This window comes from Arsukibacterium ikkense, assembly GCF_000987775.1.
GTDB classification, from domain to species: domain Bacteria; phylum Pseudomonadota; class Gammaproteobacteria; order Enterobacterales; family Alteromonadaceae; genus Alishewanella; species Alishewanella ikkense.
On the sequence record NZ_LAHO01000003.1, the window covers coordinates 115344 to 173014 of the forward strand.

The 57671-nt window shown below is 46.7% G+C and carries 52 protein-coding genes and 2 tRNA genes (2 of these 54 cut by a window edge); 20 read left to right on the top strand and 34 right to left on the bottom strand.

Translation table 11 applies throughout. The annotated features are described in order from the left end of the window. The 3 genes from WG68_RS04215 to WG68_RS04225 form a co-directional block, all read left to right on the top strand. Positions 1-1425 carry the final stretch of a Tn3 family transposase gene (locus WG68_RS04215; protein WP_046556413.1) on the top strand. 1551 nt of this gene lie to the left of the window's left edge, so the window shows 1425 of its 2976 coding nt (coding positions 1552-2976); its start codon lies beyond the left edge, outside the window; the stop codon is at positions 1423-1425. Between the two features lie 22 nt (positions 1426-1447). Continuing rightward, positions 1448-2536 (top strand): hypothetical protein, encoded by a 1089-nt coding sequence (locus tag WG68_RS19795; RefSeq protein WP_233079389.1) that lies wholly within the window; start codon positions 1448-1450, stop codon positions 2534-2536. Between the two features lie 121 nt (positions 2537-2657). Continuing rightward, a complete protein-coding gene (locus tag WG68_RS04225; RefSeq protein ID WP_046556414.1) occupies positions 2658-2915 on the top strand; it encodes a hypothetical protein in 258 nt (85 codons plus the stop codon). A gap of 81 nt (positions 2916-2996) precedes the next feature. On the opposite strand, the gene cadR is transcribed toward WG68_RS04225, so the two are convergent. Beyond that, positions 2997-3404 (bottom strand): Cd(II)/Pb(II)-responsive transcriptional regulator, encoded by a 408-nt coding sequence (cadR, locus tag WG68_RS04230; protein ID WP_004364961.1) that lies wholly within the window; start codon positions 3402-3404, stop codon positions 2997-2999. Positions 3405-3499: 95 nt separating this feature from the next. Here cadR and WG68_RS04235 point away from each other — a divergent pair, with 95 nt between their 5' ends. The 6 genes from WG68_RS04235 to WG68_RS04260 all read left to right on the top strand — a co-directional run bounded on the left by WG68_RS04235 (position 3500) and on the right by WG68_RS04260 (position 8314). Then, positions 3500-4396: a cation transporter gene (locus tag WG68_RS04235; protein ID WP_046556415.1), complete on the top strand. Its 897-nt coding sequence runs from the start codon at positions 3500-3502 to the stop codon at positions 4394-4396. A gap of 3 nt (positions 4397-4399) precedes the next feature. Next, complete coding sequence (lspA, locus tag WG68_RS04240) at positions 4400-4912, top strand: signal peptidase II (protein WP_046556416.1); 513 nt, start codon at positions 4400-4402, stop codon at positions 4910-4912. A gap of 21 nt (positions 4913-4933) precedes the next feature. Further along, a complete protein-coding gene (locus WG68_RS04245; protein ID WP_046556417.1) occupies positions 4934-5941 on the top strand; it encodes an ISL3 family transposase in 1008 nt (335 codons plus the stop codon). A 78-nt stretch (positions 5942-6019) separates the two neighbouring features. Beyond that, positions 6020-6649, top strand: a complete 630-nt coding sequence (locus tag WG68_RS04250) for a zinc chelation protein SecC (protein WP_233079392.1) — start codon at positions 6020-6022, stop codon at positions 6647-6649. A 45-nt stretch (positions 6650-6694) separates the two neighbouring features. After that, positions 6695-7786, top strand: coding sequence for a hypothetical protein (locus tag WG68_RS04255; protein WP_046556418.1), 1092 nt, complete (start codon positions 6695-6697; stop codon positions 7784-7786). A gap of 36 nt (positions 7787-7822) precedes the next feature. After that, on the top strand, positions 7823-8314 hold the full coding sequence (locus WG68_RS04260) for a DUF1543 domain-containing protein (RefSeq protein WP_046556419.1): 492 nt from the start codon (positions 7823-7825) through the stop codon (positions 8312-8314). Positions 8315-8351: 37 nt separating this feature from the next. On the opposite strand, the gene WG68_RS04265 is transcribed toward WG68_RS04260, so the two are convergent. The 10 genes from WG68_RS04265 to zwf form a co-directional block, all read right to left on the bottom strand. After that, positions 8352-10238 (bottom strand): DUF885 domain-containing protein, encoded by a 1887-nt coding sequence (locus WG68_RS04265; RefSeq protein ID WP_046556420.1) that lies wholly within the window; start codon positions 10236-10238, stop codon positions 8352-8354. A 78-nt stretch (positions 10239-10316) separates the two neighbouring features. Beyond that, positions 10317-12011, bottom strand: a complete 1695-nt coding sequence (locus WG68_RS04270) for an NAD-dependent malic enzyme (RefSeq protein WP_046556421.1) — start codon at positions 12009-12011, stop codon at positions 10317-10319. Between the two features lie 56 nt (positions 12012-12067). Beyond that, complete coding sequence (locus tag WG68_RS04275; protein WP_046556422.1) at positions 12068-12913, bottom strand: HDOD domain-containing protein; 846 nt, start codon at positions 12911-12913, stop codon at positions 12068-12070. A gap of 203 nt (positions 12914-13116) precedes the next feature. After that, positions 13117-13584, bottom strand: a complete 468-nt coding sequence (locus WG68_RS04280) for a Dps family protein (protein WP_046556423.1) — start codon at positions 13582-13584, stop codon at positions 13117-13119. A gap of 196 nt (positions 13585-13780) precedes the next feature. Continuing rightward, positions 13781-15370: an ABC-F family ATPase gene (locus WG68_RS04285; protein ID WP_046556615.1), complete on the bottom strand. Its 1590-nt coding sequence runs from the start codon at positions 15368-15370 to the stop codon at positions 13781-13783. Positions 15371-15499: 129 nt separating this feature from the next. After that, entirely contained in the window at positions 15500-16153 is a 654-nt protein-coding gene (locus tag WG68_RS04290) for a bifunctional 4-hydroxy-2-oxoglutarate aldolase/2-dehydro-3-deoxy-phosphogluconate aldolase (RefSeq protein WP_046556424.1), read from the bottom strand. Positions 16154-16155: 2 nt separating this feature from the next. After that, a complete protein-coding gene (locus WG68_RS04295) occupies positions 16156-17127 on the bottom strand; it encodes a glucokinase (protein ID WP_046556425.1) in 972 nt (323 codons plus the stop codon). Next, entirely contained in the window at positions 17120-18952 is a 1833-nt protein-coding gene (gene edd, locus WG68_RS04300) for a phosphogluconate dehydratase (protein WP_046556426.1), read from the bottom strand. Before edd ends, WG68_RS04295 begins: the two co-directional genes overlap by 8 nt. 10 nt (positions 18953-18962) lie before the next feature. Continuing rightward, on the bottom strand, positions 18963-19652 hold the full coding sequence (gene pgl / locus WG68_RS04305) for a 6-phosphogluconolactonase (RefSeq protein WP_046556427.1): 690 nt from the start codon (positions 19650-19652) through the stop codon (positions 18963-18965). Positions 19653-19668: 16 nt separating this feature from the next. Further along, positions 19669-21150: a glucose-6-phosphate dehydrogenase gene (zwf, locus tag WG68_RS04310; RefSeq protein WP_046556428.1), complete on the bottom strand. Its 1482-nt coding sequence runs from the start codon at positions 21148-21150 to the stop codon at positions 19669-19671. Positions 21151-21424: 274 nt separating this feature from the next. Between zwf and WG68_RS04315 the strand changes: the two genes are divergently transcribed. Together WG68_RS04315 and pyk are read left to right on the top strand one after the other, a co-directional pair. Further along, positions 21425-22282 carry a MurR/RpiR family transcriptional regulator gene (locus WG68_RS04315; protein ID WP_046556429.1) on the top strand — a complete coding sequence of 286 codons (858 nt, stop codon included), beginning with the start codon at positions 21425-21427 and terminating at the stop codon, positions 22280-22282. A gap of 137 nt (positions 22283-22419) precedes the next feature. Beyond that, on the top strand, positions 22420-23856 hold the full coding sequence (pyk, locus tag WG68_RS04320) for a pyruvate kinase (RefSeq protein ID WP_046556430.1): 1437 nt from the start codon (positions 22420-22422) through the stop codon (positions 23854-23856). A 69-nt stretch (positions 23857-23925) separates the two neighbouring features. Here the strand turns inward: pyk and WG68_RS04325 are convergent, their stop codons facing one another. Then, the gene (locus tag WG68_RS04325) at positions 23926-24897 is read right to left on the bottom strand and encodes a DMT family transporter (RefSeq protein ID WP_046556431.1); all 972 of its coding nucleotides are present in this window, start codon (positions 24895-24897) and stop codon (positions 23926-23928) included. Between the two features lie 171 nt (positions 24898-25068). On the opposite strand from WG68_RS04325, the gene WG68_RS04330 reads away from it, so the two are divergent. Then, positions 25069-26064, top strand: a complete 996-nt coding sequence (locus tag WG68_RS04330; RefSeq protein WP_046556432.1) for an ATP-dependent 6-phosphofructokinase — start codon at positions 25069-25071, stop codon at positions 26062-26064. 34 nt (positions 26065-26098) lie between these two features. Here the strand turns inward: WG68_RS04330 and WG68_RS04335 are convergent, their stop codons facing one another. The 3 genes from WG68_RS04335 to WG68_RS04345 form a co-directional block, all read right to left on the bottom strand. Next, complete coding sequence (locus WG68_RS04335) at positions 26099-26917, bottom strand: LytR/AlgR family response regulator transcription factor (protein ID WP_046556433.1); 819 nt, start codon at positions 26915-26917, stop codon at positions 26099-26101. Beyond that, positions 26892-27992 carry a sensor histidine kinase gene (locus tag WG68_RS04340; RefSeq protein WP_046556434.1) on the bottom strand — a complete coding sequence of 367 codons (1101 nt, stop codon included), beginning with the start codon at positions 27990-27992 and terminating at the stop codon, positions 26892-26894. The genes WG68_RS04335 and WG68_RS04340 overlap by 26 nt, the downstream gene beginning before the upstream one ends. Positions 27993-28120: 128 nt before the next feature. After that, positions 28121-28537, bottom strand: a complete 417-nt coding sequence (locus tag WG68_RS04345; RefSeq protein ID WP_046556435.1) for an acyl-CoA thioesterase — start codon at positions 28535-28537, stop codon at positions 28121-28123. Between the two features lie 29 nt (positions 28538-28566). On the opposite strand from WG68_RS04345, the gene WG68_RS04350 reads away from it, so the two are divergent. Beyond that, on the top strand, positions 28567-30474 hold the full coding sequence (locus tag WG68_RS04350) for a M61 family metallopeptidase (RefSeq protein WP_235357670.1): 1908 nt from the start codon (positions 28567-28569) through the stop codon (positions 30472-30474). Here WG68_RS04350 and WG68_RS04355 read toward each other — a convergent pair. The 3 genes from WG68_RS04355 to WG68_RS04365 form a co-directional block, all read right to left on the bottom strand. Further along, entirely contained in the window at positions 30425-31237 is an 813-nt protein-coding gene (locus WG68_RS04355) for a M23 family metallopeptidase (protein ID WP_046556436.1), read from the bottom strand. The genes WG68_RS04350 and WG68_RS04355 overlap by 50 nt on opposite strands. Then, positions 31200-32057, bottom strand: coding sequence for a 6-carboxytetrahydropterin synthase (locus WG68_RS04360; protein WP_046556437.1), 858 nt, complete (start codon positions 32055-32057; stop codon positions 31200-31202). The genes WG68_RS04355 and WG68_RS04360 overlap by 38 nt, the downstream gene beginning before the upstream one ends. An 87-nt stretch (positions 32058-32144) precedes the next feature. Next, positions 32145-32402, bottom strand: a complete 258-nt coding sequence (locus WG68_RS04365; protein WP_046556438.1) for a hypothetical protein — start codon at positions 32400-32402, stop codon at positions 32145-32147. Positions 32403-32555: 153 nt separating this feature from the next. Between WG68_RS04365 and fabA the strand changes: the two genes are divergently transcribed. Further along, the gene (fabA, locus tag WG68_RS04370) at positions 32556-33068 is read left to right on the top strand and encodes a bifunctional 3-hydroxydecanoyl-ACP dehydratase/trans-2-decenoyl-ACP isomerase (protein ID WP_046556439.1); all 513 of its coding nucleotides are present in this window, start codon (positions 32556-32558) and stop codon (positions 33066-33068) included. An 85-nt stretch (positions 33069-33153) separates the two neighbouring features. Here fabA and rmf read toward each other — a convergent pair whose 3' ends face one another. The 5 genes from rmf to rlmKL form a co-directional block, all read right to left on the bottom strand. Further along, complete coding sequence (gene rmf, locus WG68_RS19320; protein WP_019674311.1) at positions 33154-33336, bottom strand: ribosome modulation factor; 183 nt, start codon at positions 33334-33336, stop codon at positions 33154-33156. 312 nt (positions 33337-33648) lie between these two features. After that, positions 33649-35496, bottom strand: coding sequence for a DUF3466 family protein (locus tag WG68_RS04375; protein ID WP_046556440.1), 1848 nt, complete (start codon positions 35494-35496; stop codon positions 33649-33651). A gap of 49 nt (positions 35497-35545) precedes the next feature. After that, on the bottom strand, positions 35546-37465 hold the full coding sequence (uup, locus tag WG68_RS04380) for an ATP-binding cassette ATPase Uup (RefSeq protein ID WP_046556441.1): 1920 nt from the start codon (positions 37463-37465) through the stop codon (positions 35546-35548). Continuing rightward, positions 37465-37743 carry a glutaredoxin family protein gene (locus WG68_RS04385; RefSeq protein ID WP_046556617.1) on the bottom strand — a complete coding sequence of 93 codons (279 nt, stop codon included), beginning with the start codon at positions 37741-37743 and terminating at the stop codon, positions 37465-37467. Before WG68_RS04385 ends, uup begins: the two co-directional genes overlap by 1 nt. 14 nt (positions 37744-37757) lie before the next feature. Further along, positions 37758-39887, bottom strand: a complete 2130-nt coding sequence (rlmKL, locus tag WG68_RS04390) for a bifunctional 23S rRNA (guanine(2069)-N(7))-methyltransferase RlmK/23S rRNA (guanine(2445)-N(2))-methyltransferase RlmL (protein ID WP_046556442.1) — start codon at positions 39885-39887, stop codon at positions 37758-37760. Positions 39888-40093: 206 nt separating this feature from the next. On the opposite strand from rlmKL, the gene WG68_RS04395 reads away from it, so the two are divergent. Both WG68_RS04395 and WG68_RS04400 read left to right on the top strand, forming a co-directional pair. Continuing rightward, a tRNA-Met gene (locus WG68_RS04395) sits at positions 40094-40170 on the top strand. A gap of 152 nt (positions 40171-40322) precedes the next feature. After that, positions 40323-40399 (top strand) — tRNA-Met (locus WG68_RS04400). 200 nt (positions 40400-40599) lie between these two features. Here WG68_RS04400 and WG68_RS04405 read toward each other — a convergent pair. Further along, entirely contained in the window at positions 40600-41814 is a 1215-nt protein-coding gene (locus tag WG68_RS04405; protein ID WP_046556443.1) for a type II toxin-antitoxin system HipA family toxin, read from the bottom strand. Then, on the bottom strand, positions 41807-42118 hold the full coding sequence (locus tag WG68_RS04410) for a helix-turn-helix domain-containing protein (protein WP_046556444.1): 312 nt from the start codon (positions 42116-42118) through the stop codon (positions 41807-41809). Before WG68_RS04410 ends, WG68_RS04405 begins: the two co-directional genes overlap by 8 nt. Before the next feature lie 198 nt (positions 42119-42316). Between WG68_RS04410 and WG68_RS04415 the strand changes: the two genes are divergently transcribed. The 3 genes from WG68_RS04415 (at position 42317) to WG68_RS04430 (ending at position 45811) form a co-directional block, all read left to right on the top strand. After that, complete coding sequence (locus tag WG68_RS04415; RefSeq protein ID WP_052748957.1) at positions 42317-42763, top strand: helix-hairpin-helix domain-containing protein; 447 nt, start codon at positions 42317-42319, stop codon at positions 42761-42763. Positions 42764-43139: 376 nt separating this feature from the next. After that, on the top strand, positions 43140-43982 hold the full coding sequence (locus tag WG68_RS04425; RefSeq protein ID WP_046556446.1) for a DUF6997 domain-containing protein: 843 nt from the start codon (positions 43140-43142) through the stop codon (positions 43980-43982). After that, the gene (locus tag WG68_RS04430) at positions 43982-45811 is read left to right on the top strand and encodes a DNA phosphorothioation-associated putative methyltransferase (protein WP_052748958.1); all 1830 of its coding nucleotides are present in this window, start codon (positions 43982-43984) and stop codon (positions 45809-45811) included. Before WG68_RS04425 ends, WG68_RS04430 begins: the two co-directional genes overlap by 1 nt. Here WG68_RS04430 and WG68_RS04435 read toward each other — a convergent pair. From WG68_RS04435 to WG68_RS04475, 9 genes are all read right to left on the bottom strand, one after another. Then, positions 45808-46239, bottom strand: coding sequence for a hypothetical protein (locus WG68_RS04435; protein WP_046556447.1), 432 nt, complete (start codon positions 46237-46239; stop codon positions 45808-45810). The two genes, WG68_RS04430 and WG68_RS04435, sit on opposite strands and share 4 nt — an antisense overlap. Further along, positions 46239-48368, bottom strand: coding sequence for an AAA family ATPase (locus tag WG68_RS04440; RefSeq protein WP_046556448.1), 2130 nt, complete (start codon positions 48366-48368; stop codon positions 46239-46241). Before WG68_RS04440 ends, WG68_RS04435 begins: the two co-directional genes overlap by 1 nt. Before the next feature lie 9 nt (positions 48369-48377). After that, entirely contained in the window at positions 48378-48587 is a 210-nt protein-coding gene (locus WG68_RS04445; RefSeq protein ID WP_046556449.1) for a hypothetical protein, read from the bottom strand. Beyond that, on the bottom strand, positions 48584-50668 hold the full coding sequence (locus tag WG68_RS19325; RefSeq protein ID WP_083981792.1) for a DEAD/DEAH box helicase family protein: 2085 nt from the start codon (positions 50666-50668) through the stop codon (positions 48584-48586). The genes WG68_RS04445 and WG68_RS19325 overlap by 4 nt, the downstream gene beginning before the upstream one ends. A gap of 106 nt (positions 50669-50774) precedes the next feature. Continuing rightward, positions 50775-51590, bottom strand: a complete 816-nt coding sequence (locus WG68_RS04455; protein WP_046556450.1) for a phosphoadenosine phosphosulfate reductase family protein — start codon at positions 51588-51590, stop codon at positions 50775-50777. After that, entirely contained in the window at positions 51583-55026 is a 3444-nt protein-coding gene (locus WG68_RS04460; RefSeq protein ID WP_046556451.1) for a hypothetical protein, read from the bottom strand. Before WG68_RS04460 ends, WG68_RS04455 begins: the two co-directional genes overlap by 8 nt. Before the next feature lies 1 nt (position 55027). Next, positions 55028-55942 carry a DUF4007 family protein gene (locus WG68_RS19025; protein WP_052748959.1) on the bottom strand — a complete coding sequence of 305 codons (915 nt, stop codon included), beginning with the start codon at positions 55940-55942 and terminating at the stop codon, positions 55028-55030. Between the two features lie 180 nt (positions 55943-56122). After that, positions 56123-56437, bottom strand: a complete 315-nt coding sequence (locus WG68_RS04470; RefSeq protein ID WP_046556452.1) for a hypothetical protein — start codon at positions 56435-56437, stop codon at positions 56123-56125. Between the two features lie 9 nt (positions 56438-56446). Then, positions 56447-56716: a hypothetical protein gene (locus WG68_RS04475; RefSeq protein ID WP_046556453.1), complete on the bottom strand. Its 270-nt coding sequence runs from the start codon at positions 56714-56716 to the stop codon at positions 56447-56449. Positions 56717-57037: 321 nt separating this feature from the next. On the opposite strand from WG68_RS04475, the gene WG68_RS04480 reads away from it, so the two are divergent. After that, positions 57038-57671: the 5' portion of a WYL domain-containing protein gene (locus WG68_RS04480; protein WP_046556454.1), read on the top strand. Its footprint extends 266 nt past the window's final position; the window shows 634 of its 900 coding nt (coding positions 1-634); it begins with the start codon at positions 57038-57040; the stop codon falls past the right edge of the window.

Genomic DNA, 57671 nt, shown 5'->3' on the forward strand with positions numbered 1-57671 from the left:
GACGCTGAGCGATTTGTCACCGAACTGCAGCAGGAGCTCAGTGAGTTGGCCACGACGGTGGATCTCACATTCCCTGGTAATAGCCATGCCCAATTTATCGATGGACGCCTTAGTTTAAAGAAAAGCAATACTGCACGACCTGTCGCAGCCGTCCAACGCTTAGACACCGCGATTGTCGATGGGATGGAGCCCTCGAGCATTGTCGATATTCTGACCGACTGCGAGCACTGGCTTGAACTGCACAAGTTGATACACACAGCTGCCGGCAACCAAGTGAAAATTGAATTTCCGGAGCAGCGTTTTTTAACCACACTGTTTTGCTACGGTTGTAATTTAGGGCCGGCTCAAACTTCCCGCTCGGTTAAAGGCTTTACACAGAAGCAAGTTGCCTGGCTTAACTTGCGCCATGTCACTGAAGAACGCTTAGAAAAAGCGTTGACCAAAGTCGTCAACGCATACAACCAGTTTGATTTACCGAAGTATTGGGGCTCTGGTAAACACGCCTCTGCAGATGGGACTAAATGGGAGCTGTATGAGCAGAATTTGATGTCAGAATTTCATATCCGATACGGTGGTTATGGCGGTATAGGTTATTATCACGTGTCGGACACCTACATTGCATTATTCAGCCATTTTATTCCTTGTGGTACCTATGAAGGGGTTCATATCCTGGACATCGTGCAGAAAAACGATTCAGACATTCAACCGGATACGCTGCATGGTGATACACAATCCCAGAGTTACACAGTGTTTGGATTGGCGCATTTATTGGGGATAAAACTGATGCCCCGGATCCGAAACATTCAGGATTTGAGTTTATACCGGCCAAGCAAAGACACGAAATACCAGCACATTGATGCCTTGTTCAAAGGCTCTATTGATTTCGATCTGATCCAGGCCAGGTTGCCAGATATGCTGCGGGTAGTTGTCTCCATCAAACTCGGCAGAATCACACCGTCGACACTGCTCAAACGCTTAGGGACGTTCAGCCGGAAGAACAAGTTGTACTTTGCGTTTCGGGAGCTGGGACGGTTGATTAGAACCATGTTTTTGCTCAATTACATTGATAACCACGAGCTTCGTCAGCTCATCCATGCTGAAACCAACAAATCGGAAGCCTTCAATAACTTCACCAAATGGTTATTTTTTGGCAACGATGGGATCATTGCTGAGAATATTAGGCACGAGCAGCAAAAAATAGTGAAATATAATCAACTTGTTGCCAATATGGTGATCCTGTATAACACGGAAAAGATGACAAAACTCCTCAAGAAACTGGCTGAAGCAGGTCATGAGGTTACGCCAGAAACGTTGGCCGGTTTGTCACCTTACCGGACATCTCATATTAATCGGTACGGGGATTATCACATCGATATTAACCGGAAAACCGAACCATTGGATTTTACTGTCAAAGTCATTGAGTAGACGTTTGGCGAAGGTGAAAATAGTGACAGAACTTCATGAACTTCATCGGCTTGCGTCTAAGCGGCTCCAAGACCATATTGAGAAACATCGTCAGACGCCGGATGTAACGCTTGCTAAACACATTCGGTATATACAAGAGCAAAAAGCCAACATGATTTCAGGAAAAAAACTGGTGTATCTCGACACACTTGCCTGGAAATGCCTGGCTGATTATAAACTCAAAAAACCAAAATTGACCGATGCCATGATCATGTTCGCAGAGACATTCTTCGCTAAAGCGCATTCGGGTCAGTATGTCTTTCCCATCGCCTTTCCGACCTTTGTAGAGTTAGATGCGCTGGTCATCCCTGAAACACGAGCGTTATTAAATGACCTTGTCGATGAGTTCTCAAGCGGGTTTTGTATTGTCCATCAACATGAACGGATCCGGGAAGAACTGGTGCAGCTCACCTCAGCTCAATGGAACGTGCACAAGGCCGCATCTGATTATTTATGCAGTCCACTGGAACTGATGGAATTGTCTTACCCCACGCTTCCTGCATTTGTCACTGCCAGTATCGACCAGAACACTTTTAACAAGGCGTGGTTTGATGCGATGACGGAATTGCCCATGTCCGCGCAGTTGAAAGTGGCAGCGACGGCACCTGACGAAAAATGGAATAATGAACTCGGACTTACATCGCTCAACGAAGCCAAAATCAAATATCAGGGCGACGTCGGCACCCTAAAACAGGCAATTTTTGTGGAGCTAAAAGGCTGTATTGAAGCCTGGGCAGACATTGAAGGACAGGCCATTGAACCAAAAATTGTGGCTGAAATGGCGTGTTACATTATGGCAATCTGGCAGTCGGATACATTTTATTTAGCCTTTCCAACACTGCGAGTGTTGAGTGCTTTGCATGGAAGTCTACGCACAGATCCAAACCGACGCTTTAAAAGCGGGGATTTAAATGATTTTTCCGTTGCAGCAGATGCGCTATCAATCTGTGATGTGTTTCTAACCGACAGGCGCTTAGCAAATCTAATAAGCTCAGAAGAGCTTGATTTGGGAAAGCTGCTTGGTTGCCAAGTTATTCATGGCTTCGAGGCAATGGCCAGCTATTTTAGCTAATCCGGTAAATTGGGCTGAAAAATAACGACCAAAGATTAAGTACATAAAATATGCTAAAACAGTATGTAAAGCTTAATAGTCATATATTTATGTGATAGCAATAATCAAAAAGGACAGAAAAATGGAAGATGAAGTATACGCCATAATAGCCCCTTGGGCAGGCATTCCAACATGGTACACCGGACACCAACTGGATCAGAATCGCTTTGCCAGTGTCATGGATGACTTGCACAGTCGTTTTGGTCCGGGACTTGATATCAAAGTTTTTGAGGCTGCGTTACGACGGCACGCGCTAGATACTCCTACAATGCTTGGCGCTCCGGATAACTGGGATCCCGTAATAAAAGAGTTTGTAACTATAGCAAGAAACCATGGGTAAGCGGATTAAATGGTTGATCTTACCTTTGCATGAGAGTGAGACAGACCGGCATCTCATCGGATTATCTGGTTGATGCTTCACCTACTGCTGGTGCATGTTTCCTTCGCTAATTCCAGCAAGAACCCCACACGCCTCAACTTCCCGGTCATCGTTGCAACTCGCTCTCAGTGAAACGAGTTGTTTCTCAAGCGCTTGCAGAGCGGTTATCTGCGACCGCACATGAGAGATGTGATCATCGAGCAAGGCGTTGACGGCGGTACAAGGCTGATGAGGGTCGTCCTGATAGCTCTGTAGTTCGTGAATCTCAGCCAGTGACAGGCCCAGGATTCTGCAGCGACGGATGAAGGCCAGCCCCTCACCATGCTTCTCGGTATAGACACGGTAACCGTTGTCCTGCCGATCAGGCGGCGGCAACAAGCCCTGCTGTTCATAGAAGCGGATCGTCTGTGTTTCGACCCCTACCAACTGCGCCAACTGACCAATGCGCATCAGCCTCCTCCCCAACGGATTCTTTACTCTATTGACCTTATAGTAGCTTTATAGTTTAAAATGGTACCACAACATTGTTCAAGTGGAGTCGTATCATGAGCAAATCCTGTGGTGGCGCCTGTGGCGGTGATGCAACGTCCGCAGCGGATACCGATATACAGGCCTCCTCCGAGGCGCCAGGGAGATGGGTCAGTGTTTATGCCGTGCCGAAGATGGACTGTCCATCAGAAGAACGAATGATTCGCCTAGCCCTGAACGGCTTTGAGGAGATTCGGGCGCTGTCCTTCGACTTGTCGAACCGCCGGCTGAAGGTCGTGCATGACGGCGAGGTCGAGCCCGTCACCTCGAAACTGAAGACCTTGGGGCTAGGCGCCGCGCTTCAGGAAAGCGTTGCTGCAAATCCGGAGACCATCAAGGCCGCCGAGTTTTCGGCAGCTTCTGCTAAGCAAGAATCCGGGACCCTGCGCTGGTTGCTCGGCATCAATGCACTTCTGTTCGTGGTGGAAATGACTGCCGGTCTGATCGCCCGGTCCACCGGCCTGATTGGAGAATCCCTGGACAATTTTGCCGATGCGGCGGTGTACGGGCTTGCCCTTTATGCGGTTGGACATAGCGTGAAAATGCAGGTACGTGCCGCGCATCTTGCTGGTGTACTGCAACTGATCTTGGCTGTGGGCGTACTCATAGAGGTGGTGAGACGCTTTGTATTCGGTAGTGAGCCTGAATCGCTGGTGATGATGGCTATCGCATTCGTCGCATTGATTGCCAATACCAGTTGTCTGCTGCTCATATCCAAACATCGGGAGGGCGGGGCGCACATGAAGGCAAGCTGGATATTCTCGGCCAACGACGTGGTGATCAACCTGGGGGTCATCACCGCCGGCGCCCTGATCGCGTGGACCGGGTCCAATTATCCGGATCTGATTATCGGCACCATCGCGGGGGTCATTGTACTTAACGGTGCTAGACGCATTCTGGCGCTCAAGGATTAAGCAATGTCCATTTTTGGCAAACATCTGTCACCGTACGCTCTGTTGTCCATCTCCGGCCTGCTGGCAGCGTCTGATCAGGCCGTAAAATGGCTGGTGCAACAATCAATGGCCTATGGCGAGTCTATTTCAGTGACCTCATTCTTTAACTGGGTACACGTATGGAATACCGGTGCCGCATTCAGTCTTTTTGCGAATGGTGGAGGCTGGCAGCGCTACTTTTTTATCGGAATCGCGGTAGTGGTCTCGATTTTTCTGATCAAGCTGATCCTTGAAAATCGTCATAAAGGAGAAGCCATCGCTTACAGTCTTATCCTCGGTGGCGCCATGGGCAACCTGATTGACCGGGTCTTTCGCGGCTATGTTGTGGATTCCTTTGATTTCTATTGGCGAGACTGGCATTGGCCGGCCTTCAACCTGGCTGATATTGCAATTGTCCTCGGTGCCTTACTTTTAGTTTCCAGCAGCTTGTTGGGTAAAAAAGCAAACACCAATGCCGAGCCGGATGGATCTGACTGACACCTACGCCTATACAACACCATGACCGAACTTCCCGACAACATCCTTCACCTGCCGCAATACCAAGTACTGGGCTGCAAATCAACCGACGACGAAATGCACTTCCAGGTGGACGTGCCCGATCCCATCGCCTGCGAGGAATGCGGCGTGCAGGGTGAGTTCGTACGGTTCGGCAAGCGTGACGTTCCCTATCGTGATCTGCCCATCCACGGCAAGCGGGTCACTCTCTGGGTGGTCCGCCGCCGATACACCTGCCGGGCCTGCAAGACAACATTCAGGCCCCAGCTACCGGAGATGGTGGACGGATTCCGTATGACACTGCGGCTGCATGAGTACGTGGAGAAGGAATCCTTCAACCACCCCTACACCTTTGTGGCGGCACAGACCGGCCTGAACGAGAAGACGGTGCGCGACATCTTCAACGCCCGCGCCGAGTTCCTGGGGCGCTGGCACCGCTTCGAGACGCCCCGCATCCTGGGCATTGACGAGCTATACCTGAACAAGCGCTACCGCTGCATTCTGACCAACATTGAGGAGCGAACCCTGCTCGACCTGCTGGCTACCCGCCGCCAGGACGTGGTGACCAACTACCTGATGAAGCTGAAAGACCGGCAGAAGGTCGAGATCGTCAGCATGGACATGTGGAACCCCTACCGGGCAGCGGTCAAGGCTGTGCTGCCGCAGGCCCGTATCGTGGTCGACAAGTTCCATGTGGTGCGCATGGCCAACGATGCCCTAGAGAGAGTGCGCAAGGGCCTCAGAAAGGAGCTGAAACCGTCCCAGAGCCGGACTCTCAAGGGAGACCGGAAAATCCTGCTGAAACGCGCTCACGAAGTCTCAGACCGGGAGCGCCTCATCATGGAGACCTGGACAGGCGCGTTCCCGCAACTGCTGGCCGCCTACACCACGAAGCACAAGAAGAAGGCACCGACTGCGAAGGTCTCTCCTTTCTACAAGAAAACCATCGGTTACGGACTGCCGGACTTCGCAGAGGAACTCAACTACGGAGTCGATCTATCAACCATCTGAGGGTGGTATCAGATTGATGGGGTGAAGGTGCCCCATCAACCATTAAATCCGTATACCCGAAACCATTAAGGGGGCATTTTGACCAACTCAAACACCCCGCGAACCATCTCAAAGCAAGTCAATAGGTTAATATCAAAATTAAACCTGAAGGCACCACCGGTTTATGTAAAAGTGCAGCCTGAATCAGGCGCGATAGTGAGCGAATGCTTTCCGAATGTAGAACGCAAAGTTCTCTCAAGTGGCGGGAAAATGCTTTGCGGGTGGCAGATTTGGGAGTGGCCAAATGTCATGATAGAAGCAGAGTTTCATGCTATTTGGCAAAGCCCGGAAGGGGACTGGGTCGATATCACACCGAAGCAAGATGAAGAACAGACTATTTTGTTCGCTCACACTCCAAAGCGGCCATATGACGGCAAACGTGTTGACAATGTAAGACTCGCGTTACGTGATGACACCATCATTCATCACTTTATCCAAATATCTGAACTTATCAGCAAAGCTTTACAGGATGGCCGCGAATTCGAGTACGGTTTTATAACTGTACCTGAAGCAAAAATGAAACCACTTATGGAAGCCAAAAGATTTCTATTGGGGGCGCTAAAAGCGGGGTATAGAGATCACGATACGTGTTGTTGCAAGAGTTCTATTAAATACAAGCGATGCTGCGGAAAGGAAATTCAGAAATATATTTCTGAATCAGTTAGATAATATACTTTTCATGAGAAATTTCCAGAATCCCGGCAAACCCTCTTAGTGCAGGCCAGCTCGGCTTTTGTGATAGCCCGGGGCATGAATGCCCTGATTTCTTTTTTGCAGTCTGTCACTTTTGAATTCAGTTTTGGTATCGGTGGTTCGGTTGGCGCCGGCCAGGTACTGGATCCCCTAAACGATTTAGTCGAGCAATATTCCTCGGCTATGAAACTGGCTATTGGCTCGCTGGTTATTCAGAAAGTTTTACTGGAAATTGTCAGTGACAACTTTTTCAAAGTGTTGCTCAGCCTGTCGGCGCTTTCAGTACTGGTTAGCTCGGCAATGGCTGGCTTTATCCGCAGCGCACAACTTAAATACCTGTTATTGAAGATATTTTTTATTCTGCTATTCTTGCGTTTCAGTCTGGTTTTAGTGGTGGCGGCCAATGGTATCGTCGATAACGCCTTCCTGCATGAGCGCACTGAAAACCAAATGCAGATCCTGGAAAACATTGAAGGGGTGGCTGAACACAGCAACCCGCAGCTTGACCCGGCATTAAATCAGGCATTAATCAGTAATATAACAGAGCTACAGCAACAAGCTGAGCTACTGCGGCAAAACCTGAGCCAACTGAGCCAACGCCAACAGCAAGGCCAGCAGGAATTACGCCAGCGTGAGCAGCAGCTACAAAACCTGGTGCGCGAGCTTGGCGCGCTGCAGCGTTTGAATTACCTAAACCCCGACCCACGGGTGCAAACAATGAATGAGCAAATTAAACAACGCCGTACCATGTTGCAAAGCTGGCAAGCGGAACAAAAAGTACTGCAACGGCAACTAACAGAAACTGTCAATCAAATTCAACTGGCAGAGTTAGCATTAGAGGGTAAAACGCCTGGCTTTATGGCGGCGATAGCCAACTCGTTCAGTTCGTTAGGCGATGGCATTGCGGCGGTTAAAGATGCGGTGAATCCACGCCAGGTTTATCAGTTGAAGCAGCGTCTGGATAACGCAGTAAACAATATCCTGAATTTAATGGCGTTGTTCCTGCTAAAAACCCTGATTTTACCATTACTGTTTTTATTTATATTAAACAAAGGTTTCAAACTGATTTGGAATAGCGGGCCGCAGATAGTATTTCGCCCCATTGCCAGTTAACATTGGCATACGGCTAATAAATCAGGAATGGAATAAATGTTGTATATGGTCATGCTGGGGGGCACCCACCCTAAGGCGAATATTGAAGTGCATGATGTGGTATTTGTGGCAGGCGACAATTTACCGCAAACCTATCCACAGCTGCAAGCGCTATGGTTTGCCGACCCCAAAGGCTTACATATTGATGCCTGGATGGCGGTATCAGGTGTCGGTGACTTTGCCGTTAGCCTGGCTGACGCCCCGGCTACCAGCGGTCCAAAACTGTTTTTTATTAACTTAGGTGGGTATTTTGCCAGTATTTTTGGTGAGGACCATCGTTATCTGGTGCTGGCCGCTGACAACGTAAGGCATGCCAAACAGTTGGCCAAACAGCAACTGAGCGTACAATGGGATAAACCCCATACCGATAATGTGTTTGAAGTAGAGCAATGCATGGCGATAGAGCACGTTGCCGGGCGCTATGTTCAGCTGCACCCGGCAACACATCAGGGTTGCCACTTTGAGAATGACTATATTGTCATCGGCTGATGCTTAACCTGCAATAAGCAACCGCCCGCAGGCAAACTCAGGCCGCTGGCGCGGTTTTTAACTGGTTAACCCAGTTTTGCACGCGCCGTTCTAACACGCTTAGTGGCAAGGCACCGCCGGTTAGAATGGTGTCGTGAAAATCACGAATATCAAATTTATCACCTAATTCCTGTTCCGCAAATTGCCGCAACTGTTGTATTTTCATCATGCCAATTTTATAGGCCGTGGCCTGCCCTGGGATCACCAGATAACGCCGTACTTCAGATAGCACTGCGCCCTCGGCAATAGGCGTTTTCTGCAGAAAATAGTCTATCGCCTGTTGCTCAGTCCAGTCTTTACTGTGCAAGCCGGTATCTACCACTAAGCGCACTGCCCGCCACATTTCAGTAATCAACCTGCCAAAATCTGAATAAGGGTTCTGGTATGCGCCCATTTCTTTGGCCAGCAATTCGGAATACAAGGCCCAGCCCTCTGAGTACACGGTAAACCTGGCCTGCGTGCGAAAGGTAGGCACTGAGGTCAGTTCCTGGGCTATTGAAATTTGCATATGGTGGCCAGGGCTGCCTTCATGGTAGGCAATGGCTTCCATTTCATTTTTAGGCATCGAGCGCATATCAGATAAATGCGCATAGTAAACGCCGGGCCGGCTGCCATCGGGGGTGCCGGGGAAATAGTGCTGCGCTGCACCCGGCTGTTCGCGAAAAGGCTCCACTCTTTTCACCACCAACCCTGCCTTGGGTAAGGTGCGGAAAAAATCTGGCAGGCGACTGTCGATAAACGCCAGGTATTGACTCGAGTCGTCAAGGTAAGCCTGGCGCCCTGCATCGGTATCGGGGTAATAGAATTGATCATCGGCTTTGATAAAATCGAAAAATGCCTTTAAATCGCCGGGAAAGCCGACTTGGTCCTTGATGGCGATCATTTCAGCCGTTAAGCGCGCAACTTCGTCCAAACCCATCTGATGAATTTGCTCTGCCGTTAAATCGGTCGTAGTCGATACTTTCAATTGATAATCATAATAGGCTTTACCATTGATATGCTTGCCCACTCCGGTGGCAACGGCATCAGTGTTAGCAATGTCATCCTGCAGCCACAGCTTTAAAGCGGAATAAGCCGGTTGGAAATGCTGCTGCAATGCCAATTTAGCAGCCTGCGTTAATTGTCTGGCCTGCTCGTCACTTAATTTATCGGCAGCAATCAGGCTGCTGATTTTCGCTTTGGTGTCGGCCCATAACGGAATATCCTGCTCAGCGTCAATCAGTGGTGCACCTGTCAGCAAGTTATTCAATTGCGCCAGCACGCCTTCGTAAGCAAAGCGAGGCGGTCTTACCCCTTGCGCAGCATTATGTTGTGCCCGGCGCAGCAAGTCGGTCAGCGCGTTACTTATCCCTTCAATACGCGTGACGTAGGCCTGCATGTCATCCGCATTGTCTACTTTATGAAAATTAATAAGAATTTGTGGTAATAACGCATGAATGCCTTGCATCTGGGTAAATACGTAGCGGTTCTGTCGGAATGTCGCGCCTTCTTTTGCCAGCTCATACTGATAAAGCCAAACGTCATAAGAGGTTTGCGTCTCCAAATCCAGTTCATCATAGGCAAAGTTGGCGGTTAATTCGGCAACCGTCGCTGCCAACCAGGCCAGTTGCTGCTCCTCAGCAGCAAGGGTAACTTCGTCAATTTGATCGTACTTATCTTTGCGGCCCATAAATGTCATTTGAATGGGGCTTTGCTGTAGCTGTTGCTCAAACTTTTCTTCAAACCACTGGTTCAGGCGCTCACTAGCTGACGACGTTTTGACATTAGCAGCCTGCTGGCTGGCTGCTAGTTCAGCGCTGGCAGGATTGTTTTTACTGATATCAGAACTGGGGTTACAGCCAGCAAGCATACTGGCAATAGCAATACAGAGTAGAGACTTACGCATTACGGTTCCTTATTAACAGGCAGAGATTTCAGCGTACCGTTAATAAGGCTGTTCGTCTAAAACAAAATGTAACAAGGTTTAACCACTGACTCTTTTATAGTGCCGGTACTGCGGTTTCCAGAAGTTATCCTCAATTCGTTGTTGCAGGCTATTGTCATCAATTTCCAGTGCTAAACCTTGTTGTTGTGCAACTTTAGCAACAGCAAAAGCGATTTTTTTACTCAGTTCGGCCAGCGCAGTAAAAGGTGGCAACAGGCCCCCTTTACCGGTATTTGCCAAGGGGGACGTGGCAGCCAGGGTTTTGCTGGCTGCCCGCAGCATTTCATCGCTGATTAAGCGGGCTTTTACCGCAATCACCCCCAGGCCCACCCCCGGGAAAATATAGCTGTTGTTGCACTGGGCAATATGATGCAGCTTACCCTGATACTCTACTGGCGGAAATGGGCTGCCCGTGGCGACAATCACATCGCCGTCGGTCCATTCAATAACCTGTTGCGGCGTGGCTTCAACCTGACGCGACGGGTTACTTAACGGGAAAATAATAGGTGTGGTGCAGCCTTTTTTCATGGCTCTGATCACCTGTTCAGTAAACAAGCCAGCCTGGCCCGAGACGCCAATTAAAATATCAGGCGCGGCACAGTGCATAACGTCCAGCAAGCTGGGATAATCGCCACTGTAATTCCAGTTGGCAATACTGGCTTGCTGTTGGCTCAGTGCCTGCTGAAAATCACGTAAATCCGGCATTGTATCCGTCAGTAAACCCAAACGGTCTACCATAAACACTTGCTGACGGGCCTGCTGCTCTGTTATGCCCTCTGCCACCATTTGGCTGATCACTTGTTCGGCAATACCGCAACCGGCTGAGCCGGCTCCAACAAACACCACTTTCTGATTGCTAAGCTTTACGCCTTTGCTCAGACACGCGGCCAGTAATGTACCTACAGTAACGGCAGCGGTACCCTGAATATCATCATTAAAGCAGCATATCTGCTCACGATAGCGTTGTAACAGTGGCATAGCGTTAGGTTGGGCAAAATCTTCAAACTGGATAATTGCCTCAGGCCAGCGACGCTTTACGGCCTTAATAAATAATTCAATAAACTCGTTGTACTCGTCCTGCCCTACCCGTTTCTGGCGCAGCCCCATGTACATGGGGTCATTCAGCAACTTTTCGTTGTTGGTGCCAACATCCAGCATTACCGGCAAGGTGTAAGCCGGGCTGATACCACCACAGGCGGTGTACAGCGAAAGCTTACCGATGGAAATCCCCATACCACCAATACCCTGATCACCCAGGCCCAGTACCCGCTCGCCATCGGTTATTACTAATACTTTTACTTTGGCTTTGGTGGCATTGCGCAGCACATCATCCAGGTTATAACGATCTTCAAAACTGATAAACAAACCACGGGCGCTGCGATATATATCCGAGAACTGCTCGCACGCATCGCCAACCGTAGGCGTATAAATAATGGGGATCATTTCTTCCAGGTGTTGTTGCACCAGACGATAAAATAAGGTTTCGTTATTGTCCTGAATTGCCCGCAGATAAATATGCTTATTAATAGCCGTATCGAAACTTTTGTATTGCAGATAAGCCCGGCTGACCTGCTCTTCAATAGTTTCAAAACGCGGTGGCAACAAGCCGGTTAAGTTAAAGACAGAGCGCTCTTCCCGGCTAAAGGCGCTACCTTTATTTAGTAACGGTGTTTCCAGCAGTGCAGAACCTGAATAGGCGGTATACAACGATGATTTTGTTTTTACTTCAGACATAACAATATTCCAATAAATGGCTGCGGCACTGTAAACAGTGCCGCTGGAAGACGGGGTTAATATATAGTGCTGATACGCGGATTAAGCACAGAAAGGATGAATAAGCCCTCAGTGTTACAAAAATCGATGGCTTTAATTAAGTCGGCTTGCTCAAGATGCAGCAATTCAAGTACAAAAGGATCAACCAGCGTTTTAACACTGTATAAATCCGGATGCTGATTGGCCAGCGCCAGCCTGACGGCCAGGTAACTGATCAGCACATCCGGTTCTGACGCATTGAACTGGGTGCTATGCTGGCGAGCCAGTGGTTCAACAATACTGTCAGGTAACTGCCAAAGGTTAAGCAACTCAGCACCGCAGGCAGCATAGGTAAAACCCAGTATCGTTTGTTGTAACTGCCAGGGTTTGATTTCATCTGTGTAATTCTGGCAACTGGCCGCACTTTCCGGCGCTTGCTGCATCACCACTAATTCACCGATGTTATGTAATAAGCCGGCAACATATAACCGATCAGGCTGACGTAAGCCACAAAAGTTGGCCAGATATTTAGCAATAAGAGCGGCATTAACACTTTGCTCCCAGAACCGTTCTAAATCTACCGCAGAAGACGTCAATTTACTGCAAGCTGAGCTCACGGCAATACTGACCACCAGATTATAAAGTTGCGACTTGCCCAGCACCAGTAGTGCCTTGCTAACCGACTCAACCTGGTAAGGTAATCGGTATACGGCACTGTTGGCCAGTTTTAACAATTTAGACGTTAACACAGGATCAAGTAAAATAACCTCCGCAATGTCATCCAGACTGGCAGTATCTGATTCCATCAGTTCTTTAACGCGAATATAACTATCAGGAAAGACAAACAAATCGACAGCTTTTTGCGCATATTGCATGGCGTTCATCGGGGACATCTCCGGTTTGGTCTATCAGCACTTAACGCAACTGATGCATTTAAGTGTTACTGCTGGCGCCGATTTTACAAGTTTTTGCCGGAAAAACTTAGTACTTTTTGCGCGTTGAATCATGATTTTATTTTTTCTAAGCGCAGCGCATAAAAAAGCAGCACTTTATGTGCTGCTTTTGTAAATTGGCTGTCACATTGCTTTTACGCAACCAAACTGCGTAACATCCAGGCTGTTTTTTCGTGCACCGTCATCCGTTGGGTTAATAAATCCAGGGTAACTTCGTCAGACGCTTTGTCTGCCACCGGCACTATGGTGCGCGCTGTTTTAGCGATGGCTTCCTGGCCTTTGACTAAATCTTTAATCATCTCTTCGGCACTGGGAATGCCATCTGCTTCTTTAATACTGGTTAGCCTGGCATATTCTTTATAAGAACCTGGGGCGAACTCGCCTAAAGCACGAATGCGCTCAGCAATATCGTCTACCGCCAATGCCAGCTCATTATATTGTGTTTCAAATAGGGTATGCAGCGTTTGAAACATCGGCCCGGTGACATTCCAATGGTAGTTATGGGTTTTCAGATACAAGGTATAGGTATCGGCCAGTAACACAGCCAGGCCGGCACAGATGGCTTTACGTTCGCTTTCTTCAATGCCGATATTTACTTTCATATTATCGTCTCCTAATGCAATTAAGCTACTGACAAAACTATAGCACGACGGAATCACTTAGCGTGCCTGCTTTGCTTTTGCGCCATAAATAATTCGCTATAACATAGACATGGGGACAGGTTTAACAAAAAACAAGCCGGCAATACAAAGCATTGCCGGCTATGCGTTACATCAGTATCTACTGAACGAAGGGGATTTAACCGGCCTGAGCTACCAGATACTCTTCATAAGTACCGGCAAAGTTACGGACATCCTGGCCGGTAATTTCAATGATCCGGCTGGCCAGCGTCGAGACAAATTCACGGTCATGACTGACAAAAATCAAGGTGCCTTTGTAATGCTCCAGTGCCATATTCAATGACTCTATCGATTCCATATCCAGGTGGTTGGTCGGTTCATCCATTACCAGAATATTTGGCCGCTGCAACATCAACTTACCAAAAAGCATCCGCCCCTTCTCACCACCGGACAGAACCTTCACCGATTTTTTAATTTCATCCTGAGAGAACAGTAAACGGCCTAATATTCCCCGGATCGCCTGTTCGTCATCTGATGGTTGTTTCCATTGGCTCATCCAGTCGAACAGGGTCATCGGTTCGGCGAATTCATGCGCATGATCTTGCGCGTAGTAGCCGATTTTAACATTCTCAGACCATTTTATATTGCCCGACTCTGGGGCCAAATCACCCATCAGACATTTTAATAAGGTGGTTTTACCGATACCGTTAGCCCCTAAGATGGCCACTTTTTCACCCACTTCGATGGTCATACTCAGATTTTTCAGTAACTGTAACTCGCCAAAGCTTTTATTCAGGCCTTCCACTTCCAGCGCTAAACGATACAGCTGCTTTTGCTGCTCAAAACGGATAAACGGATTAACCCGACTGGACGCTTTAACTTCGTCTAACTGAATTTTATCAATTTGCTTGGCACGAGACGTGGCCTGCTTGGCTTTAGATGCATTAGCAGAGAAACGACTGACAAAGGTTTGTAATTCAGCTATCTGGGCTTTTTTCTTGGCATTGTCGGATAATAAACGCTCACGGGCCTGGGTCGCGGCAAACATGTATTCATCGTAGTTGCCAGGATACAAACGCAGTTCACCATAGTCTAAATCAGCCATATGGGTACAGACGCTGTTTAAGAAGTGACGGTCATGCGAAATAATAACCATAGTGCTGTTACGCTCGGACAATACGTTTTCCAACCAGCGAATGGTATTAATATCCAGGTTATTGGTCGGCTCATCCAACAGCATAATTTCCGGATCGGCAAACAACACCTGCGCCAGCAGCACCCGTAATTTAAAACCAGGCGCAATAGCAGACATTAAACCAAAATGCTGTTCAACCGGGATCCCTACGCCAATCAGCAGTTCACCGGCACGTGACTCTGCGGTGTAACCATCCATTTCGCCAAATGCCACTTCCAGATCGGCGACTTTCATGCCATCTTCTTCGCTCATCTCGCTACTGGAATAAATACGGTCGCGCTCTTCCTTCACTGCCCATAACTGTGCATGGCCCATGATCACTGTATCAATCACCGAATAGTGCTCAAAGGCAAATTGGTCCTGATGCAATTTAGCCACGCGATGGTTTGGCTCAACCGAGACATTACCGGCAGTCGGTTCAAGTTCACGACTAAGAATTTTCATAAAAGTCGATTTACCACAACCATTGGCACCGATCAGGCCATACCGGTTACCTTCACCGAATTTAATGGAAATGTTTTCAAACAACGGCTTGGCGCCGAATTGCATTGTAATATTGGCAGTTGAGATCACTAAAAGGTCCGCTACAGATTGTACTGGATGAAAAAGGTGCGCCACTATACGCGCTTTAACGCATAAATTCAAAAAAACCGGCGTAAACGCCGGTTGCAACTAAACAGTATTGCTTGATAAACAGCCAGCTTAGCCCGCGGCTGCTGCCGTCGTTACTGCCATACGGGTTAACTCAGTTATCTGAGCCCAATCTTTGGCATTAACCGCGCTATCTGGCACTATCCAGGAACCGCCCACACAGCTGACATTAGGCAATGCCAGATACTCAAGGTAGTTTTTCTCGTTGATCCCACCGGTTGGACAAAAACGAATATCCGAAAAGGGGCCATGAATTGATTTTAAGGTTTTCACGCCCCCTGCCGCTTCCGCCGGGAAGAACTTAAAATGGGTATAGCCAAGCCCGGTTCCTTCCATCAGTTCTGAAATACTGGCAATGCCCGGGATCAGTGGAATGCTGGCGTCTTTACCAGCTTGCAGTAATTCTCGGGTCAGGCCCGGACTAATGGCAAATTTCGCTCCTGCCGCGATAACCTGCTGCAATTGCGCGGCGGTGGTAACAGTGCCAGCACCGACAATGGCTGCAGGTACCTGCTCGGCCAGCAGCTTTATTGCGTCAAGCGCAACCGGGGTACGTAACGTGACTTCAAGCACCTTTATGCCGCCGGCCAGCAACGCTTGCGCCATCGGTACGGCATCGGCCAGATCTTTAATCACAATTACCGGGACCACTGCACCTTGTGCAAAAAGTTCAGCAGGTTGCAGCTGCCAATTTTCAAATGCCATAATTAACTCGCCAAAGATTGTTTTAAGTAAACTGCAGCGCCAAGCAAGCCTGGCTGGGGTGCAGTCACGATATAGGTAGCGATCTGGCGATTAAACGCGCTAAACCGGCCTTTTGCTTCAAAACGGGTTCTGAACTCACTTGCTTCTAACAGTGGTAATAATTTAGGGGCAATACCGCCTGCCACATAAACGCCGCCAAAGGTACTGAGTGTTAGTGCTAAATCACCGGCTACACTGCCTAAACTGGCAAAAAACTGAGCAACCGTTGCGCTGGCAAGTTCAGAGGTGCCGGCCAACGCTTGTTGGCCAATTTCACCGGCTGACAATGGCGCAACGTCTAACCGGCGATACAAGGCTAATGCCCGGTAAATCGCTTCGAGCCCCGGGCCAGATAACAGCCGCTCAGGTGACACATGGCCATATTCCTTACTGAGCATTTGCTGAATAAACCATTCCTGTTCTGTCTGTGCCGCCCAGTCGACATGGCCGCCCTCACCCGGCAAGGGCACAAATTTACCGTCAACTTTAATTAAATGAGCAACGCCTAAGCCTGTGCCTGCGCCCAGCACGGCCATCGGTTTATCTGGCTGCGAGCTACCCTGACCAAGTTGTACTTTGTCACTGGCTGTCAGCGCCGGTAAGCTCATGGCTACCGCGGTGAAATCATTCATCACCAATAAGCGGCTTAAGCCTAGCTGGCGCTGCATCGCACTGATTGAGAATTGCCAGTGAAAATTAGTCATGCTGACATCATCGCCCGTTACCGGACAAGCAATGGCAATAGCAACATGTTTAAGCATTGTCAGCTGCTGCTGTTGCTGGTAATGCTGCAGGGCATCCGCCAGGCTGGCAAAAGTAGCGCAGGGATAAACCGCAACTTTATCCAGCGTTAGATCTGCCATCTTCACCCGGCTAAAACGCGCATTAGTGCCACCAATATCAGCCACGATAGCAAAATCAACCAAGTTAGCCATGCAAATGGTCCTCAGTAACAAATAAACTGCAGGCACCTTGTTCCGCACCGCTTAACTGAGCACGCATTGCGCCAAACATTTCCCGGCCCATACCATAAAAATTATGGCTTAAATCGACTTGCGCCTGGGCTCTGGCATTAAATTCAGTGGCATCAACCAGGACTTCAAGTTTGCCACTATTGCCATCCACTAATATCATATCGCCGGTTTTAATCCGGCCAATGGCGCCGCCATCTACCGCCTCTGGCGTGACATGAATAGCGGCAGGTACTTTACCTGAGGCACCTGACATCCGGCCATCGGTTACCAGCGCCACTTTATAGCCCTTATCCTGTAATACACCCAGCGGCGGCGTCAGTTTGTGCAGCTCTGGCATACCACAGGCTTTCGGGCCCTGAAAACGCACCACTACAATGCAATCTTTATCCAGCGTACCGGCCTTAAAGGCTGCATCCAGTTCATGCTGGCTGTTAAATACCACGGCAGGAGCTTTGATCACCTCAGTGCCATCGCGTAGTGCTGAGGTTTTTAAAATTGCCCGACCCATATTGCCAGACAGGACTTCTAAGCCACCATGAGTTTTAAAGGGCCTGGCAACGGTGGTTAATACCTCCGGATCCAGTGATTGTGCAGGCGCATCTACCCAATGTAACTTACCGTCTTTTAACAGCGGTTGCTGGGTATACCGGCGCAAGCCCGGGCCTGCGATCGTTTGCACATCTTCATGTAATAAGCCGGCATCCAGTAATTCCCGGATCAACAGCGCCATACCGCCAGCATGCTGGAAGTGGTTGATATCGGCCTGGCCATTAGGGTAAATCCGGGTTAACAAAGGTGTGGCCGCAGACAATTCAGCAAAATCGTCCCAGTTAATGATATAACCAGCTGATCTGGCCACTGCAACCAGATGCATGGTGTGGTTGGTAGAGCCACCCGTGGCCAACAGACCAACAATGCCATTGACAAGAGTTTTGGCATCAACCAACTTACCAATGGGTAAATAGTCATTACCCAACTGGGTTAACCGGGTTACCTGACGGGCGGCGGCTTTGGTCAGCTCATCACGTAACGCACTACCCGGGTTAACAAACGACGACCCCGGTAAATGCAGGCCCATCATTTCAACCACCAATTGGTTGGAGTTCGCAGTGCCGTAGAAGGTGCAGGTACCCGCTGAGTGATAAGACGCCGATTCAGCCTCCAGCAGCTCTTCTTTGCCCACTTTACCTTCAGCAAACAGCTGGCGTACCCGGGCTTTTTCTTTGTTCGGAATACCAGAAGGCATCGGCCCCGCGGGCACAAATACAAAGGGTAAGTGTCCAAAACTTAAAGCAGCCATCAGTAAGCCGGGAACAATTTTATCGCAAATACCCAGCATTAAGCCGCCATCGAACATATTGTGGGATAACCCCACTGCCGCCGACATGGCGATAATATCGCGGCTTAATAAACTCAGCTCCATGCCGGGCTGGCCCTGTGTCACGCCGTCGCACATCGCCGGCACACCGCCAGCAAACTGCGCAACGCTGCCAACCTCATTAACCGCTTGCTTAATCAAAGCCGGATAATGCTCATAAGGCTGGTGTGCCGACAACATATCGTTATACGAAGAAACAATGCCAATGTTGGCTTTGCTCAGGCTACGCAAGTCTGCTTTGTCTTGTTTGTTACAAGCCGCAAAGCCATGCGCCAGATTGCCGCAACTCAGCACACCGCGGTGCGGCCCGCTCTGGCCGGCCTCGTCTATGCGGGCCAGGTAGATTGCCCGGCTTTTGCTGCTGCGGGCAATAATACGATCGGTTACCCGTTGAATAGCAGGGTTCATAACACTTCCTCTAATTTGCGGCATACATAACAGCCACATCAACATCTGGCTGTTGTATAATGGCCCGGATTGGCATACTGGCTACGTCGTTGGTTGCCTGTGCTTTGTTCAGCACCTCAAGTTTACCGGGGCCTACCAGATGTAAAAATATCTGCCGGCTATTGAGTAACCTCGGCAAACTTAACGATATCCTTTGGTGTGGTGCACTCGTCGGATTCACCGCCAGTACAGCCGACGCATCGGCAGCTAAACCCGCAGTTAATTCACGGCTACAGGGAAATAGCGAGGCAGTATGGCCATCCTCGCCCATGCCCAGAATCACGGCATCAAAAGCCGGCAGCGCTTTAAGTCGCGCTGAAATAGCGGCAATGGCCTGCTCAGCAGTTGCCGCCCCGGCATACAAACTAATAAAGTTAGCAGCGCTGGCGTTGGCTTGCAGCAAATGCGTCTTGACCAGCCGTTCATTGCTGTCAGCCGAATCAACCGGCACAAAGCGCTCGTCAGCCAGCAGAACTGTAACCTTGTCCCAGGCCAGTTCCGCTTGCGACAGTGTATTAAATAGCGCAGTGGGCGTACGGCCACCCGATACCACAAGATAAGCCTGCCCTCTGTTGGCAATAGCGTCAGTGAGTATGCTCACCAGCTGCCTGGCAAAATCATGATTTAACGCTGCGCTGTCGGTATAGTGATGTAGCTGCATAAGTCTTGTCCCCTGCCTATTCGTCCCAGTTACGCTCGTCGCGCGCTAACATTGAAATAGAAGCGACCGGGCCCCATGTGCCCGCCTGATAGGTTTTAGCCGGCTCGTTATTGTTTTTCCAGGCATTTAGTATGCCGTCAACCCACTGCCAGGCCTGTTCTACTTCGTCACGACGAACAAACAAGTACTGATTACCTAGCATGGCCTCCAGCAATAATCGCTCATAAGCGTCGGCAATTCTCTGCGCTTTAAAGGTTTCATCAAAACTTAAATCAAGTTTACTTTGCTGCAGGCGCATATGTTCACCCAGCCCGGGTATTTTGTTCATCACCTGCACTTCCACCCCTTCATCGGGTTGCAGGCGGATGATCAACTTGTTGGCTGGCAGTTCGTTGTAAGTTTCATGAAAAATATTATGTGGTTGTGGCTTAAAACAAATAACCACCTCGCTGTGCTTTTTCGGCATACGTTTACCTGTACGCAGGTAAAAGGGCACGCCAGCCCAGCGCCAGTTATCAATATCCACTTTTATCGCAACAAAGGTTTCAGTTTTGCTACCAATACGCGCGCCTTCTTCTTCCAGGTATCCTGGTACCTGCTTGCCCGCTACAAAACCACTGGCATACTGCCCACGCACCGTCTTTTCCTGCACATTACTGCTGTCAATCCGGCGTAATGCTTTAAGTACTTTTAGTTTTTCATCACGAATGCTGTCGGCATCCAACCGGGCAGGCGGTTCCATGGCAATTAGCGACAATACCTGGAGCAAGTGGTTCTGCACCATGTCGCGCATCTGGCCGGCGTCATCGTAGTAACTCCAGCGCCCTTCTACCCCCACCTCTTCAGCCACGGTGATCTGCACATGATCAATAGCATTGTGGTCCCAGTTTGACGCAAATATGGCATTAGCAAAACGCAATGCCAGTAAATTAAGTACGGTTTCTTTACCCAGATAATGGTCAATCCGGTAGATCTGACATTCCTTAAAGAACTCAGCAACCTGGTCATTTATCACAATAGAGGATGCTAAATTATGGCCAATAGGCTTTTCCAGTACTACTCGTGACGGCTCTGCTGCCAGGCCTGCCGCGGCCAGGCCCTTACAAAGATCGCCGAACAGCGCTGGTGGTGTGGCAAAATAGCTGACTGGTGTTCTTTTGCCCGGGTCGATTAACTTACCCAGCTTTTTATAATCAGTGATTTTGGTCAGGTCGAGTTGTACATAGAGAAGTTTTGCCGCCAGCTGCTGCCAGACAGCTTCGTCCAGAGTCTCTTTTTTTAAGAAAGTATTGAGGTTGGTTTTTACCATCTCGAGATAGCTGTTATTGTCCATTGCATCACGAGCTACGCCGATAATGCGTGAGTCTGCCGCCAGCAGGCCAGCTTTCTCTAACTGATATAATGCGGGCAAAAGCTTACGCCGGGCTAAGTCACCTTTAGTGCCGAATAAAATTAAATCGCAGGCGTTATTCTGAGCATTGTGTGCTGTTGTCGTCATGTCTGACCCTTGTAATAATACGTAATTTTACAACACTTGCCGCATACTAACGCGCCAAAAGGCCGCTGTAAACCCGATTTGTTGTAATTTAATTACAGCATAAGTTATATTTTGACTAATCTTACATATTAAGGCAGCCTTAGCAACGCAATTACAGTTTTGTGGTAAATTTAATACTGTTTTGTCGGCACACTTGGTGTATAACCAAGCAGGCAACAGATGTTATCAAAAGCAGTTGCCACCATTACAACTTAATACTGTCAGGAATTAGTGGATGAACGTACTGGAAAAAATTGTAAGTAGTGTAACCAGCTTCAGCAAATCTGAACGCAAAGTGGCTGACGTTATATTAGCTAATCCACAGATCACTATTCACAGCAGTATAGCAGCGCTGGCCAAAATGGCTGATGTCAGTGAGCCCACTGTCAACCGTTTTTGCCGCCGGCTCGACACCAAAGGCTTTCCTGACTTTAAATTGCATTTGGCCCAAAGCCTGGCAAATGGTACGCCCTATGTAAACCGGCATGTCGAAGAAGAAGATGGCCCGGAAGCTTATACCGCCAAAATTTTTGAGTCGACCATGGCTGCGCTGGACACCGCCAGGCAACGCGTTGATATTAATACCATTAACCGAGCGGTTGATGTATTAACCCAGGCGAAAAAGATTTCATTTTTTGGTTTGGGAGCGTCAGCCTCTGTGGCGCATGATGCCCAGAATAAGTTTTTCCGTTTTAACGTGCCGGTAGTATGCTTTGACGATATTGTGATGCAACGCATGTCGGCAATTAACAGCTCTGATGGCGATGTGGTGGTATGCATCAGCCATACCGGCCGCACGAAAAACCTCTGTGATATTGCAGCTATCGCCCGTGAAAACGATGCGACGGTAATAGGTATAACGGCCTATGACAGCCCGCTTGCCCGAGAGTGCACCCTGGTTTTATCGCTGGATGTGCCGGAAGATACCGATATGTATATGCCTATGGCGTCCCGGGTGGCGCAACTGGTATTAATTGATATTCTGGCAACCGGCTTTACTTTACGCCGCGGCAGTAAATTCCGGGAAAACCTGAAAAAGGTTAAAGACAGCTTGCGCGGCTCACGCTTTGAAAAGAAAGACTTCACTAATTAATTTGTCGCTTTTTATCATTTCAGGTTGGTCAACTGCACCAACCTGTCGCTTTTAAGCTTAATGCCGCTGTATTCTGTAATAAAATTACATTACACTTAACCAATTGTTCGATCCGCGTCCAACAGCAGGAGCATCTGATGCCAAGAAGAACCAAAATTGTCGCCACTCTCGGCCCCGCTACCAATACTCAGCAGTCTATCGAAAAGCTTATCAGCGCAGGTGCTAGCGTATTCCGGCTTAACTTCTCTCATGGCAGTGCTGATGATCACCGGGAAAGAGCCAGTATGGTGCGCGCTGCAGCTGAAAAATTAGGCGCGCATGTTGCCATCCTGGGCGACTTACAAGGACCGAAAATCCGGGTATCTACCTTTAAAGAAGGGGCGGTGCTACTGGCAGAAGGTCAGCAGTTTGTGCTGGACGCCAGCCTGGCTAAAGGCGAAGGCGATCATCATCAGGTGGGTATTGATTACAAAGCGCTGCCACAAGATGTCAGTGCTGGCGACTTACTCTTGCTAGACGATGGACGGATCCAGCTGCAGGTGGAAAAGGTTGACGGTGACCGGGTGTATACCAAGGTAACGGTTGGCGGCAAGCTGAGTAACAATAAAGGCATTAATCGCCAGGGCGGCGGCTTAACCGCACCGGCTCTGACTGAAAAAGATAAAGCTGACATTATCACTGCGGCGGAAATTGAGGTTGATTTTCTGGCAGTTTCCTTCCCTCGCAGTGGCGACGATATGCGTCTGGCGCGGCAGCTGGCGCAAGCTGCTGGCTCAGAAGCACGCATGATGGCAAAAATTGAGCGGGCTGAAGCCGTTGCCGACAATGAAACCCTGGATGACATTATTCTGGCTTCGGATGCCGTGATGGTTGCCCGCGGCGATTTGGGTGTTGAAATTGGTGATGCAGAGCTGGTTGGCCAGCAAAAGCGCATTATTGCCCGCTCCCGCCAGCTCAACCGGGTGGTTATTACCGCCACCCAAATGATGGAAAGCATGATTGAAAGCCCCATGCCAACCCGGGCAGAAGTGATGGATGTGGCTAACGCCGTATTAGATGGTACCGATGCAGTGATGTTATCGGCAGAAACCGCTGCGGGTAAATACCCCACCGAAACCGTAAAAGCCATGGCACGGGTATGTGATGGTGCTGAAAAGCACCCCAGCGTGCAAATTTCCAAGCACCGGATGGATGTGGCCTTTACTGAGATCAGTGAAACTATCGCCTTATCAGCCATGTATGCAGCCAATCACCTGGCTGGTATCAAAGCCATTATCGCCCTGACCGAATCAGGCTACACCGCTAAACTGATGTCACGCATCACCTCACCACAACCCATTTATGCGCTGTCACGACACAATAGAACCCTGAATAAAATGGCGCTGTACCGTGGCGTTTATCCGGCGTTTTTTGACAGTACCATGTTGGTTGAGCAATCGCTGGCCGACGCCGCCATTGATGCCATTCGTAAGCAAGCCGGCCTGAAAAGCGGTGATTTAGTCATTATGACCCATGGTGACGCCATGGAAACGATTGGCGCTTCTAATACCTGTAAAATTGTGCAGGTAAAGTAAGCTCAGCCGTCAGTTCTAACATTAAAAAAGGGCCGGTGGCCCTTTTTTAATGTGTCATGTTAACACAACTTAAAACACATCCCGTTGTAGCTTACGTACCCGCCTGGCAGCACGATACTCAACAAACTGTGGTGCCAAAGCAGTTAACGCAGAGCCGGTAACCACCATTAAAGCACCCAGCCAGGACCAGATATTCAACTGCTGGGCAGCTAAGAAATCAGGGAACAACCAGCCGGTCAGATTGGCAAATAAAATAGTAAACAGTGGCGTTACCGCCAGTACCGCGCTGACTTTAGACGCTTCCCAGTGATGCAGTGCCTCAGCAAAAGCGCCATACGCCACCACAGTATTCAGACAACAGAACACCAGTAGTGCCCAGTGCAAGTTGCTCATCGTCAGCAAAGGTGCAAAGTCCGACACCGGCATAAAGCACACTGTCCCGGCAACATACAGCAGGTACATAATTTGCTTCGAACTATAGCTAACCAGTAATTGCTTTTGTGCCAGGGCATAGGCCGCCCAGGTAATGCCCGCAGCAATCACCAACAGCACGCCCAACGTTTCTGAACTGGCCTGCAGCACCAGCTCAACCAGGCGCTCATTAAAAAACAGCAACAAACCACCAAGCAAGGTAACAGCGCCAACTTTTTGCCATAACAACAGCTTTTCTTTGAAAATAACAATGCCACCCAGCATCATCAGAAAAGGCGCCAGCTGAATAACTACCTGGCCAGTTTCGGCACTAAGATAGTTTAAGCCACTTAAATACATAATATAATTTGATAATAAGCCGACAACCGCTATCAGCATCAGCCAGGCCACCTTGCGGTTATACAGCCGTTTTAATACCGGTAGTTTGCCGCGTGCCGCCAGCCATAATCCTACTATCACAGCAGCAGCAAGAAAGCGGATGGCGGTTATGGTGTTAGCAGACATAATATCGAGCAGGATCTTCAGGGCTATTGGCAGGGCCCCCCACAAAATTGCCGTGGTCAGCGCCAGTAACAACCCAATCAGACTTCTCCCGGTAATTTGGTGCATAGTACAGTGTTTCCTCAGACAGGCAGCGGCTGGCAGTTCAACCATGGCTATTGTCTCTTATTTCGGGTTAAGCTGTCTTGTAGTTTGTGAAAGTTTGCGACAAATCAAATGCGTTGATTGTGTAGCCACTATACTGAAGCGATTAACCACTACCCAACCACAGGAATGACAATGAGTACGATTAAACGACTGGCGGTGCTAACCTCTGGTGGTGATGCACCAGGCATGAATGCCTGCATCCGCGCTATTCAACTTACTGCCAGCGCCTGTAATATTGAAGTGATTGGTTTTCACCACGGTTTTAACGGCTTGCTGGAGCAGGAATATCAGAGCTTACACTCGCATCATGTCGATAATATAATTCAACGCGGTGGTACCATCCTCAAAAGTGCCCGCTGTCCGGCACTGGAGCAAACCGATGGGCCCGCCCGGGCAGCAGAAGCATTGCAGCAGCTGAATATTGATGCGCTGATTGTGATAGGCGGCGATGGCAGCTTTCGTGGCACCCTGGCCATCAGCAAGCATTACAGTGGCCAGCTGATCGGCGTGCCGGGTACCATTGATAATGACGTAGATGGCACCGACAATACCATTGGTTTTGCCACCGCGCTTGATACCGCCCTGGATGCTATTGATAAAATTCGCGACACTGCCGATGCCTTTGAACGGATTTTTTTAGTTGAGTTAATGGGCCGGCACAGTGGCTATCTTAGCCTGGCTGCCGGTATTGCTGCCGGCGCTGAGCAAATTATCTGTCCTGAATTTGGCACCCTCAGTCCTGCCAACCTGAAGCCCATTATTACCCCTATTCAGCATGCCCAGCTGCTGAAAGGCAAAGCCAGCTATATTATGATTGTCGCCGAAAACAGTTACCCTGGTGGCACTACGGCTTTAGCCGAGGCATTAACCGAGGCAATCGGTATTGAATGTCGCGCCTGTATTCTTGGGCATATTCAACGTGGTGGCAGCCCGGTCGGTGCAGACAGGATCCTGGCAACCAAGCTCGGTGCTTATGCAGTTGAACAATTGCTGCAAGGCGCTAACCTGATGATGGCAGGTGAGGTTAATGGCGAAGCCGTGTTATACCCTTTGGCGAAAACCGGCGACAGAACAAAAGCCATAGACCCTTTTCTGGTGCGTTGGCAGCAACAAATTGGCAGTTTGTAAACTGCCAAAATAGGCTTGCTAGCAACGAAAATAGCTACTGGCTGAAGACTTGCTTCACCCGATCTTTATAACTACGGCTTACTTTCACGGCCTGGCCATTGGTAAGCATTAACTGATGCTCACCATTAGACAACATTTGCAATTTGGCAATGGTATGCACATTAACAATGGCCGAACGGTGTACCCGGACAAACAACCGGGGATCTAACTCTAACTCCAGCTCCTTCATCGTCCGTCGCAATATATGGGTCTGGCCGTCTTTGGTATGGATACACATATAATCACCGGCCGCATCAACCCAGTCAATTTCCGCTACGGGCACCCGGGTAATTTCACCACTATCTTTAATACTGATAGCATCCGGGAAACGGTCATTTACCACTGGCTCAGATTTATCCAGCCGCTGCAGAATATTGCCGGCTTCATCACCAGTTAATTTTGCCACCGCTGCCGCCAACTGGCCCTTATGCTTCTGGCTGTCTGCCGCGGCATGAAATTTCAACACCTTAGCCACTGCTGCTTTCAGCCGCTCAGGTTCAACCGGTTTTAACACATAATCAAGTGCATTCACTTCAAAGGCGTTAAACGCATAATGATCATAGGCCGTGACAAACACTATATAAGGTAGTTTACCCTGCTGTTGTTGTAAGCTTTTTAACACAGCAAAACCATCCATGCCTGGCATTTCAACATCCAGAAATACCACATCGGGCTTGAGCTCGAGTATCTGTGCTACGGCTTCATCGCCATTGCTACACTCTGCCACCACTTCCAGCTGCTCAAAAGCTGCCAGCCGCACCAGCATGCCTTTGCGGGCCAGAGGTTCATCATCTACTACTATTACCTTCAACATGGTTTGCTTCCGCTTGTTCTAACTGCAATGGGATCCGGATATTTACTTTTAATCCTCTGGGCTCGTTGTGAGTCAGTACCAGAGCAAAATCGTTGTCATACAACGCCGCCAGCCGTTCTTTAGTATTGACCAGGCCAACACCGCAGGCATTGCTTTTAGGAATGCCATCAGTTATCGGCATACCTGGGCCGTTGTCAGATACTTCCAACAATAAGTCATGACCAAACTTCTTCGCCGTAATGGTAATGGCACCGCCATTCACCTGACTGGCTACTGCATATTTAATAGCATTTTCTATCAAAGGTTGCAGTATTAAACTGGGCACTAAGGCTCTTTCCGTACCCTGCTCTATATCAAACTCTATGGTTAACCGCTCTGAAAATCTGACTTTTTCTATTTCCAGGTACAGTTTTGCTGCATACAGTTCCTGCTCAAGCGGCACCCGGTTAATCGGGTCTTTATATAGCGAGTAGCGTAAAAAATCACTGAGCCGGGTGACCATTTTATTGGCTGTATCGGTCTCATTTATCAGTACCAGGGTTGAAATTGCATTTAGGGTATTAAACAAAAAATGCGGGTTAAGCTGATACCGTAGCATTTTTAACTGTGCTTCATGTGCCTTGTTAGTTGCCGTTAATGACTTCTGTTTTTCCAGTTGCAGGGTTTGGTAATACTTAATACCAAAATACAAGCCACTCCAGCTTAACATCACATAAAACGCTACCGGTGTATCCTTAATATACTGCAACCAATCGTCCGGCCGATAGCCGTGGCGATAAATTTCCCAATAGTTAAAGTTTCTTACGCTGGTCCAGACCGCTGCGATCAATAATGCCAGCAGCAATACGATTAAAATCATCCGCCAGGGTGGCCAAAACCAAATCCGTTGATAAATATAGCGCAGTGGAATAGTAATCAGCCAACCAACATAAGCATCCAGCGCCAGCACAATCAAGTAGGCGTCCCGGGTTTCCTGCACCAATGAGCCCAGGTAATTAACAATGGCAAACCCCAGCCACCCCAGGCTATGCAGGATCCAGAACTGCCGGTTACGATCTTCAAACAGTTTGTACAAGTTAATGACCCGCCTAATTAGTCTGAGCCGATTATAACCAAGATGCAGCCTAAAGCCTTGCCGCTTGAACTGATTTCAGCAGACATTAATCGCAATTCAACGTTAATTCCTCATTACTGCAGCCAATGTTAAAAATCGGCCAGTACCGGCGTGGGTTTACGATCAGTCCCCAGCGCCACAAAGGTGAAATTACCCGAAATGGCTTTATGCTGATCGTCGTTGTACATATTCTCAACAAAAATATCGACGTGCACTTTAATACTGGTGCGACCTACATGCTCAATTTTAGCGACCAACTCAATAATCGAGCCTGCCGGTATGGATTCTTTAAAATCAACCCGATCAGAACACACCGTCACCAGCGGTTTACGGCAAAAACGAGTGGCAGCAATAAATGCGGCTTCATCCATCCAGGCCAACGCCTCACCACCAAACAAGGTGTTGTGATGATTGGTGCGGCCGGGAAACACAGTTTTGGTGACCCGGGTAACGGCATGTGCCATACGTTTGGCAATCAAGGCTTCACTGGGGGGGAGGTTTGACATAAGCTACTCACTGTAAAAAAATAAAACATGTGCAGGCTGATAACCAACAATTGGCCGTTATTATAACAGGCCTTATCAGTACAACGTTAAGTTTAAGGCAATGGGAGCGTCATATCGTGGTCAGTTACCTGCTACAAGTACAGGATATCAGCAGTCATGCTATCATCGTCACAATAAACTTTACCCCCACCAAAGATGTGCACCAGTTATGCATGCCAGCCTGGATCCCAGGCAGTTATATGGTCCGTGATTTTGCCCGTAATATTATCAGCATAAGTGCCCGGGATGAGCAAGGCCCATTGGCCACACAGCAGCTGGACAAACAGTCCTGGCAACTGGCCTGTCGCCAGTTACCGGTTACCGTTAGTTACCATATTTATGCTTACGATATGTCAGTACGGGCAGCCTATGTGGATGACGAACTAGCCGTATTAAATCCGGCCGCCCTGTGCCTGGCCGTCAGTGATTTAACCGCAGTGCCGCAGCAGATCACGCTGTTTAAACCGGCAGCGCAACAGGCCGCCAGCTGGCGGGTGGCAACCGCCCTTACCCCAATCAACGGCACCGGGTTCTTGGCTTTTGGCACCTATCAGGCGGCGGATTATGCCAGTTTAATTGATAGTCCTATCCTGGCAGGGCTATTTACCCTGCAGCAATTCGATATTGATGGCATTCCTCATTATCTGGTCGTCAGCGGCAACAACCTGACCGACTTAACCCGCTTTGCCAGTGATTTGCAGCAAATCTGTCAGCAGCAACGGCAAGTTTTTGGCAGCCTGCCGGCAGACTTAGATCAGTACTGGTTTTTACTCTGGGTTACCGAGCAGGGCTATGGCGGCCTGGAGCATAAATTCTCTACCCTGTTACTGTGTAACCGCTTTGACTTACCCGCGAATGCTACAGCTGAACCCGATGATAACTATCAGCAGTTGCTGGCATTGTGCAGCCATGAATATTTTCATACCTGGTGGGTAAAGCGGCTAAAGCCCGTTGAATTTCAGTGTTACCGCTTAGATGCCGAGCAATACAGCAGCCAGCTATGGCTATACGAGGGGTTCACATCTTATTTTGATGATCTTGCACTGGTGCATAGTGGTTTAATCAGCCCGCAGCGTTACCTGAGCAGCTTAGAGAAAACGATTAGCCGGGTGAGTCGCAGCCCCTCTGACAGTGTGCAAAGCCTGGCCGCCAGCAGTTTTAATGCCTGGACTAAATTTTATAAGCAGGATGAAAATGCAGTGAATGCCGTGGTCAGTTACTATGCCAAAGGTGCCCTGCTGGCACTTTGCCTGGAAGCTGATTTACAGCAACAAGGCAGCTCATTACAGCAGCTATGCCAGTATTTGTATCAGCAGTATGCAGCCCGGGGTACCGATGAGCAGAGCCTGTTCAGTAGCTTGCATGCGCTGGGCTTTAGCGACCTGGCAGACACCGCCCGGGCCTGGGTTGAACAGAGCGCACCTTTACCGCTGGCAGCTGCGGCTAAAAAACTGGGTCTGGCGCTGAGCTTTCGCTCAGAGCGCCAGCCGGACGATCTTAGTGGTACTGATGACAACCCATTGCCGGCACCTGCCAGCCTGTCGGCAAACGTCAAACTTCAGCAAGGGTTGTTAACCGTTACTCAGGTAAGAAATGACGGTGCGGCACAACAAGCCGGTCTGATGGTAGGAGACCAGCTATTGGCGCTGGCGGGTAGGAAAATTACCGAACAAAGCCTGCCGCAACTGTTACAGCGCTTAGCTGAACACAGCAGACAAGATTTAACGATTTACCGCAAAGACCGCTTGCTGACGTTGCAATTACCGATTATGGCTGCGCCGCCAAAAGTGGCTATGTTACAGGTGACGCAACCAGAGCAAGTCAGCCGTTGGCTGCGCCAACCTGAATCTAGTCTGCCAGCAGTAGCTGTGGATCCAGCCTTTCCTGCAACCAGTTAATCCGCCAATCCAAATGGGGCCCGGTAACCCGACCTGTAGCCCCTACTTCCGCAACCTGCTCGCCCTGCCGGACTTGCTGGCCCACCGTTACCTCAATCGCATGCAAATGCATTAAGGTTGAGGTCACCCCCATGCCATGGTCAATAATTAAGGTTAAGCCAGAGAAATACAAATCGTCCGCCAGCAATACCTTGCCATCCCAGGGCGCCAACACCGGTGCGCCAACCGGCGCAGCAATATCTAAACCATAGTGCGGGTTGCGGGGTTCACCGTTGAATATCCGCTGGCTGCCATACACACCAGAAATACGTCCCTCAGCCGGGCGCTGCGGCTGAGCAAAGATCGCCGTTTTGTCACTGAGCGTTGAGCGTACCTGCCGGACTTTTTGGTTATCGTGTTGAATGCGTGCGGTAACCTCTGCTGGCGGCGTCACGTATTTTTGCGCCACACCGCTAATGTGCTGAATATCATATTGCCGGTTTGCAAATTGCAGCGGCATAATGTCACGGGCACCGTCAGGTTTAATAATCGTCAGTTGATGCTGCAGGCTGGCATCGCGGCCAATCCCAAATACGAACCGACCGTCTGCTGTCACACTAATGGGTTGCTCATTAAAAAGCACTGTCGCACCCGCCGGCGCCTGACCACGAATTAAACTACCCTGAGTCAACTTACCTTGCAACGTCACGCCATCAGCCGCCTGTACTGCCAGGCCAGTTAACAAACTACAACTGAGCAATAGCCCCTTTTGCCACGCCTTCATACGCTACCACCTTATAGGTTTTACTCTGATCCAAGCCTTTCAGTTCGCCGGCAATATACTCAGCTAAACACTCAACCGTGGTATCGCACGGCACAATGTCACAATGGCTTTTCGGCATAACCAGTTCAAACCAGCCCTGGCTCGCCTGATAGCGAAAACAATAATCGTCAGCCTCACTGCTAATATGTTGCAGCGCCGTGCTGTCCACCCTATCCACTGCACTGCCAAGATATCTATCCTGCCAGCGCTCGCTCCACAGTTTATTCAGCCGCGGTGACAGCATGCCATCCACATAAATCTGAATAGTCGAACGGTGGCCATGCGCAATGCGCTGACAATTGCCATCATGTTTTTTTAAACCATGGCTGTAATGATAGTAAAAACCAGTGCTGGCTTCCGGCCGCAAAGTCAGCTTTAGGCGCTCAACGTTAGCCGGTAGCAACGGTTTTATTTGTTGTTCAAGATAGTCAGCAACACTTTGCTCATTAATCTGCTGGCTTGGTATCAGCGCAAATGCCTCGGCCGGCGATGCCAGGCTGATTACCCCACGCTGGCTTTGATAGCGCACCAGGGTGTTAGCGGCTTGCACTGTGGTCGTTAGCGCCGGGCATAGTGCAGGTAGTGCCAGCTTATGGTCTACCAGCTGATCAATTGCCTGTTTAATAACTTTTTTAACTTTGGCAAAATCGAATACCATGGCGGTATCATCCAAAGAGCCATGTAATTCGGTATCAACAATATAGCTTTCACCTACCATGCCCCGTTTCAGGTCGAGGTATGAAAAATCAATCACAGTTAAGGAATTTACAAATAAGATCATCTGATAGTCCGGGCCACGCCAGTTACACCTAAATAAAGGCTAAGTATACCTGTTCGGCTGGCCGCGGGTAAGAGCGGGCGCGGCCTTTTAGCGCTTATGTTCGGTTAACCAGCTGTTTAAAATGCCGATCTGGCCACACTTATGAGCGGCATACATCAAGCGGATCGCATTACTGAGCAAGGTGCTGTCATTCCATTGGGTTTTTTGCTGGATTTCCTGATAACAGCTTAAGGCTTCTGGCGTCAGGTAACCTCTCAGCTCCTTTTTGCCAGACTCTTGCTGCCGTTGCCGATAGCGTTGTTGTTTCTCGGCATTACTCAGTGCGCGCGTCTTGTCACTGCTCATGGCTATATCCATTACTTAATTAGTTGTCAGGGAAGAAATGCTTACCTACTATTAACAGACTTGCCGAAAAAACCGGCTAACCGACAAATCGGACTTGTCTGGCGTACAAGTGTTCGCTAAAGTGGCGCAGCAATTATAATGGGTTAAACATACATGACTAAGAATAGCTTTACAAAAGAAGATTTAATCGCTTGTGCAAACGGCGAATTATTCGGCGAAGGTAACAGCCAATTACCGTCAGATAACATGCTGATGATGGATAGAATCATCCATATTTCCGAAGAAGGCGGCTTGTACGGTAAAGGCCAGATTATAGCTGAGCTGGATATTACCCCTGAGCTTTGGTTTTTTGCCTGCCACTTTAAAGGTGATCCGGTTATGCCTGGTTGTCTGGGGCTGGATGCGATGTGGCAACTGGTTGGCTTTTTTCTTGGCTGGTGCGGTGGCCCTGGTAAAGGCCGGGCGCTGGGTGTCGGCGAAGTAAAATTTACCGGCCAAATTCTACCTACCGCCAAGAAAGTTACCTATACCATTAATATGAAACGCGTTATTAAACGCAAACTGTATATGGGCATCGGTGATGGCATCGTTAGTGTCGATGGCCGCGATATTTATGCCGCTACCGATTTAAAAGTGGGCTTATTTCAGGATACCTCCAGTTTCTGATCCCACTAGCGGTTATAACAAAAACCCCGCTGAAATAGCGGGGTTTTTGTTTCTAAACGATGGTGAGAGTTAAAATCGTTCCAGGTTAAAGACCTTTATTAAATAAACCGACATTTCGGTCTTCCATTGCTTCCCGCCATCCTCCGAGCCATTGCGAGCGGGCATCTAAATTCTGATAAGGGCAAATTTCTTTGGAGCGTCCGGTGACACCGGCACGATAACCTTGAGCATGAGCACGTTCCAGACGATCACGTTTTTGTCTTTTCATACGGCAGTCTTCCTCAACATTTTAGTAGTTAATAGTACAACGCTGTATTACGTGAGCTGACAACAAGTAAGCGGATGACAACAACACTGTACATCTTTATTGATAGCTGAGGTGTGGCGAAGGTTCAAACCAAATTAACAGATATACTGCTTGACAAAAGCTAACAGGCTGATGTTGTTTAGCTTTTAAAAACTTTTATCATTATACTTAATTACACTATAAAACTGCTTTTTGATAACTCTTTTATTTAGCTGATAGCGGCAACAAAAAAAGCTGCCGCAGCAGCTTTTTTATTATCACTGATAGCGCGCCTTAGCGCCGGCGACGCGTCCATAAAGCAAAACCGGCCAGTAGCAACACCCCGAAACCGCCAAAACCACCGGCTTTCCGTTCATAGGAGTCCTGCTCGGTATTACAGTTTGCGGGTTCACCATTGGCAACAGGCCGTAATTTTACCGCTCTGGCCTGCTCTGCCATCAGCACGTTACCGCTTTCATCCAGTATCGGCTCACCTTTGGCGTCTAACCGCGGCAGAGCCTGCAGTACCGTCGCCAGAATTTCGCCATTGTTATTGATAGCATTGGCATCTACTACGGTGTACGGGGAGTTACAGCTTAGTAAGCTATTCAGATCACGAAATGTGTCGCTGCTGATATCATACACAAAGCCATGTTGGCGGCGTGTGGTGGTACCACCAATAATCACCTCACCACGGCCAACGATCTGGCCGTTATCATTGATATCGGCAGGAATGGATGATGAACCTGCAAAAAAATCTTGCGGAAACACCACTTTGTTGGCAGCTATATCGTAATAAAAAAACTTGTCGCGTCTAAAGCCATTTACCGATTTAATCGCAAAGCCGGCCACAATATCATTATTGTTAATGGCAACCGCGTTACTGGCCAGCCATTCTGCGGGGTCAACCATAGCGGCAACTTCGCCATCCCGAAACAGGGTGGCATGCGGTGCTACGTATATCCGCCGAAACTCCTGACCGGTAAATTGATCCCGGAATCGGATAGTGCGATCTTTGTCACTGTACATTGAATGGCCTACGGCAATGCCATTATCATTTACCGCATTGGCCGTACTGTAATAAAACACTTCAGGGTGATTATTCTCAGGTTGATAAACCTGGCCGCTGCCCTTTTCACCTAAAAAACCAAACGTCTGGGCAACGGTGGCACTGCCATCGGCTTGCAGTTGCCATAACATGGCTCTTTCCTGATACCCATTCAGATAGATGGTAACTGTTTGGTTGGCTTTAATTTGGCCCTGTAAACTGGAAAAGGCATGTACCCGCACCTGCTGCTGCGTGTTCAGACAGCTGACCACCGGTTGGGCGATACCAAGACAACCCGCTGCAATCGTTGCCGCTACTTCTTCATCCAGGCCCACTGAACCTGAACCGGCAATCAGATTTTGGTTATTTACCGAAAATGCCCGGCTAAAGCCGCCGCCCAGTTCTGTGTAAGGCGGTATTAAATTCACTGGCCCGGCACTACTGACTGCCACCCCATACTGAAAACCCGCTTCTGGTTGCCAAACCGTACTGGTTACCGGTGCTTCGGCGTCTTCATCTGCCGGGTCTGTCGCTGGGGTAAAATCCTGTTTGCTAAAGGGCGCAGAAGCAATACCAACCGCCACCCCTTGCTGATTCAGGCTGTAAATAAATTCGTTATTAGACCGCAGTTGATTCAGATCTCTAAGTGGCAATAACGCAGCTTCAGCATTAACCGGTTGGCTGATAGCTAACGCCCGGCCCACTGGCTGATTAGCCAGCTGCGGATTACCCGCAAGCAGCAACGTAAAAAAATTCAACACATTGGCTTCATAGATACCCAACTTGGCATCTTCGATTTGCTCAGGGGTTAAGTTATTGGTGATCACTTCACTGTCAAAATTGATGGTGCTGACATCCAGTGGAAAATCGATATAATTGACAGCACGTACCACGGTACGATTAACATCATTGAGTTGATACTCAGTATAACCCTGGCCGGTAACCACTGCGTCGCCCTGATCATTTAACGCTGCAGCAAAGGTTGCCTTGGAAATATTGCTTGGTTCAAGCTCTACTACCTGATAAACAGCCGCCGTTGTTGAAAATACAGTTAGCAACGGTACTACTGCTAAACTGATCCGAGATAATTTCATGCAAAGCCCCTAATGTACTTCTTATGTACTTATAATCTGTTATAAAAATCTATGAACCCGATGCTTCCAATTGTTCCCAGCGCGCATAAGCCAGCGCCAACTTCGACTCGGTTTGCTGCAATAGGTTCAACGTCTGTTGGCTGTCTGCCGCATCGCGTTTAAAAAACTCCGGATCGTTCACCTGCAATTGCAAAGCACTCAGCTCAGCGTCAAGTTGTTCAATCTGCTGGGGTAATAGTTCAAGTTCACGTTTTTCTTTGTATGATAACTTTTTCGCGTTATTAACTGAAGAGTGAACTAAAGGCGCAGCGGCTATTTCTGTGGTTGGCGCCGGCTGAACTGCCGTTGTTTTTACCGGTGCCGCTTTGGCTGCCTGCCGCGCCTGATAAGCGGTAACATCATCATAACCACCGGCTATTTCAATAATCCGGCCATTGCCCGCGAATAACAATGAGCTGGTCACGGTGTTATTAACAAATTCCCGATCGTGGCTGACCAGCAGCACCGTGCCCTGATACTGTTGCAAAATATCTTCAAGCAGCTCGAGCGTTTCCACATCTAAATCGTTGGTTGGCTCATCGAGGATCAATAAGTTACTTGGCCTGGCAAACAGTTTGGCCAGTAACAAACGGTTCTTCTCGCCACCCGATAAGGCTTTTACCGGGGTGCGCGCCCGCGCCGGTGGAAATAAAAAGTCTTGTAAATAGCTTAATACATGCCGGCTCTGGCCGTTATGCTGTACTTCCTGTTTACCATCTGCCACGTTATCCTGCACGGTGGCTTCTAAATCAAGCGCAATCCGGTGCTGGTCAAAATAGGCCACTTCCAGGTTAGTGCCGCGTTTAACTTCGCCGCTATCTACCTTATAGTCATCCAGCAATACCTTGATTAAGCTGGATTTGCCAACACCATTGGGCCCGACCAACGCAATACGATCACCCCGCATCACCAGTAAATCAAGCTTATCCATGACCGGCTTGTTGTTAAACGCCAGGCTAATGGCTTTGCCTTCGAATACCAGCTTACCAGACCGGCTGGCCTGCTCAATGTTAAAATCGACTTTACCTTGTTGCTCCAGCCGGGCGGCCCGCTCCTGGCGCAGCGCTTTTAATGCGCGTACCCGGCCTTCGTTGCGGGTACGGCGGGCTTTAATGCCCTGGCGGATCCACACTTCTTCTTCAGCCAGCCGTTTGTCGAACAAGGCATTGTGCTTTTGCTCGTCTTCCAGCATTTTCTGTTTGCGATCCAGGTATTCCTGGTAATTACCCGGATGCGAGGTAAGCTCACCCCGGTCTAAATCAATAATACGGGTGGCCAGCGCCCGGATAAACGCCCGGTCGTGCGAGATAAAAATAATGGCGCCGTTAAAATTCAGTAAGAATTGTTCCAGCCACTGAATTGCCGCTAAGTCTAAGTGGTTGGTAGGTTCATCCAGTAATAAAATATCCGGCTTCGCTACCAGGGCTCGGGCCAAAGCGGCCTTGCGCAGCCAGCCACCAGATAAGGTGGCCAAACTGGCATCAGGGTTCATCTCAAACTGCTGGCAAATATCGCTTACCCTGGCTTCCAGTGACCAGCCATCGCGGGTATCCATTTCATTTTGCAGCTGTTCAAACAAGCGATACTCGGCATCGCCCGCCCCGTCCAGGTTTTCAGACAAGGTATAGAACTGCTGCAGCTTTTCTGCTAAATCACCGGCGCCTTCGCGGATAAAATCAGCAATTTTAGTATCCATTTTCGCCGGCGGGTCTTGCTCCAGGCGGCTTAGCACCACCCCGGTATTCACTACTATCTGGCCGTCATCCAGATTTTGCTGACCGGTCAGCAATTTTAAAAAGGATGATTTACCGGCACCATTGCGGCCAACCAAACAAACCCGCTCACCGCTGAACAGGCTAAAGTCGACATGATCCAATATCGGGTTAGTGCCAAAGGCTAAACACGCCTGCTGAAAACGTAATAATTCCACTACTTAGTATCCTTTAACCCCTGGGTGTTATCACCCTGAGTATTTTGTAAAACCTGAGCATTTTGTAAAAAGCCTGCGACACTTACCGCATCAAACGGCCAGTACAACAGCGCATCGCCGGCAGCCAGTACCGGAATATGTACCCTGAAGCGCTGCATTAACTGCTCATCGTCAATAATATCAACCACTGCAAACGCCATACCCGCGTCGGCTAGCAACGCTTCGGCTTGCTCACATAAATGGCAGCCCCAGGTGCTGTATAAGGTGAGCTCTTGCATTAACACCTTAGCCATTAACGCGTTAACTCAAAACAAACATGAATGTTCGGGTTGCGTTTATAATCTTCTGGCAAAGTTGCCGCAGAAATATCTTTTACCTGCCAGCCAGCCTCTGCCAACGCGGCCTGATCAATTTTAAAACGGCGCTTGTTATTAGAGAAAATCACTTTACCGCCCGGGTTTAAGCGGCCAATCAGCATATTCAGCAAACCAACATGGTCCCGCTGCACATCCCAGTTATCTTCCATCCGTTTCGAATTAGAAAAAGTTGGCGGGTCAACAAATATCAAATCAAACTGCTGGCGACAACGTGCCAGCCATTGCAGGCAATCGGCCTGTTCAAACTGGTACTGTTTTGCCTGCGGGCCGCTGAGCATTAAGCCATTCAGGGTAAAGTTACGCTTGGCCCAGTCTAAATAGGTATTTGACATATCTACCGTAGTTACCGCTTTTGCACCACCAATAGCCGCATGCACCGAAGCGGTACCGGTATAGGCAAACAAATTCAGTACCGTTTTATCTTTAGCCTGTTGCTGAATAAGGCGCCTGGTTAAACGGTGGTCTAAAAATAAACCGGTATCCAGATAATCACGTAAATTAACCAGAAATTTGGCACCGTATTCTGTTACTTCTTTATACTGGCCGGCTTTGGCCATGGCCTGATACTGGTTAGTACCCTTTTGCTTTTCGCGCACTTTTAAAATCATTTTATCTGAGCTGATACCCAGCACCACCGGCACCTGGTTTACCACATCAAATAAGCGCTTTTGCGCCACCTGCTCGTCTACCGTGGCCGGCGCGGCGTATTCATGCACCACCACTTCACCATCGTACCAGTCTACCGCCACGTTATATTCCGGAATATCGGCATCATATACACGGTAACAGCTAATACCTTCGCGCTTGGCCCATTTTTGCAACTGCTTCAGGTTTTTCGCCAGGCGATTACCAAAAGAGCTGCTTTCATTAAAAAACAATGACGGTGCATCAGAGCTTACCGCCACTTGTTTTTCGGTCAGCTCAAATAAGGTAAATTCGCAGTCCAGCGGGCCATTGGTAAATTTATAGGTTTTACTTTTTGATAAACGCAACGAGCGCAGTAAGTCGGCATTCGAGGTAATAATAGCTAAACGCCAGCCCTGATAATGCTGCTTTAACGCCAGCGAGAATTTACTGTACAGCGGTATTAAACTGGGTAAATCGCCCAGCCGCTCACCATAAGGCGGGTTGGTAACAATAACGCCTGCGGTTGGCGCAACGCAGCCTGTTAATGCAGTAGCGTCGGCGTAATCAACTTTAACATAGTCTGCCACGCCCGCCCGGGCGATATTCTGGCGGGCTTTTGCCAGGGCGCGCTCGTCGGTATCGCTGCCATAACAGAGGGTTTGTGCTGGCAAGGTAACTTCTTTGGCTTTCGCTTCAACTTTTAATTGCTGCCAGACGCTGGCTCTATGCCCTGGCCAGCCTTCAAAGGCAAAGCGTTCGCGCATTAAGCCCGGTGCTTTATGCAGCGCAATCAGCGCAGCTTCAATCACTATAGTGCCGCTACCACAAAATGGGTCAAATAAGGGTTTATCCGGGGTCCAGCCTGAACGCTTTAATAATGCGGCCGCCAGGTGCTCTTTTAACGGCGCCTCACCCTGCCCGGCGCGGTAACCGCGCTGGTGTAGCGATGGCCCGGAGAAATCCTGCAAAAAGTGAAAGTAGTTTTTTTCCAGCCGTACCTGAAAGCGCATATCCGGAGCTAAGCGGTCAACATCAGGCCGCTGGCCAGTTTCTTCCCGGAATTGATCCACAATGGCATCTTTTAAGCGCATACCGCCAAACTGGCTGTTATCAATAGTGGCATGCTTACCCACACAATCCACTGCCAGCGTCTGGCGAATAGTCATTAACTGCGGCCAGTCAATTTTCCGCGCTATCTGGTATAAATCTGAGTCTGCTGTAACCGCTTCCGACTGAATAAGGCGCATAATGCGGGTAGCCAGGCGCGACCATAAACACAGCTGATAAGCCGAATTTAACTCTGCTTTGAAGCGCACCACACCCATAGACACTTTGATTACTTCGCCCTGATGAAAACGAATTTCATCGGCTAACAGCTCTTCGACGCCTTTTGACGTTAAAGCCCAGAATTCCAGCATAACACCCAACCTTCAAATAAAATGGCCGACAGTATAACAGAATGTGCTTTAAACACGTTTGAAGATTTGTAATAGCTCCCATAATTGCTGCTTTAACCTGCAAGACGCTGCTTTAAGCAGCAGTTAGCCGATATAAGCAAAAATAATGTAATTAACATCTTGCATAGCCTTAGTAAAAACACTAAGATGCGCCCCGCAATGACGGACGCGGGATGGAGCAGCCTGGTAGCTCGTCGGGCTCATAACCCGAAGGTCGTCGGTTCAAATCCGGCTCCCGCAACCAAATTGATTGTGCAAAAGTGATTATAGAAAAGCGCCCTCGGGCTGCTCTTTATAACCACGGGGCGAAGGTGTTTAAATCCGGCTCCCGCAACCAACACAACCCGACATTGCAAAACAGATTATTACCTTTACTGCTCAAGGGTAATACACGGACGCGGGATGGAGCAGCCTGGTAGCTCGTCGGGCTCATAACCCGAAGGTCGTCGGTTCAAATCCGGCTCCCGCAACCAACACTTAAGCCGATTTTAAAGTCGGTTTTTTTGTGCCTGTTATTCGCCCTCGGGCTCCTCTTTATAACCGCGGGGCGAAGGTCATCAAATCCGGCTCCCGCAACCAATTAAGATATAGATTCAAGTTATACTGACAAGCCCTCGGGCTCCTCTCTATAACCGCGGGGCGAAGGTGTTTAAATCCGGCTCCCAGCTGTAATCTAACGCAGTGGTATGGTCCGCACATGTTTGTCAATGGCGTCAATCATAGATTTGGTTAGCAGCAATTGATTTTTTTCTTTTGCCCAAACTTCATGGAAGGCTGACACAGTTTGTTTTGCAGTATCCAACACCAGCTTCTCTGGTAACATGGCTTTCGCCGCAAGATGTGATAATTCATCCAAGGTAAAATCACTGAACTTTTTACTTCGGCTAATCCTTAACGCTGAGCTGTCATCAGCAATATAAGAAATAGTAGAGACAAAATCGTAAGCAGGTGCAATCGACGCGCTACGTTTGTCTTTATAAATCATGGACCAGTTCTTCAGGTGCATATCGGCATTACCAATCAGCGTATTAAACACCAAGCGTCGAATAAATTCGGCCATGTCCTGTTCTTGCCCTTCTATACCGATAACTTGCGCAATATTGCGCATACTGGCTTTTTTGTATTTATCCTCGGGATATACCGCAAAGATTTGCGCAAAATCTTCGATATGTACAGCTTGCCCATCTACCCGGTCAAAACGCTTAATAGCAAATATACTATTGCCAAACTTTTCAATCCCTTTAGGAATATTTTCAATTTGTTCGATAGGTAGCAGCTTAATTTCAGGCACATCCATACCTAACCTTCGCGCCAGTTCCATCATCGAATATTCATTTTCCGGTACGGCCTCAAAGCGGGATGACGGTAATTTCACAATCCATGACCCACCTTTACCTGTGGCGGGGATTGTCAAACCACCATTGGCATATTGCACGGCTGAAAATTTCAACTGCACCCCGGCTAATGAAAAACGCATCGGTGCCTGGTCGTTGGATTTCAGTTCAATTTCCTGCTTAGCATTTGGCGGCAATGACTCACCATCAGCAGAAACTACAGTAATTGCGCCTGCTAAATCCTGTCCTAATGCCCACAACAAGAAAAACTCCCTTGCCGGGTTAACACCTGCACGCTCTGCCAGGTAGTTTCTCATTGACGCTTCTGGCAGAAGATTAGAAAAGAACGGCATGAGCTTGGTTTGTGTCACCCCAAAACGAGTAATGAGATTACTTAACGGATCTTTAAAACCCAGACTTAACAAAGGTCTTACGGAATCGTTGACATAATCATCTGTAAATGCAAAAAGCGTTCTGTCATGTCCAACATGGGTGATGGTTGCGATTGGCTCGCCATAAAGCAGGACATTGAGCGTGGAGACACTGTTACTCATCTGTTTCTCCATCTAAGCTGTAGGCTGGTGATACCTGCTCATTGCCATTTTTATGCTCACTGGCACTTTGAATGATCGACTTAATCGCTGGAACCGATTTTTTTGGCGCAACCAGCAACTCCAGGTCGAGTACTCGCGCCAGCGCAATCAAACTGGACAGCCTGAGATCAACATTCCCTGATTCAATTTTAGAAATATGACTTTGCGGCACCCCCGAGCGGGCACTCAGCTCTCTTTGGCTAAACCCTTTACGTTCTCGTGCTTCGCGCAGGGATGCCAGGATATGCTCTGTTACATAGCTCATGCTTGATTATCTTTTACATATCAAATTAAGAATAATATATATTAAAGCGCATCAAGCAGCTAATGCAAACGCAGAATAGAACTTACTTTCTGAAAAAGATCGCTTAAATGTAGAGTTAATAATACTGTTACCAGGTGAATAAAACTTTATCTGCTAATTTATTTGTCTGGATGAGTAATTTTCTATCAAGGATAATGTATGTCTGTTAAACCTGTAATTATGGATGTTCGTGGCGTAGGTGAAGTTAGAGCTAAGCAACTCAAAGAGTTGGGTATCAACTCCGTTGAAGATCTGGCCGCGGCTAATGAAGCTACATTAATCAGCATTCGTGGCGTTTCACCGCGAATTGCTGCAGAGTTAACTGCCGCAGCATTAGCACTATTGCATACCCCACTTCCCAAACAATTGCCTGTGACCAAGCCGAAAGTGAAGAAAGATAAGGACGCCGGTGCAGCTAAGTCAAATAAAAAAGATCGGAACAGCGAAAAGAAAACCACAAAAAAGGCTGCAAAAGCTGTGGCTGATAAGGTGAGCAAAAAGGCTGAAAAAAAATCCAGGAAAGAAGCCAAGAAAGAAGCCAAAAAAAACAAGGCTGACGGAAAACCAGCCAATAAAGGAAAAAAAGTGAAAAAAAGTAAGAAGTGAGAAGTGAGAATCTTGTGGCATCCGCGACATAGTTATCGTCCACCTCGGCCATTTGGTCAAAGCATTGCTGGCGCAGAATTGATATCGCATGATGTGCTCATCAAACGGCTGCCGTTTTTCACAAACCTGATGCAAATCATCTAAAGTCTCGATACAGTAATAGCCGTAGCAACAATATATGGCTTCCAATGGCAACACTACCAACAGAATCTGCCGACCAGGTTTGGTTAACTAGCAAAGAGGCGAAAAAGGTGCTTAAGGTGTCTGATTGCCATCTAATGCATTTGCGCCTAGAGGGTAAACTGCAGTTTCGTAAAGAAGGTAACCGATACTTCTATTTGATTGCGCTGAATACACACTCCGATAAGGAACTTACATGATTTATGACTCGAAAATCGAGACTTTTTTGGCAAACGACGATATCGTCTCTGAGCCTGAATCATTTAAAACCTATAGTGAAATAGCAACCGGCAAGGCTCTAGAACCTTGGCCATACATATCGATCGATAGTATTCAGAAACTGAGAGCTGAATTAAAGCAAGCTAAGATGATGGTGCTGCGACTTGGCAGCAGGCCACAGACTAAGGGCTCATTTTTTAGTTTAGTAAAAGCACGAACGTGCTATTCCGAGTTTTTCTTTGAAGACGAAAAACTATTTGCTGCGCTTACGCCAGAACTTTTCTTGCCTGATGTTTCAATCCGTTCGTTGTTTCCGTTTCAACTGTTACCCAAAGTTACCGAAACCTCAGTTGTAAATCTTGCTCTAGCGTCTGGATTACTTCCGCACGCTCTAGGCGTTGAAAAGTCAGAATCATTACTAATACCGGCAACTGGGCAAAGTGTTTTTACTTTTGAGTTTAGGCCCCGTGAAGATCAACAAGTTAAATTAATTCATAACCAAGGCCAAGTAGAAATAGATGCGGTTTTCGTTGCTAAACGAGATAACAAAGAGAGCTTATTTATCGTAGAGGCAAAACATGGGAGCAATTTCGATTCACTAGCTAAACATAAACTGCTCTATCCAGTATTGAGTCTGCTACCCAAAATACCTGCCTCCATGCCGATTATTCCGGTTTATCTGAGAAGCATTAAAACCGAAACAGGTATAGACTTTTTTATTGCCGAATGCCCAGCGGTAAACAAGGACAACCAGCATATTCTCGCGCTAGATAGCTTGTCACCTTATAGAACTCATGCTTATCACCTGGCTAACTATTGATGAATGCAGAGCAATTTAAAGATCTAGTCAAACAAGTAAAAGTCGGGAAAAAGTTGCCCGATGCTATTTACCTGCATAAAGATGCCTTCAGTGCCCTACCGCCCATTTTGACAAAATTTGTTCAGGTAGTTGCCACTGCGTTGAAAGTACCTGACGGTGATTGGAATGTAGTAAAACTGTTTAAAGCAGATTTTCGTTTGTCACTGCTGCATTACCCCGACTTTTATAGCGATGCCTACCCTGCCCTTAAGCAAAGCGTGTCGGTAGACTTAGCCAAGCTGCAGCATCGTGTCACCCGCTATGATGATCACGACAACCCACCGATACTGCACCGCAAAGAACATTTTATTCTGCCTGATCACCCTGATTACGACAGCTTTTGCATGATCACGCAAGAAGGCGAAGCGGCAGGTCTATACGACAATCCCAGAATGATCGGTTTTAAAGCCAGTTGGCTAAGGCTTATTGCTAAACACGGTTATGAACTGGTTGATGGCCGGTTATTTCGCAGTTCAGCCGTGCATTCAGCTGCAGATGAGCAAAGTATCGACCGGCATAAAACCGCATTAGTGCGGCATGAGCTGTCAGCCCCGATGAAAACCCTGGTTAAACATGGTTTCCTGCAAGGCGATTACTCAATATTTGATTATGGCTGCGGCCGGGGTGATGATTTAAGGGAACTAGAAGCACACGGCCTGGATGTACTGGGCTGGGACCCGAACTACCGACCCGATGCCGATAAAATCAGCTCAGATATAGTCAATATTGGCTTTGTGATAAACGTTATTGAAGATAAAGACGAGAGACTGGATGCTCTGCTTGGCAGTTGGGAGCTCACCCAAAAGCTTTTGGTAGTGTCAGCCATGCTGGCTAACGACAGCTACATTGCGCAGTTCCAGCCATACAAAGACGGTGTTATTACCTCGCGCAATACTTTTCAAAAATACTACAACCAAAGCGAGCTAAAAGAATTTATCGAAACCACACTAGATGAAAATGCCATCGCTATTGGCCCCGGCATTTTTTATGTGTTTCGTGATAAAAATTTAGAGCAGCAGTTCCAGCAAAGCCGGCAAAAACGGCATTACGAATGGCGCCACCTAACTGCGCCCGAGCCGGTATCCGAAACTCAGGCCCGTTTGCTATTTACTCAACATGAAGCGCTGTTTGAAGCATTCTGGAAATGCTGCCTCGACCTTGGTCGCATGCCTGCAGAGGATGAGTTTACCGATTACCAACAACTAACTGAGGTTGCAGGCTCACCAAAAAAAGCAATGAGGCTAGTGAGCAAGTGGTATAACCGAGACGAGCTTGAACAAGCGGCCGAAATGCGACGCGAAGATTTGCTGGTGTATTTTGCACTGGCGCAGTTTCAAAAGCATAAAGGCTATGCCAAGCAACCTGAAGGGTTAAAGCGAGATATTAAAGCACTTTTTGGTAGTTACAATGTAGCGTTGACTGAAGCTAAAGAGCTTCTATTTAGTATTGCTAAGGCTGATATTATCGAAAATGCCTGCATCGCTATAGCAAATAAAGTCAAGGGCAAATTGATTTATGAAAATGAGCTACCTCACTCGTTAATAATTGAAAAAGGTTATTTAAACGACCTACCTGCGATACTACGTGTATACGTTGGCTCGGCGCTACAACTCTATGGGGATGTCGACGATGTGAATGAAATAAAGGTTCACATTACTTCGGGAAAAGTTTCGCTTATGATATATGAAAATACAAAAAAGCAAGATACGCCTACTTTAAGCAAGCGCGTAAAAATTAATATGCTAAATCAAATTGTTAGCATTTACGACTACTCAATCGACAACAACTAAGATGCTAAGTCCTCAAGCTCATAATAAATATTCCATAGAGGTGTTGATTCAGTATCGGCCAAGATACTCAACAATACTGGTATACCTGCATTGGCGAGGCTAGTACAAATATCAAGCATTTTTTTTGGTTCCAACAAAATAGAAGGCTCTTCTGCAATAGTAAGGGATATCATCTGCATCTGAGTAATTCTGTGAGGATTTCTACTCAAAATCTCTGCTGAAATCGCATTATAAGTGTCTTTTTCTTTCGTCGGGGTTAGTCCCTTCTGAAAAGCTATGCATAAGGCCATATACCAAAAATCAATTTGTCTATCAAAAGGGGCATTTTCTCTTGACTGATTTTGACTACCTGTAGCAACATAATTTTTTATTTTATCTTGATAAGCTTTTGGCATCTCAATTTGATATTGTGCAAAAATATTATCCATTACATAACCCTTGCGACTAAGTTTTTTTGATCCGTTCGTTCACAAACTTGGCAAAATTCTCGATGACTGCATTCGCAGATATTCGTAACACCATAATTTTCAGGTTTATTTTTGAGCATTTTAGGATAGTGCCCGGAAAATGACAATGTCCTGGACTTACCGGCATATTTATCAAGTAGCGGTTCAACTCCTTTTATTTCATCAAAAGTCAAAAACATTACGACTTGTGTTCCCTCTTTAATCATATTCTCAAGTAACGATGATTTGACTAAACCTGAGGTCATCCCAAGCGGGGTGTCAATAATATTAGTAGCACTTACATTACTAACTTTCGTTAGAGCTAATATAAATGACAGTGATATTGCTCTGCGCGAAGCGCCGTTCAGTTCTGTATCAGGATTGAGTGGCTGGCCATTTGGACCAAACACTCTAATATCAAAATCAGAACTGAGCTCTGCTCTCCTAATCATACCTTTAGGATCAATTCCACTATCAGCACCAATCATCGATAAGAAAATTCGATTCATTTCCAAACTGACTTTTTGAAGCTCAGTAGTTTTAATTTTCTCGAAAACATTCTCATAAATTGTCGTGAGTGCTTCAGCTAAACGATGTTTTCCTCCAGCTGTGTTATTTTTATTCAACTTACTTGAAAAAATTTCCGCATCTTTTTTGAGATAAGAGTTGCTCTCTTTTCTACGAGAAATTTCATCTTGGTTGATAGTAATAGAGTTATTAATTTCTCTAAGTTTTTGCTCTAATATTTTTTCTTGATCTCTAAGCTTGATCAATAAATCGTCGTTAATTTCATCGACCATCGCCTGCTTTTTCTTAAGTGTATCTGAAGAGCTTCTTAAATTTATGTCTGAATTGAAGTAAATCTCTGTAGCTGATGCGTATTTCTTGTTCCACCCTCCGTCTTGAGGAGTATAATCAGCAGATGAAAAGTACAAACTCGATGCCCGGTTATTCAGAAGATCGACTTCTCGGGAATCATCAATTACGCCATGAATATAGTCTCTCTTTTCTTTTCCTTCCTTGCTTTTCACACTGAGATCAGCACCACAAAGGCATTTTTCTCTTGCCAAAATGTCATTTAAAACCGGTATGAACTGCTTAGGAAAATTATCTCTAGCTTTCATTTTCTTTAACAGCTCTGTAGCAGGTAAGATTTTACGATGAATTAGACAAGAAGCTATGTCTTTGCTATTAAGAAGACCACAAAGTGAGGAAATCGAGTTCTCCTTCATAGCATTATCATTTTTTTGCTGCTTTAAAAGAACATTAATCTCGTTGCTTAGAGCTTCTTTATTACCCAGTTTAAGCTGTTCTTCTATTCCCTTTTTAACCTTACTAATACTCTCAGCTAAGGAGTTTTTATCGGTCAAAAATTCCTTTAATTCTTCTTCGTTAGAGCTAATCCAGTCTTCGTTGCTCTGAATTTTTTCTTCCACTTCGACTAGTTTTTGAGCATAGTCAGATTTATCTATGTTCTTTAAGAAAGAATGCTTAACTGATTTCAAATTGGAAATAAGCGCCTCTAGATCTTTCATCGAAAGCAAAGATTCGATCGCCTTTTGCACTCTTAATCGTTTTTCACTTCCAGAAGCAGTACTTTCAATGAAGGTTAAAGCTTTATCACCATCTGTAAAATATATGTCTTTTAAATTAACAGGCAATGCTCTCTCGATTATTAGGTCTATATCTGACTGTATTACGGGTTTAAACCCCTCAGTTGTATTTTCAAAGAGACTTACATCGTCTGAGCTCCTCTTAAAGGTCAACCCATCGCCAGATACAAATTCTGTACATTTTCTTCTTAGTTGGTAAACCTTCTCATTAACAACTGTTTTACCCTGTCGAGTAACAACCTCCTCTGTTTCGAAATTTATCTGAACTTCAATTGGAATTTCTCTGACTCCCTCTTCGAATAGTGAAAGAGGGTAAAGTTTTTCTTTGACGAGTTTTGAGCCGTACAGTCCCCAGATCAAGCCCATCATAGCAGTTGTTTTTCCAGTACCATTCTCCGCGCGAATAACAGTGAGTTTCTTAATTTCATCCAGCGAGAACTCAATAAAAATATCTCTTAAGAGGCGAATGTTTTTGAACCTAGCACTAATTAACTTCATCTTTTCTCCCTAAGAATCAAACATTAGCGCGTTAAAATGTTCAATTTTGTCTTGCACACTTTTCTTGACAGATTTTGATTCTATCAATGTAACTTGCATTAAAAAAACTTGATTCGATAGCTCAATAATTTTATCAACATTCAAGTCACCATATTTATCGTTATTGTTACAAACTTCTTCCTTAACAAGGGTTTCAATCAATCTTCTCGATAAACTCATAAAGCCGCCTTTATTGATAAAAGCTCATTTGACATTTGGATAGCACTATTTAACGAGCTATCTTTCAATGAAAGTGACATAAACCACTGCATTCTAGTAAGTTCCCCGTTCACTAAAGCATTGAATTCCCTTGTGTTACTTGGAGGAAATACCACAAAATCATGAATTACTGCGTGAGTTTTGCCAGTGCTTTCACTTTTCCGCAAGACTCTTCCAAGCCTTTGCACCCAAGTTCTTGTCGTGCCGCTAGATGCTAAAAAAAATGCCGTCTTTATAGGTGGGATATTGAATCCTTCATCTAGAACCCTTTTAGAAGTAAGTATCTCTATTTCCCCCAATTTGTATGACTCAATAACATCTTTCATCAGATTTTTATCTGATGATTCAACCCCAGTTATCTGGTGAAATAGATAGTTCTGCTCTCTTAAGATATTATTGACTCTTATTAACTGCTCGGGATTTTTATCTGTACAGAATGCTAGTGAGTGCACTCTATCTTTAAGTTCTGAAACCACTTTTTCAAAAACAGTTAACTTTGCAACTGCACTTTCTGTTATTGCCCGTCTTCTTATTTGAAGCTGTTCAACTATTTTTTTAGTCTCTGCATCGTCACTCCAAAGTAAGTTATTGATTTTTTCTGTGTATTCTATCCATAATTCTGCTTCTTCAGAGTTAAGAAATACTTTATGAGCAAAATATTTAAAGGGTACTAAGCAATTACCGATGGCTTTCTCTAAAGGAAATTCATATACGACACACCCAAAATACTCGAGCAATTTCTTTGTGCCTTCCTCGTCATATTGTCTTTCAGGAGTTGCTGACAAGGCTAATCTATGACTAATAAACGTTGGAGGATCATTAACAAAAGAGGCAGCGCCTAGATTATGAGCCTCATCACCAATTAACATTATTTTTGATGAATACTTATATAAGACATTTTTGACTTCAACTGTTTTCAATGCGTCATGTGTTATAACGAATACAGTGTGTTTGGGTAATACTTTATGCTCATGTATAACTTTTCGAATGCTTTTTACAATATTTTCTGTACCAAAACCCTCTGTATCAACTGGGTCTAATGAAAATTTTCTCACGTCCTCACACCACTGTTTTATTAACGGTTTATTCGGCACAGCGATAATAATAATTGCTGAATCTTCAGCATCTAATGATATGGCTGCACAAACAAGAGAAGTTAGAGTTTTCCCACCTCCAGTAGCAATTTCTAGAGTGCCTCTGTACTCATTTGCAATCCATGCATCAACAGCCTCTCCTTGGTGTCTGAAATCACCGTCTCTAAAATTCAACCATTCTGGAACTCTTAATTTTTTAGTTGTTTTTCTTTCTTCCATATATTTCTGCAGACGCTTTAAATTTTGAGAAAATTCATCACTGGAATTTGATGAGGTAGTGGTTGATAATATTTCTGAAATCGTTTTATCGTTTAATTTTAAGGTATAAGAATCAGCTCTCTTTCCGTCCCAAAAACTATTAAATCTAGAAATAAAGGACTGAATTATTGTTTTACTGCTCTTTGATTCCCATTCTCTAGTAAAAATTAGCTGTTCAAAGTTTGTCATTAAACCTGATTTAGTTGCGTTACCTGATCCATGAATAGCAACACATCCAACTTGAGTGTGAAACAGCCAAATTTTGGCATGCATCATACCCTCGACCATTAATACAACTCTAATATCAAGCCTACGGCTCACAATTAAAAACTTAAGAACATTTAAAGTCGCACCAATTATTCTATCTCTTGTAACATCTTGTTTATCCATAAGAAAATTTAAAATAGATTTGTCATCAGAATAAGCCTCTAAAAGAGCTTCTCTGTCTACATCATTTAAATTAGGGCTAATAAGGAACTTGCCTTTGGCCTGCGGATTTTGAAAAAAGTATGCTAGGGGCTCCGCTAACTCAGAAATAACATTCGATGAAAAATAGCCAGACAGACATTCAAAGTGATTTGAGTGTCTTGCAACCGGAATAAAAACTTCACTCACAATATCTAGCTCATTAGGAAAATAGACCGGATGAAGAAAATCTAATTCTGATTTTGCTAGTTCTTTTTGTGTCATGCTCAAGATCCGTATATGGCATTTACAAATTGCAGAACTCTAGAAACTAATAATTTAATTGTTCTAAATTCTGTACCCTGAAAGTTAAATCCTATCGACATTCCAATTAAAGATGACAAATCGTACAACCACGGTCCCAAAGATCATCATCATCATCAAATGCATTTGCGTCGGCTTGCTGCTTCAACTGCTCTTGCCAGGACAAATGCTTGTCTTTGTCCTTAGCCTTTGCCTGCCGATATTTATCTGCTTGTGATTTAAACTCTTCTAACGAAGTACCCTGCATCCAGGTGTAGCGCTCACCTGTTGCTTCATTCACTTTTTCGTACTGTGCTGCTTTCTCGTATAGCTCCGGGTGCCTGTCTAACAATCCTACCCACTCGCCTTTCTGTTGGAAGAAGCAGAAGTAACAGCCTGAACGCGAACGCCATTGATAATACTTGGGTAAACCTATACCGGAGGCATCAAGGATGTTCTTCACATCATTCTTGGTAAGGCCGTCTTCAATGAAGGGGAATATCACTTCAATATTAGGTTTACCGTCTTTATAACCTTCACGGTAATGTGCTTCGTCTGCACGAATACCCACATAGTTAATGACCGGGTCATTACCGACAAAACGTTCAAAAGGTTTAAGTTTCATTTGCACGGTACACCAGCGCTGCCTCACGCTAGGCAGGAAATTACCGTGTATTTTCAGTAAATCATCAAAATTACTATCAGCTTCTAAACGGTGAATTGGCCCGATAATTTTTTCAAGCTCATGCAGGTATTCATACACCTCTTCAAGCTCCGCACCGGTATCAGAGAAAAAATATTCGATTTCCAGTTCAGGGTGCTTTTTCTTCATATACAGCGCTAGTGCCGTGGAGTCTTTCCCTCCGGATAGTCCTAATACATGTCGAACCTTTTTTTCACTCATGAATAACCTGGCCTATTAATTTACAGAGTGCGGCGGTAATTACCGACTCATCAACGTTTTGTGCTTTAAGCAGTTTCGATAGATCATCAGCTAACTGCTGTGCTTGCACTACTTGCTTGTCGTTTATTGCTACAGCCTGGCGCCGCATCGCGTTATCACTGCTGAGGCTTTTCACAAAAAACAAATTACTGCGTTTTTTGCTGCTGTCTTCTTGTTCTAACAGTTCCATCGCATCAGCAAAGGCCGCATGGATTTTTCTAAGGCGCTTAGTTACTGTTTCTACATCTCGGTCAGTCCATTTTTCCGGACTGATACGCCCTATCACTGTTAGAATTTCTATTAGCCAATCGACTGGCTCATCAATATCCGCTTTAAATTTTAACGCGTTAATCAGTAACTGTTCTTCAGAGCCTTCTGGCAGTAAACCGTCAAATTTGTTACCAAAACTAGAAACATGCTGTTTAATTTGCAGCACATAGTCTTTTAAGTCAACCATAGTGTCACGGCTGATCGAAAAAGCACTACCTAACTGAACAGCAAAATGCTGCAGCATTTTGCTGTAACTCAATTTAATTTCTTTTACAGCATTAAGTAATTGCTCCAACCCCTCATTAACGGACTCATTATTGGTGGCATCAATATTAAATATTTTTGGTATTGCATCAACCAACACCCGTTGTGGAGTATTAGAGGTTTTAACCGCATGCCTCAGTTGGCGTGCTGGCTCTGACAAATTCTCAGTATTTTGGGTGTAAGGGTGCGCAGCCAATATAGGAGTCATAATTTGCTTGGTGAGATCTAGTAAATTGTAATTGCCAACCTGAAAACCAAGTTTAGTCGCTAGAACATCCAGGAAGCGTTCCTGCATATTGGCTTGTGTGAATAGTTGTACCTTGAAGTATTTATGATTCTTTAAAAATATTTGCAGCCGCATTGGTGTAAGGCCATCTGGCTGATATACGCCCTCTTCAAAGATAGCCAACTTATCTTGCCATATCGTCATGGCTGTTACATAGAAAATGGATAGTACACCTGACTTCACGCCATAGGGCGGCTTTATCAGTTTCGCCTCTAACTCATCAAAACCTTTAGCGCCATTTTTTGTTGATTCAAAGAATTCTTTAATTACCTGCCACACAGGTATTATGTTGGTATTGTCTTGTGCGGCATCAGGCTCCGAAAGGCTATAACAACCACGATGTACTGTATGCAAACCAGACTCACGGAAAATAGCCAGATAAATACCCTTTTCCGGTGGAAACTTCTCAATACCAAAGGCTTCTTTATTACTGTGCTGCTGCAAAGCTAACAATAAGTTCTTTTTACCCAGATTGGCCTGTGGTGACGGCACTTCGCGATTGATTAATTCATTACGGATAATTGGCGAGTACGGATATACATGTTCTAGAACCTGGCTTAACAACGCCTGCATAGCCCTGCGATTGTTTACCGCTACTTCACCAAGTTTGTTTTCAACTGAAACCAGTGCAGGCGCAAAGAACTGCGCTTTTGCTGTTTCATCTATCACTTGCTTCAGAACTTTACGCTGATACATTTCAGCGGCATATAGCCTGTCACTAAATTCACGCAGAGCAACCCGGTCTTCTTTTAACAACTGCTCATACTGCTGAACCTGCTTTAAAGCCAGCACTTCAAGCACAGAATCAGCGATTGCGGTAGCATTAGGGCAAAATAACAGTACGTCAGCAATTCGTTGTTGATCAGCAAATTGCTTTACGATGCTTTTCACTTGTTTTTGATCTTCAGCACCTTGTAATAAAACGATAACTAACCTTGGTTCCTCGCTGTTATCGAGTAGGTTTTTATAACTGCTAATATCGGCAAAAACTGGCATAAAATAGCGTAGTGCCGCTTTTTCAAAGCTGTATTTACGGGCAATTATAGGCTCTAAGGGGCTTTGATTGTTAAGCCTTTCAGCCAGGCTAAACTGGCCAATTTCATTTTTAGCCTTCTCGGTGGCACCGTCTAAATCGAAGTCACTGCCCTGCCAAACGGCATATTCCTGGCTGTAACGGCGAAACACGATTAGTGATTTATTGATTAAGGTTTGCTTTGCTTCTTCAAACGCAGAACCAAATAACAACTGCAATAATGCTTCTGAGGCTTTAAAGCCGCCACGCACGCCGACAATGTTAAGCAGGCCTATGGCCTTAAGCAGACTAACAGAAGTAGATTCAGCATCCCCTAAACGGTCTACTGCACTTAACACTTCATACCAGCGCTTTTGGGTTAAACTGTCTGTAATGGCCCCCGACTGATTAGCAATGAAATAATCATAAATACCCCCCAGCCCAATAAAGCCATCTTTACTATTTTGTGCCAACTCGCGAAAACCGAACGGCTCGTGGCTGCCAATAAACGAAAACAGTGTACGTTCGTTCTGCGCAACTTTCTGGCATAACTGTGGCAGTATTAAAGCGGTAATAGGATGCAGCGGATAACATTGCTGTAATAGCTCAGCCAGTTCGGTTTCATCTAAACTGGTTTTCAACAAATCAGCAGATAAAAAATAACGCGCCGCAGTTTTAAATTGCTCGGCATAAATAGCTTGTTCTGCAGCGGTTTGCTGGTAACTAAAGCTATTCGCCAATATTTTAAGTGTTTGTTCAGTACTTTCTAAAAATGGGATGGTTTCGAAACGACCTTGAATTTTGCTCCACTCTTTTTTAAGTGAATCGCTCATACCCTTGGCGTATTGGTCAAATGCCTGATGTAACAGTACAAAAAATAAGATACGGCCAGTATCAGAGCCCTTACTGGCTTCAGCAATAATTTGCAGCAAGTGAATATCTTCACTATTGCTATGGCGCGCATCGTACTCTAAAAACTTACCAAATTCGTCGATAATAAGCAGTAATCCCTGGCCACCTTGGCTATGAAAGCGTTGCTGTAATAGTGCTAGCACCTGCTTTATATCTTCGTGACTGTAATCGCGCCGTCTTAGTTCATCAACCGCATCGACAACCTCTGGCATTTTTTCGTTTTGAATGGCAGCTGCTCGGATAGCTTCTATTAATCGGCGTGATAATGGTTCCGGATTACCGCTAAGCACTAATGGCAAGTAACCACCAGATTTCAGATGATCTTTATAGCCTTTTGCAATCTCAGCATCTGCTTTAGTTAATACATTTAGTGCCGTTTGATTGGCTGATTTATCTTTTGCAGCGAGTAGCTGAGTGAGGAATACCGCAAAACTGGATTTGCCTGAGCCGTATGGCCCTATCAGGGAAAAAGCACTAGTTCTTTTAGGGCTGTTGGCGCTCTCTAATAAACGGTTCAGAGTTTCTTTAGCGCGGGCAGTTGGGATGTAGGCGCGTATCACCTCTTCATCAGTTAAATCTCGTTCGACGTTAACTGAGCGCGAATAGTAGGTGTTTATTGTCAGTGCTTTTAACACATTATTATTTTTACGCATCTTAACCTTGATAGTATTTTTTTAAAGACAATTCGTTCAATTCACTGACGCTTATAGCCCCTTCACGGAAGTACAGGATCCAGTTACCAGCTTGCTCTTTTAGCTCAAGTTGTTCCGGATATTCACGCTGCATTCGCTCTAACATCGTAATAGTGCCGCTTTGAGATAAACAAAAACAACTAGCAGGCCCTGGGAGACATTCTTGCCCTTTCATTAAATCTGTTAGAGATACTGAAACGGTCGTCCCTTTTTTCGCTGCAAAATCGCTGACAACAAAACTGAATATATGTGTATCTAACTCAGGCTGCTCTGTTATTGGTTTCATGTATCTGTGATCAAGCTCATTAAAATAAGCAAAGCCTAATTGCGCCATCGGATTGTCAAAACTATCCTCTACTGAGTCTTTCTTCTTACGCAGTGGCGCATACATTCTCAGTACGATATTAATATCCTTTTCTAGTGATGAGTCACTTACCTTAACGCCTAACCGCCCACGGCAAAAATCTTTGAAAGCCGTGACAGCTTCATCGTAACTAAATGAAAGTGCATGAAAACGACCGAAAAACCAATAAAACGCTAAGGCCAATTCTGGATTGCAACATAAGCGCCAGTGTATTAGTTGCAAGGAACCATCATCTTCCAGGTAAGGATCCATTTCACCAAGAATAACGTCACCAAAAGTTGTACGAAAATACGAATTAGCCTTTTTCTCAATGACATCGGCAGCTTGCAACCAATAAAAAATAGAGTTAACCATGTTTTTACCGACACCCAACCTGACAGTTGCGTTGTCATCAGTAAAAGCAGTAGCACCATTTTCGTCTCTAAAAGCACGAAACCCTTTGGGTAACCAACTGTATCTCAAGCCAAAAGTTTCATGGCGCGCAAAGCTGGGTTTAAGATCCTGATAAGCCATATTCCAACACTTAGTTTGTCTGCAAAACAGATAATAACTATCTGTAAAGATAAACAGTGATTCTAGCGGAAGGTGCTTCCTTGTTAAACACATAATTGCACTTCGTAGACCTCAACAAGACCTTTATCCAAACCCACCTATTAAAAAATCAGCTTCAAAAACCAGCATACCGGCCACAAGCTACCGCTTTATCCGTGACCATGCCGGCTCATCAAAGTAATCATAATCACCCAGCCTCAACGCCTGCTGCCGGCGATCAAACTCTTTAGGCTTGCGCTGCAAAGTGCTGCAACCAAATACCTCCTGGTGTACTTGCTCCAATAACTGTTGCACTTCAGTGCGGCTGCAAAGCTCCAGTATTTCGCCGGCATGCACAAAGCCTTGTGCTCTGAGCCGCAATTCAGAGGTGTCCTGACCAGCCTTGCTGGTCGTGTAGATATCAGTAAACTGCTGTTTTAGCGTGATTAAAAACAACTCGCGTTGGGTGTAGTTCATGTTGTCCCCTTAGTAGCCGTCCCTGCCTGCTTGCTTAACAGCAAATCTGGCCTGCAAATAACCGGTTCGCGCTAACTCAGTATCAAACTCCAGCACTTTTACAAGCTCAATACCCTCAAGATCTTCCGGCTCTAACATACAGGCCATAGTGCTCTCATCAATCACCACTAAAAACCTGGCGTCTTGCTGATAGGTGTATACAGCGCCGCCTTCAACACGCCGGTACAGCGTCATGGCTGATAGCTCTGGCATTGGTGGTGAACTCGTTTCATTCGGCATGGCGCTTCCTGGTATTTTCTGGCTTAAAAGCTAAGCGTTAATAATTGGCATCCCTGCCAGCTTGTCCCTGTTACATCCTGTTGGCTGCATCCTGCTGCCTTGTCCATTCACTATGTCACTAACAGCGACATGTCATCCCTGAGCCACCATCTTAGGCAGTTTCTAAATTCACACCATACTGTGCAGATGCCCAGTGTATGTTTTTCAGGCAGGTTAATAGCTGCTGAGTTAAATTATTATTCCCTTAATCGGTATGATGACTTAGATTGGCTGGACACACAGTGGCTTGATATGCACGTTTTAAGGACAGATAGCACAACTATGGATGACACTATTAATAACCTGCTGCCAAGCGACAACAGCAGAATCGGCTGGCCTATTCGCTGGGAGCTGTTAATGCGCTACCGGTTAATTGAAATTGTTGCGCTATGGGAAGGCCGGCTAACCACCAACCATTTATGCAACAGCTTTGGTATAGCGCGCCAGCAAGCGTCAAAAGACATTAATGGCTATTTACGCGATGTGGCCCCAGGCAACCTGGACTACGACGGCAAACTAAAAGGCTATAAACCCTCGGCTAGTTTTACACCGAAAGTCACCAGTGGCCTGGCAGATGAATACTTGCATGCGCTGGCCAGCACTAAAGACTTTGCCCATACCTTTAGCCAACTCGATTTAGGTTTTGCCCATACTGAAATGCTGACACCACCGCTTAGGCAGGTTAATCCGGACATTTTACGCGCGCTGGTGCAAGCGGCGCGTGAGGGCAAAAAAATTGATATGGGTTATGTCTCGCTCACCTCACCCGATGAAGAAAGCCGTATTATTGCCCCGCACACCCTGGTGTGCACCCCGCTACGCTGGCATGTGCGTGCTTATTGTGAAAAAAACCTGGAATATCGTGATTTTGTGTTAAGCCGCTTTCGCAGCATTAATGGCATTGAAGGCGATGCTG

Excerpts from the sequence above, each read along its gene's own strand:
- lspA (WP_046556416.1), top strand. The coding sequence starts at position 4,400 with ATGTCCATTTTTGGCAAACATCTGTCACCGTACGCTCTGTTGTCCATC.
- WG68_RS04475 (WP_046556453.1), bottom strand. The coding sequence starts at position 56,716 with ATGCCGAATGAAACGAGTTCACCACCAATGCCAGAGCTATCAGCCATG.
- WG68_RS04445 (WP_046556449.1), bottom strand. The coding sequence starts at position 48,587 with ATGAGTTTATCGAGAAGATTGATTGAAACCCTTGTTAAGGAAGAAGTT.
- WG68_RS04330 (WP_046556432.1), top strand. The coding sequence starts at position 25,069 with ATGAGTACGATTAAACGACTGGCGGTGCTAACCTCTGGTGGTGATGCA.
- WG68_RS04280 (WP_046556423.1), bottom strand. The coding sequence starts at position 13,584 with ATGAAAGTAAATATCGGCATTGAAGAAAGCGAACGTAAAGCCATCTGT.
- WG68_RS04325 (WP_046556431.1), bottom strand. The coding sequence starts at position 24,897 with ATGCACCAAATTACCGGGAGAAGTCTGATTGGGTTGTTACTGGCGCTG.
- WG68_RS19025 (WP_052748959.1), bottom strand. The coding sequence starts at position 55,942 with ATGGCTTATCAGGATCTTAAACCCAGCTTTGCGCGCCATGAAACTTTT.
- WG68_RS04455 (WP_046556450.1), bottom strand. The coding sequence starts at position 51,590 with ATGAGTGAAAAAAAGGTTCGACATGTATTAGGACTATCCGGAGGGAAA.
- zwf (WP_046556428.1), bottom strand. The coding sequence starts at position 21,150 with ATGACGACAACAGCACACAATGCTCAGAATAACGCCTGCGATTTAATT.
- WG68_RS04275 (WP_046556422.1), bottom strand. The coding sequence starts at position 12,913 with ATGAACGCCATGCAATATGCGCAAAAAGCTGTCGATTTGTTTGTCTTT.
- WG68_RS04405 (WP_046556443.1), bottom strand. The coding sequence starts at position 41,814 with ATGAGTAACAGTGTCTCCACGCTCAATGTCCTGCTTTATGGCGAGCCA.
- WG68_RS04365 (WP_046556438.1), bottom strand. The coding sequence starts at position 32,402 with ATGAGCAGTGACAAGACGCGCGCACTGAGTAATGCCGAGAAACAACAA.
- rlmKL (WP_046556442.1), bottom strand. The coding sequence starts at position 39,887 with ATGCTGGAATTCTGGGCTTTAACGTCAAAAGGCGTCGAAGAGCTGTTA.
- WG68_RS04295 (WP_046556425.1), bottom strand. The coding sequence starts at position 17,127 with ATGGCTAACTTGGTTGATTTTGCTATCGTGGCTGATATTGGTGGCACT.
- WG68_RS04430 (WP_052748958.1), top strand. The coding sequence starts at position 43,982 with ATGAATGCAGAGCAATTTAAAGATCTAGTCAAACAAGTAAAAGTCGGG.
- fabA (WP_046556439.1), top strand. The coding sequence starts at position 32,556 with ATGACTAAGAATAGCTTTACAAAAGAAGATTTAATCGCTTGTGCAAAC.
- WG68_RS04460 (WP_046556451.1), bottom strand. The coding sequence starts at position 55,026 with ATGCGTAAAAATAATAATGTGTTAAAAGCACTGACAATAAACACCTAC.
- WG68_RS04245 (WP_046556417.1), top strand. The coding sequence starts at position 4,934 with ATGACCGAACTTCCCGACAACATCCTTCACCTGCCGCAATACCAAGTA.
- WG68_RS04375 (WP_046556440.1), bottom strand. The coding sequence starts at position 35,496 with ATGAAATTATCTCGGATCAGTTTAGCAGTAGTACCGTTGCTAACTGTA.
- WG68_RS04410 (WP_046556444.1), bottom strand. The coding sequence starts at position 42,118 with ATGAGCTATGTAACAGAGCATATCCTGGCATCCCTGCGCGAAGCACGA.
- WG68_RS04355 (WP_046556436.1), bottom strand. The coding sequence starts at position 31,237 with ATGAAGGCGTGGCAAAAGGGGCTATTGCTCAGTTGTAGTTTGTTAACT.
- WG68_RS04270 (WP_046556421.1), bottom strand. The coding sequence starts at position 12,011 with ATGTCTGAAGTAAAAACAAAATCATCGTTGTATACCGCCTATTCAGGT.
- WG68_RS04315 (WP_046556429.1), top strand. The coding sequence starts at position 21,425 with ATGAACGTACTGGAAAAAATTGTAAGTAGTGTAACCAGCTTCAGCAAA.
- WG68_RS04415 (WP_052748957.1), top strand. The coding sequence starts at position 42,317 with ATGTCTGTTAAACCTGTAATTATGGATGTTCGTGGCGTAGGTGAAGTT.
- WG68_RS04225 (WP_046556414.1), top strand. The coding sequence starts at position 2,658 with ATGGAAGATGAAGTATACGCCATAATAGCCCCTTGGGCAGGCATTCCA.
- WG68_RS04360 (WP_046556437.1), bottom strand. The coding sequence starts at position 32,057 with ATGATCTTATTTGTAAATTCCTTAACTGTGATTGATTTTTCATACCTC.
- WG68_RS04470 (WP_046556452.1), bottom strand. The coding sequence starts at position 56,437 with ATGAACTACACCCAACGCGAGTTGTTTTTAATCACGCTAAAACAGCAG.
- WG68_RS04440 (WP_046556448.1), bottom strand. The coding sequence starts at position 48,368 with ATGAAGTTAATTAGTGCTAGGTTCAAAAACATTCGCCTCTTAAGAGAT.
- WG68_RS04435 (WP_046556447.1), bottom strand. The coding sequence starts at position 46,239 with ATGGATAATATTTTTGCACAATATCAAATTGAGATGCCAAAAGCTTAT.
- WG68_RS04345 (WP_046556435.1), bottom strand. The coding sequence starts at position 28,537 with ATGTCAAACCTCCCCCCCAGTGAAGCCTTGATTGCCAAACGTATGGCA.
- rmf (WP_019674311.1), bottom strand. The coding sequence starts at position 33,336 with ATGAAAAGACAAAAACGTGATCGTCTGGAACGTGCTCATGCTCAAGGT.
- WG68_RS04290 (WP_046556424.1), bottom strand. The coding sequence starts at position 16,153 with ATGGCATTTGAAAATTGGCAGCTGCAACCTGCTGAACTTTTTGCACAA.
- cadR (WP_004364961.1), bottom strand. The coding sequence starts at position 3,404 with ATGCGCATTGGTCAGTTGGCGCAGTTGGTAGGGGTCGAAACACAGACG.
- WG68_RS04335 (WP_046556433.1), bottom strand. The coding sequence starts at position 26,917 with ATGTTGAAGGTAATAGTAGTAGATGATGAACCTCTGGCCCGCAAAGGC.
- WG68_RS04385 (WP_046556617.1), bottom strand. The coding sequence starts at position 37,743 with ATGCAAGAGCTCACCTTATACAGCACCTGGGGCTGCCATTTATGTGAG.
- pgl (WP_046556427.1), bottom strand. The coding sequence starts at position 19,652 with ATGCAGCTACATCACTATACCGACAGCGCAGCGTTAAATCATGATTTT.
- WG68_RS04260 (WP_046556419.1), top strand. The coding sequence starts at position 7,823 with ATGTTGTATATGGTCATGCTGGGGGGCACCCACCCTAAGGCGAATATT.
- WG68_RS04425 (WP_046556446.1), top strand. The coding sequence starts at position 43,140 with ATGATTTATGACTCGAAAATCGAGACTTTTTTGGCAAACGACGATATC.
- pyk (WP_046556430.1), top strand. The coding sequence starts at position 22,420 with ATGCCAAGAAGAACCAAAATTGTCGCCACTCTCGGCCCCGCTACCAAT.
- WG68_RS19325 (WP_083981792.1), bottom strand. The coding sequence starts at position 50,668 with ATGACACAAAAAGAACTAGCAAAATCAGAATTAGATTTTCTTCATCCG.
- WG68_RS04235 (WP_046556415.1), top strand. The coding sequence starts at position 3,500 with ATGAGCAAATCCTGTGGTGGCGCCTGTGGCGGTGATGCAACGTCCGCA.
- WG68_RS04265 (WP_046556420.1), bottom strand. The coding sequence starts at position 10,238 with ATGCGTAAGTCTCTACTCTGTATTGCTATTGCCAGTATGCTTGCTGGC.
- edd (WP_046556426.1), bottom strand. The coding sequence starts at position 18,952 with ATGAACCCTGCTATTCAACGGGTAACCGATCGTATTATTGCCCGCAGC.